Source organism: Agromyces cucurbitae, assembly GCF_058349945.1.
In genome coordinates, this window is sequence record NZ_JBYRES010000002.1 from 674,782 (window position 1) to 731,652 (window position 56,871).

At 71.7% G+C, this 56,871-nt stretch carries 52 protein-coding genes (2 of these 52 cut by a window edge); 41 read left to right on the top strand and 11 right to left on the bottom strand.

All coding sequences use genetic code 11. The annotated features are described in order from the left end of the window. A protein-coding gene (locus AC3RJ6_RS09960; RefSeq protein ID WP_491426902.1) for a hypothetical protein crosses the window boundary here: on the bottom strand, positions 1-415 show its 5' portion. It extends 176 nt beyond the left edge of the window; only the first 415 of its 591 coding nucleotides appear in the window; the start codon lies at positions 413-415; its stop codon lies off the left edge, out of view. Between the two features lie 166 nt (positions 416-581). On the opposite strand from AC3RJ6_RS09960, the gene AC3RJ6_RS09965 reads away from it, so the two are divergent. Then, complete coding sequence (locus AC3RJ6_RS09965; RefSeq protein ID WP_491426903.1) at positions 582-704, top strand: hypothetical protein; 123 nt, start codon at positions 582-584, stop codon at positions 702-704. A gap of 148 nt (positions 705-852) precedes the next feature. On the opposite strand, the gene AC3RJ6_RS09970 is transcribed toward AC3RJ6_RS09965, so the two are convergent. The 3 genes from AC3RJ6_RS09970 to AC3RJ6_RS09980 form a co-directional block, all read right to left on the bottom strand. Next, positions 853-2,418, bottom strand: a complete 1,566-nt coding sequence (locus AC3RJ6_RS09970) for a DEAD/DEAH box helicase (protein WP_491426904.1) — start codon at positions 2,416-2,418, stop codon at positions 853-855. A 275-nt stretch (positions 2,419-2,693) separates the two neighbouring features. Next, positions 2,694-3,323: a DUF1684 domain-containing protein gene (locus AC3RJ6_RS09975; protein ID WP_491426905.1), complete on the bottom strand. Its 630-nt coding sequence runs from the start codon at positions 3,321-3,323 to the stop codon at positions 2,694-2,696. Then, positions 3,320-3,868 (bottom strand): hypothetical protein, encoded by a 549-nt coding sequence (locus AC3RJ6_RS09980; RefSeq protein WP_491426906.1) that lies wholly within the window; start codon positions 3,866-3,868, stop codon positions 3,320-3,322. Before AC3RJ6_RS09980 ends, AC3RJ6_RS09975 begins: the two co-directional genes overlap by 4 nt. A 185-nt stretch (positions 3,869-4,053) precedes the next feature. Here AC3RJ6_RS09980 and AC3RJ6_RS09985 point away from each other — a divergent pair, with 185 nt between their 5' ends. The 3 genes from AC3RJ6_RS09985 to AC3RJ6_RS09995 are packed head-to-tail and all read left to right on the top strand — an operon-like array spanning position 4,054 to position 9,180. Further along, positions 4,054-5,304 (top strand): hypothetical protein, encoded by a 1,251-nt coding sequence (locus AC3RJ6_RS09985; RefSeq protein ID WP_491426907.1) that lies wholly within the window; start codon positions 4,054-4,056, stop codon positions 5,302-5,304. 9 nt (positions 5,305-5,313) lie between these two features. Then, the gene (locus AC3RJ6_RS09990) at positions 5,314-6,111 is read left to right on the top strand and encodes a 2-phosphosulfolactate phosphatase (protein ID WP_491426908.1); all 798 of its coding nucleotides are present in this window, start codon (positions 5,314-5,316) and stop codon (positions 6,109-6,111) included. Between the two features lie 9 nt (positions 6,112-6,120). After that, positions 6,121-9,180, top strand: coding sequence for a hypothetical protein (locus AC3RJ6_RS09995; RefSeq protein WP_491426909.1), 3,060 nt, complete (start codon positions 6,121-6,123; stop codon positions 9,178-9,180). Between the two features lie 32 nt (positions 9,181-9,212). On the opposite strand, the gene AC3RJ6_RS10000 is transcribed toward AC3RJ6_RS09995, so the two are convergent. The 3 genes from AC3RJ6_RS10000 to AC3RJ6_RS10010 all read right to left on the bottom strand — a co-directional run bounded on the left by AC3RJ6_RS10000 (position 9,213) and on the right by AC3RJ6_RS10010 (position 11,829). After that, positions 9,213-9,926 (bottom strand): CGNR zinc finger domain-containing protein, encoded by a 714-nt coding sequence (locus AC3RJ6_RS10000; RefSeq protein ID WP_491426910.1) that lies wholly within the window; start codon positions 9,924-9,926, stop codon positions 9,213-9,215. 49 nt (positions 9,927-9,975) lie between these two features. After that, entirely contained in the window at positions 9,976-10,473 is a 498-nt protein-coding gene (locus AC3RJ6_RS10005) for a SprT-like domain-containing protein (protein ID WP_491426911.1), read from the bottom strand. A 117-nt stretch (positions 10,474-10,590) separates the two neighbouring features. Then, positions 10,591-11,829, bottom strand: a complete 1,239-nt coding sequence (locus AC3RJ6_RS10010) for a PQQ-dependent sugar dehydrogenase (protein WP_491426912.1) — start codon at positions 11,827-11,829, stop codon at positions 10,591-10,593. A 52-nt stretch (positions 11,830-11,881) separates the two neighbouring features. Here AC3RJ6_RS10010 and AC3RJ6_RS10015 point away from each other — a divergent pair, with 52 nt between their 5' ends. The 4 genes from AC3RJ6_RS10015 (at position 11,882) to AC3RJ6_RS10030 (ending at position 15,953) form a co-directional block, all read left to right on the top strand. Then, on the top strand, positions 11,882-12,643 hold the full coding sequence (locus tag AC3RJ6_RS10015; protein WP_491426914.1) for a LamB/YcsF family protein: 762 nt from the start codon (positions 11,882-11,884) through the stop codon (positions 12,641-12,643). Further along, complete coding sequence (locus AC3RJ6_RS10020) at positions 12,640-13,293, top strand: 5-oxoprolinase subunit B family protein (protein ID WP_491426915.1); 654 nt, start codon at positions 12,640-12,642, stop codon at positions 13,291-13,293. Before AC3RJ6_RS10015 ends, AC3RJ6_RS10020 begins: the two co-directional genes overlap by 4 nt. 64 nt (positions 13,294-13,357) lie before the next feature. Continuing rightward, complete coding sequence (locus AC3RJ6_RS10025) at positions 13,358-14,221, top strand: 5-oxoprolinase subunit C family protein (protein WP_491426916.1); 864 nt, start codon at positions 13,358-13,360, stop codon at positions 14,219-14,221. A gap of 79 nt (positions 14,222-14,300) precedes the next feature. Next, positions 14,301-15,953, top strand: coding sequence for a glycoside hydrolase family 10-like protein (locus tag AC3RJ6_RS10030; RefSeq protein ID WP_491426917.1), 1,653 nt, complete (start codon positions 14,301-14,303; stop codon positions 15,951-15,953). A 22-nt stretch (positions 15,954-15,975) separates the two neighbouring features. Here the strand turns inward: AC3RJ6_RS10030 and AC3RJ6_RS10035 are convergent, their stop codons facing one another. Together AC3RJ6_RS10035 and AC3RJ6_RS10040 are read right to left on the bottom strand one after the other, a co-directional pair. After that, entirely contained in the window at positions 15,976-16,845 is an 870-nt protein-coding gene (locus AC3RJ6_RS10035) for a spermidine synthase (RefSeq protein WP_491426919.1), read from the bottom strand. Between the two features lie 34 nt (positions 16,846-16,879). Beyond that, on the bottom strand, positions 16,880-17,659 hold the full coding sequence (locus tag AC3RJ6_RS10040; RefSeq protein WP_491426920.1) for a spermidine synthase: 780 nt from the start codon (positions 17,657-17,659) through the stop codon (positions 16,880-16,882). A gap of 102 nt (positions 17,660-17,761) precedes the next feature. On the opposite strand from AC3RJ6_RS10040, the gene AC3RJ6_RS10045 reads away from it, so the two are divergent. Next, positions 17,762-18,118 (top strand): group I truncated hemoglobin, encoded by a 357-nt coding sequence (locus AC3RJ6_RS10045; protein WP_491426921.1) that lies wholly within the window; start codon positions 17,762-17,764, stop codon positions 18,116-18,118. A gap of 47 nt (positions 18,119-18,165) precedes the next feature. Here the strand turns inward: AC3RJ6_RS10045 and AC3RJ6_RS10050 are convergent, their stop codons facing one another. Further along, entirely contained in the window at positions 18,166-20,838 is a 2,673-nt protein-coding gene (locus AC3RJ6_RS10050; RefSeq protein WP_491426922.1) for a LuxR C-terminal-related transcriptional regulator, read from the bottom strand. 413 nt (positions 20,839-21,251) lie between these two features. Here AC3RJ6_RS10050 and AC3RJ6_RS10055 point away from each other — a divergent pair, with 413 nt between their 5' ends. From AC3RJ6_RS10055 to AC3RJ6_RS10140, 18 genes are all read left to right on the top strand, one after another. Continuing rightward, entirely contained in the window at positions 21,252-21,629 is a 378-nt protein-coding gene (locus AC3RJ6_RS10055; RefSeq protein WP_491426923.1) for a DUF6620 family protein, read from the top strand. 1 nt (position 21,630) lies between these two features. Further along, entirely contained in the window at positions 21,631-22,035 is a 405-nt protein-coding gene (locus AC3RJ6_RS10060; RefSeq protein ID WP_491426925.1) for a hypothetical protein, read from the top strand. 289 nt (positions 22,036-22,324) lie between these two features. Next, the gene (locus tag AC3RJ6_RS10065) at positions 22,325-24,997 is read left to right on the top strand and encodes an Ig-like domain-containing protein (RefSeq protein WP_491426926.1); all 2,673 of its coding nucleotides are present in this window, start codon (positions 22,325-22,327) and stop codon (positions 24,995-24,997) included. Between the two features lie 297 nt (positions 24,998-25,294). Beyond that, positions 25,295-28,786, top strand: a complete 3,492-nt coding sequence (gene rpoB / locus AC3RJ6_RS10070) for a DNA-directed RNA polymerase subunit beta (protein WP_491426927.1) — start codon at positions 25,295-25,297, stop codon at positions 28,784-28,786. 41 nt (positions 28,787-28,827) lie between these two features. Further along, a complete protein-coding gene (gene rpoC / locus AC3RJ6_RS10075; protein WP_491426928.1) occupies positions 28,828-32,724 on the top strand; it encodes a DNA-directed RNA polymerase subunit beta' in 3,897 nt (1,298 codons plus the stop codon). A gap of 188 nt (positions 32,725-32,912) precedes the next feature. Continuing rightward, entirely contained in the window at positions 32,913-34,094 is a 1,182-nt protein-coding gene (locus AC3RJ6_RS10080; protein WP_491426929.1) for a hypothetical protein, read from the top strand. Positions 34,095-34,264: 170 nt separating this feature from the next. Continuing rightward, positions 34,265-35,599 carry an RDD family protein gene (locus AC3RJ6_RS10085; protein ID WP_491426930.1) on the top strand — a complete coding sequence of 445 codons (1,335 nt, stop codon included), beginning with the start codon at positions 34,265-34,267 and terminating at the stop codon, positions 35,597-35,599. A 3-nt stretch (positions 35,600-35,602) separates the two neighbouring features. After that, positions 35,603-40,087 (top strand): type VII secretion EssC family protein, encoded by a 4,485-nt coding sequence (locus AC3RJ6_RS10090; RefSeq protein WP_491426931.1) that lies wholly within the window; start codon positions 35,603-35,605, stop codon positions 40,085-40,087. 11 nt (positions 40,088-40,098) lie between these two features. Then, complete coding sequence (locus AC3RJ6_RS10095; protein WP_491426932.1) at positions 40,099-41,049, top strand: hypothetical protein; 951 nt, start codon at positions 40,099-40,101, stop codon at positions 41,047-41,049. Positions 41,050-41,170: 121 nt separating this feature from the next. Next, positions 41,171-41,458: a WXG100 family type VII secretion target gene (locus AC3RJ6_RS10100; RefSeq protein ID WP_491425109.1), complete on the top strand. Its 288-nt coding sequence runs from the start codon at positions 41,171-41,173 to the stop codon at positions 41,456-41,458. An 86-nt stretch (positions 41,459-41,544) separates the two neighbouring features. Beyond that, the gene (locus AC3RJ6_RS10105) at positions 41,545-42,099 is read left to right on the top strand and encodes a hypothetical protein (protein WP_491426933.1); all 555 of its coding nucleotides are present in this window, start codon (positions 41,545-41,547) and stop codon (positions 42,097-42,099) included. A gap of 53 nt (positions 42,100-42,152) precedes the next feature. Continuing rightward, positions 42,153-42,641: a DUF6121 family protein gene (locus tag AC3RJ6_RS10110; RefSeq protein WP_491426934.1), complete on the top strand. Its 489-nt coding sequence runs from the start codon at positions 42,153-42,155 to the stop codon at positions 42,639-42,641. A gap of 74 nt (positions 42,642-42,715) precedes the next feature. Beyond that, positions 42,716-43,372 (top strand): spermidine/putrescine ABC transporter substrate-binding protein, encoded by a 657-nt coding sequence (locus tag AC3RJ6_RS10115; RefSeq protein ID WP_491426935.1) that lies wholly within the window; start codon positions 42,716-42,718, stop codon positions 43,370-43,372. A 253-nt stretch (positions 43,373-43,625) separates the two neighbouring features. Beyond that, positions 43,626-44,000 carry a 30S ribosomal protein S12 gene (rpsL, locus tag AC3RJ6_RS10120; RefSeq protein WP_022889720.1) on the top strand — a complete coding sequence of 125 codons (375 nt, stop codon included), beginning with the start codon at positions 43,626-43,628 and terminating at the stop codon, positions 43,998-44,000. After that, positions 44,000-44,470 carry a 30S ribosomal protein S7 gene (gene rpsG, locus AC3RJ6_RS10125; RefSeq protein ID WP_136708465.1) on the top strand — a complete coding sequence of 157 codons (471 nt, stop codon included), beginning with the start codon at positions 44,000-44,002 and terminating at the stop codon, positions 44,468-44,470. The genes rpsL and rpsG overlap by 1 nt, the downstream gene beginning before the upstream one ends. 84 nt (positions 44,471-44,554) lie before the next feature. After that, on the top strand, positions 44,555-46,669 hold the full coding sequence (fusA, locus tag AC3RJ6_RS10130; protein ID WP_491426937.1) for an elongation factor G: 2,115 nt from the start codon (positions 44,555-44,557) through the stop codon (positions 46,667-46,669). A gap of 113 nt (positions 46,670-46,782) precedes the next feature. Then, entirely contained in the window at positions 46,783-47,973 is a 1,191-nt protein-coding gene (gene tuf / locus AC3RJ6_RS10135) for an elongation factor Tu (RefSeq protein ID WP_491426938.1), read from the top strand. A gap of 139 nt (positions 47,974-48,112) precedes the next feature. Continuing rightward, positions 48,113-49,318: an acyltransferase family protein gene (locus AC3RJ6_RS10140; protein WP_491426939.1), complete on the top strand. Its 1,206-nt coding sequence runs from the start codon at positions 48,113-48,115 to the stop codon at positions 49,316-49,318. 21 nt (positions 49,319-49,339) lie between these two features. Here the strand turns inward: AC3RJ6_RS10140 and AC3RJ6_RS10145 are convergent, their stop codons facing one another. Further along, positions 49,340-49,798, bottom strand: a complete 459-nt coding sequence (locus AC3RJ6_RS10145; RefSeq protein WP_491426940.1) for an OsmC family protein — start codon at positions 49,796-49,798, stop codon at positions 49,340-49,342. A gap of 508 nt (positions 49,799-50,306) precedes the next feature. On the opposite strand from AC3RJ6_RS10145, the gene rpsJ reads away from it, so the two are divergent. The 14 genes in view from rpsJ to rplE are tightly spaced (at most 31 nt apart) and all read left to right on the top strand, a layout consistent with a single transcriptional unit that may run on beyond the window. Further along, complete coding sequence (gene rpsJ / locus AC3RJ6_RS10150) at positions 50,307-50,615, top strand: 30S ribosomal protein S10 (RefSeq protein WP_017201594.1); 309 nt, start codon at positions 50,307-50,309, stop codon at positions 50,613-50,615. Between the two features lie 8 nt (positions 50,616-50,623). Continuing rightward, positions 50,624-51,283: a 50S ribosomal protein L3 gene (rplC, locus tag AC3RJ6_RS10155; RefSeq protein WP_491426941.1), complete on the top strand. Its 660-nt coding sequence runs from the start codon at positions 50,624-50,626 to the stop codon at positions 51,281-51,283. 3 nt (positions 51,284-51,286) lie between these two features. After that, entirely contained in the window at positions 51,287-51,946 is a 660-nt protein-coding gene (gene rplD / locus AC3RJ6_RS10160; RefSeq protein ID WP_491426942.1) for a 50S ribosomal protein L4, read from the top strand. Next, a complete protein-coding gene (rplW, locus tag AC3RJ6_RS10165) occupies positions 51,943-52,245 on the top strand; it encodes a 50S ribosomal protein L23 (protein WP_153685731.1) in 303 nt (100 codons plus the stop codon). The genes rplD and rplW overlap by 4 nt, the downstream gene beginning before the upstream one ends. A 17-nt stretch (positions 52,246-52,262) precedes the next feature. After that, positions 52,263-53,102 carry a 50S ribosomal protein L2 gene (gene rplB / locus AC3RJ6_RS10170; protein WP_491426943.1) on the top strand — a complete coding sequence of 280 codons (840 nt, stop codon included), beginning with the start codon at positions 52,263-52,265 and terminating at the stop codon, positions 53,100-53,102. Between the two features lie 12 nt (positions 53,103-53,114). Next, positions 53,115-53,396: a 30S ribosomal protein S19 gene (rpsS, locus tag AC3RJ6_RS10175; protein ID WP_231430099.1), complete on the top strand. Its 282-nt coding sequence runs from the start codon at positions 53,115-53,117 to the stop codon at positions 53,394-53,396. Between the two features lie 25 nt (positions 53,397-53,421). Further along, positions 53,422-53,787 (top strand): 50S ribosomal protein L22, encoded by a 366-nt coding sequence (gene rplV, locus AC3RJ6_RS10180; RefSeq protein WP_092668524.1) that lies wholly within the window; start codon positions 53,422-53,424, stop codon positions 53,785-53,787. Continuing rightward, positions 53,787-54,539 (top strand): 30S ribosomal protein S3, encoded by a 753-nt coding sequence (rpsC, locus tag AC3RJ6_RS10185; protein WP_244852819.1) that lies wholly within the window; start codon positions 53,787-53,789, stop codon positions 54,537-54,539. Before rplV ends, rpsC begins: the two co-directional genes overlap by 1 nt. 3 nt (positions 54,540-54,542) lie before the next feature. After that, positions 54,543-54,962 carry a 50S ribosomal protein L16 gene (gene rplP / locus AC3RJ6_RS10190; RefSeq protein ID WP_149161171.1) on the top strand — a complete coding sequence of 140 codons (420 nt, stop codon included), beginning with the start codon at positions 54,543-54,545 and terminating at the stop codon, positions 54,960-54,962. After that, positions 54,962-55,288: a 50S ribosomal protein L29 gene (gene rpmC / locus AC3RJ6_RS10195; protein ID WP_491426944.1), complete on the top strand. Its 327-nt coding sequence runs from the start codon at positions 54,962-54,964 to the stop codon at positions 55,286-55,288. The genes rplP and rpmC overlap by 1 nt, the downstream gene beginning before the upstream one ends. Before the next feature lie 2 nt (positions 55,289-55,290). Further along, positions 55,291-55,596 carry a 30S ribosomal protein S17 gene (gene rpsQ, locus AC3RJ6_RS10200; RefSeq protein ID WP_244852821.1) on the top strand — a complete coding sequence of 102 codons (306 nt, stop codon included), beginning with the start codon at positions 55,291-55,293 and terminating at the stop codon, positions 55,594-55,596. A gap of 31 nt (positions 55,597-55,627) precedes the next feature. Then, a complete protein-coding gene (gene rplN / locus AC3RJ6_RS10205) occupies positions 55,628-55,996 on the top strand; it encodes a 50S ribosomal protein L14 (RefSeq protein ID WP_156999952.1) in 369 nt (122 codons plus the stop codon). A 3-nt stretch (positions 55,997-55,999) separates the two neighbouring features. Then, positions 56,000-56,359, top strand: coding sequence for a 50S ribosomal protein L24 (gene rplX / locus AC3RJ6_RS10210; RefSeq protein ID WP_491426945.1), 360 nt, complete (start codon positions 56,000-56,002; stop codon positions 56,357-56,359). After that, positions 56,359-56,871: the 5' portion of a 50S ribosomal protein L5 gene (gene rplE / locus AC3RJ6_RS10215; protein ID WP_491426946.1), read on the top strand. It continues 72 nt past the right edge of the window; 513 of the gene's 585 nt are visible here — the first part of the coding sequence; it begins with the start codon at positions 56,359-56,361; the stop codon falls past the right edge of the window. The genes rplX and rplE overlap by 1 nt, the downstream gene beginning before the upstream one ends.

Genomic DNA, 56,871 nt, shown 5'->3' on the forward strand with positions numbered 1-56,871 from the left:
CCGACGAGATGGTCGGGAACCCGAACGACACGCCCGCGCACCCGCTCGAGCCCCAGAACGTGAGGCTCGATCCGCCCTTGTTGGCGTCTTTGAAGACGCGGCCGACCGCGATGGACGCCGCGGCCGTCGCGGTCAGCCGGCTGCCGTCGTCGGCGGTCTGCCCGGCGAGGTAGCGGTCGACCTCGTCGAGGGTCGGGAAGCAGACCGGCTCGGGCGCCTCGGCGCCGCTCTCATCCGCGGCCTCGACCGCGTCGAGGCCGATGGCGCAGTGCTCCTCGACGGCGCGGCGCTCGTGCACGACGGAGGCCGCGGGATCGACCAGGGGCGCGGCGGCCGCGGGCACGACGGGGACGAGGGCGGCGGCGACCGCCACGGCCAGGCCCGCGGCGGCGCGGGCGGCGATTCGGATGTGCATGGGGATGCTCCGTTTCCTTCGGGTGGAATGGCGGGCTCCGGCGGGCGGGAAGGTCCGCCGTCGGCGGCCCGCCGTACAGGTATGTCCGGACGCCAGAAAAAAGTTCCACGAATCGGGAACCTTTCGCGAGCGTCCGGACATATCAGTGATGAAGGCAGGAGGAGCGATGCGTCGCACGAAGAGCATGACCACGATGCTGGTCGCCGTGGCCCTGGCAGGCGCCGCGGCGGTCGCGGTCGCGCTGGTCGTCGGCGGCGAAGTCGGGCGGGTGGTGCTGCAGGGGATCTGAGTCTTCGAGACTGGACCGCTTCGGGGGAGGCGGTCCGATCCCGTCGGGGGACGGGACGGCGGGTCGGTGGTCGGGGGACGCCGAGCCGTACGGCCGAGGCCCGTGGAGCGGTGACTCCACGGGCCTCGGTGCGTTTCGCGCGGGCGGGTCAGCCCTGCGCGCGGCGGTTCGTGCGCGCGTTGCGGTTGGGGGTGACGAGGCTGCCGACCCTCAGCGGCTGCTTGGCGCCGCGGTTCGACGTCTGGCGCTGCGCACCCGTCGTCTGGGCGCCGCGGCTCTGGCCCGACCCCTGCTTCGGGGCGTTCGACTTCACCTCGGCGGGGCGGCCCGAGCGGTCGCGGCGCGGCCGGCTCGCGGCATCCCCGTGCTTGACGGCGTCGCCGCGGCGGCCGGCGGCCTCGCCCTGGCGAGTCGAGCCCTGGCGGCCGCCGCCCTGGCCGCGGGCGTCGCGCGCGGCGCGCTTGCGCTGCGCGTTGGCGCCCTGCGAGCGCCCGCCGCCCTGCTGGGGCTTGGGCTCGCGCGGCGCGGGCTTCACATAGGGCGCGACCTCGCCGACGAGGGCGACGACCTCGGGCGAGGCGGGGGTCGCGGGCATCGGAGTCACCGTGATCGCGGCCTTGCGCAGCAGCTGCTTGAGGTCCTGCAGCTGGCCGGGCATCGCGATCGTCACGACGTCGCCCTCGCTGCCGGCGCGGGCGGTGCGGCCCGAGCGGTGCAGGTACGCCTTGTGCTCCATGGGCGGGTCGACGTGCACGACCAGCTCGATGTCGTCGACGTGCACGCCGCGGGCGGCGACGTCGGTCGCGACCATGACCTTGGCCGAACCGTCGGCGAAGGCGGCCAGGTTGCGGTCGCGCTGCGGCTGCGACAGGTTGCCGTGCAGGTCGACGGCGGGGATGCCCGCCTCGGTGAGCTTCTTCGCGAGCTTCTTCGCGTGGTGCTTCGTGCGCATGAACAGGATGCGGCGGCCCATGCCGCTCGCGAGCGTCTTCACGAGCTCGAACTTCGTGTCCTGGTCGTCGGTGAGGAAGACGTGGTGCGTCATCGCGGCGACGGGCGAGTTCGCCTCGTCGACCGAGTGCAGCACCTCGTTCTGCAGGTAGCGCTTGACGAGCTTGTCGACCCCGTTGTCGAGGGTCGCTGAGAACAGCAGGCGCTGGCCGCCGCGCGGCGTCTTGTCGAGGATGCGGGTGACGACCGGGAGGAAGCCGAGGTCGGCCATGTGGTCGGCCTCGTCGAGCACGGTGATCTCGACGGCGTCGAGGTGCACGAAGCCCTGCTGCATGAGGTCCTCGAGGCGGCCCGGCGCCGCCACGACGATGTCGACGCCCGCGCGCAGCGCCTCCACCTGGCGCTTCTGGTTGATGCCGCCGAAGATCGTGGTGACCTTCAGGTCGTAGGCCTCGGCGAGCGGCTCGATCGTGCGGGCGATCTGGGTGACGAGCTCGCGGGTCGGGGCGAGCACGAGGCCGAGCGGACGGCCCGCGCGGCGGTTGCCGCCGGCGAGCTTCGTGCCGAGGCGCGCGACCATCGGCAGCGCGAACGCGATCGTCTTGCCCGAGCCGGTCTTGCCGCGGCCGAGCACGTCGCGGCCGGCGAGCGTGTCGGGCAGCGAGTCGGCCTGGATGGGCGTGGGGGTGGTCTTGCCGTCGGCGGCGAGGATCGCCACGAGGGGCGCGGGCACGCCGAGGGCGGAGAAGTTCTGGTCGGTCATGGTGCCTTTCGGGGGCATGCCACGGACGGGTGCGCCGCGCGCACTTCGACAGGCGCGAAGCACGGCGGGGATCGACCCGACGGTGGGAAGGTGGCGAAGGCGCCGGTCGGCGCATCCGTTCGCCGTATGAGAGTCATCGGGCGGCTCTGGTTCGAACCCGGCCCGGAAGCGTTTCTACGACGCAGGCGGCGCGATCGTCGCGCACGCCGTCGGCCAGCATAGCGGATGCCGCGGGGCGGGCGCTGTGAGCGCGGCGATGCCGGCCGGGGCGGCGTTCAGCGCGGCATCCGCTCGCCGACGGGCACCTCCACCCGCAACGCGTTGCCCTCGGGCGCGAGGGGGCACGACCACGACGGGTCGTACGCGCAGGACGGGTTGTAGGCGAAGTTGAAGTCGACGACGAGCGAGTCGTCGTCGGCTCCGCGCCCGAGGTCGGCGCCCTTCACGGTGTCGATGAGGTAGCGGCCGCCGGCGTAGGTGCCGCCGGGGGCGCCGGCGAGCGCGTCCTTCACGGGCAGGAAGAGTCCGCCGCCGTAGCCGGCGAGGCGCCAGACGTCGAGGGTGCCGAGGTACGGCAGGCGCACCGTGCCGACGAGCGAGTACGGGATCGTTCCGTCGGTGGCGCTGTCGACGTGCATGCGCACGGGTTCGTCGGGTCGGCGCACCTCGAGCTCGAACCGCCAGTCGGGGTCGTAGCGCGCGACGTCGAGGCCCGTGAACCGTGCGCGGTCGTCGGGCAGCAGCGGCGACTGCGGGTGCCCGGCGAAGAGCTCGTCGCGCCCCGACTTCCACAGCTCGTGACCGGCCGCGGGGTCGTGCACGCTCAGCTGGCGCACGCCCGCGTAGAGGCCGAACACGCGGCGTTGCCAGTCGGCGAGCTGCAGGGCCCCGATCGTGTCGGTCATGCGGCGGCCGCCCCGGAGCTCGTCGGCGCGCCGGCACCGGTCGCGCGGGCGGCGTCGGCGGTGCCGGGCGGGTCGAACGACCAGGTGGGCGCGAGCTGCCGCAGCCGGAGCCCGCGCCACTGCCAGAACGCCCACGTCGGGTACCAGGCGGCCAGGTCCCACGCACCGGCGCTCGCGAGCAGGCGATCGCGGTAGAGGGTGCGGCCGTCGGGCAGGGGCGAGACCGCCATGCGGTGATCCCAGCGGCCGAACCTCGCGAGCGGGCCGGTGAGCGCACCGCCGCCGTCGCGGAGCATCAGCACGCCGTGCGGCAGTCCGCCGGGGTAGCTCACGTCGACGAGCTCGTCGCCCGCGGGGAACCGCCGGAAGGCGAGGGCGCGAACGCGATGACCGCCCTCGGGCCACGTCGTCGGCAGGCCGCCGGGCTCGAGCGAGGCGAGGTCGATCCACGGCGCCACGACCTCGCGCAGCACCGCCGGGCTGCGCAGCGCCCGCCAGGCCGCGTCGGGCGTGCAGTCGAGCTCGATCTTGAGGAGCACCCGCATGAGCCGAGCGTAGGTCCGGCGCCCGCCCGTGCCAAGCCCCGGTGCCGCCGCGCCAGCCGATGCGTGCCCCGATCTCGCTCGGGAATCACGTTGTGGCATGGGAACCGGGTTCGAAGCCGGTTCCCGCGGCACGACGTGGTTCCGGTGGGGACCTCGCACGGCGGCGGGGCGCATAGACTCCCGCCATGCCCTCGTGGTTGCCCTCGCTCATCGTGTTCGGCGTCGCGGCCGTGCTGGCGGTCGCGGCGATCGCGGCCCTGCGACGTGCGGGCTCGCGCCGGGCACGCCGCGAGCTCGCGGCGGCCGGCGAGGCCGAGGTGCGTGCGAAGCAGCTCATCGTGCAGGCCGACGACGCCGTGCGCGACGCGGACCGCGAGGTCGCCTTCGCCGAGGCGCAGTTCGGCGCGGCGACGGCACGCGAGACACGGGCGGCGGTCGAGCGGGCGAAGGCCCGCCTGCGGGAGGCCTTCGTGCTGCAGCAGCGGCTCGACGACGCCGAGCCCGACACCGCGCCCGCACGGCGCGACTGGGCCGCCCGCATCGACGACCTCTGCCGGTCGGCGCTCGCCGAGCTCGCGGCGGCCGACGACGCCCTCGCCGTGCGACGCCGACGCGAGCGCGGCGCCGGAGCGGACCTGCCGGCGCTCGCCGACGACGCGGCGGCCCTCCGGCGCGCCGCCGACGACGCCACGACGACCCTCGCCCGCCTCGCCACGCGGTACGACGCCTCGGCATTGGGCGCGGCGCGTGCCGCCGTCGAGCGTGCCGCGGCCGGCCTCGCGGAGGCCGGATCGGCGCTCGAAAGGGCGTCGAGCTCGCTCGACCGGGCGAAGCCGGCCGCCGAACCGCTCGAGCACGCCGCCGACGCGCTCGCGCGGGTACGGCGCGACCTCGACGAGGTCGGCGGCGTCGAGTCCGCGCTCGCCGCGGCGACCGCCGAAGCCGGGCGGACCGCCGACGAGCTCCGACACGACCTCGACACCGCGAGGGCCGAGCGCGACGGGCTCGACGAGCCCGACGCCGCCGACCGGCTCGGCGCGGCGGTCGGCGCGGCGGCGGCCGTGCTCGCCGAGCGGGGAGGCCTCGCCGGCGACCCCGAGCTCGACCGCGACCGGCTGCACGCGGCACGTGACCGGCTCGAAGCCGCACGGGCGGCGGCCCGCACCGCGCAGCACCGGCTCGACGGCGCACGCGGGGCGCTCGACGGCGCGATCGCCATCGCCGAGGGCCAGCTCGGGGTCGCCCGTGCCGCGATCGAACGAGGCGGCAGCGCGGTGGGCGCCGCGGCGCGCACCCGGCTCGCCGACGCCGAGCGGCAGCTGCAGTCGGCGCGACAGGAGGCCGACCCCGTCGCCGCCCTCGACGCCGCCCGGCGGGCGAACGCCCGGGCGAACGACGCGGAGGCGCTCGCACGCTACGACGCCCTCGGCCGGTAGCCTGACCCGATGACCACGAGCACGTCGCCGGCCCCCGGCACCGCCTTCGCACAGGCGAAGTACCAGGTCCGGTTCGACTGGGGCCCGGCGGGTGCCGAGCGCGTGCTGCCCGGCGCGCACGCGGTCGTCGTGGTCGACGCGCTCTCGTTCACGACGAGCGTCGTGGTCGCCGCCGAGCGCGGCGTCGCCGTCGCGCCGTGGCCGGCCGGCGCCGGCGCCCGGGCCGAGGCCGAGGCGTTCGCCGCCGCCCGCGGAGGCGTCGTCGCCGGCAGCCGCCGCGACTCGGGACGGCCGACGCTGTCGCCCGAGAGCTGGGCCGGCACGGAGGCATCCCCAGTCGTCGTGCCCTCGCCGAACGGCGGAACGATCGCGCACGCGCTCGCCGACCGCGGCGTCGTCGTGATCGCGGCGGCGATGCGCAACCGCAGCGCGGTGGCCGACCGGCTCGTCGCCCTCCAGGCCGAGCGCGGCGAGCGCCTCATGATCGCCGTCGTCGCGGCGGGCGAGCGCGACCACGACGCGGGCGCCGGCGACGCACTGCGGTTCGGCGTCGAGGACCTGCTCGTCGCCGGCGCCGTCATCGATGCGCTCGTCGCGCGCGGCATCGACCACACCTCGCCCGAGGCCGCGGTCGCCTGCGCCGCATTCGAGGGCCTCTCGCGGGCGACCGGGCACCTCATCAGCGCCTCGGGCAGCGGGGTCGAGCTGCGCGAGCTCGGCTTCGCGGGCGACGCCCGTCTCGCCGCCGAGCGCGACGTCACCGGCGTCGTGCCGGTACTGCGCGACGGCGTCTTCGTCGCCGAATAGGATCGGTGCATGACGACGGCGCGACGGCGGGGCATCCTCGCCGTCGTCACCGCCCTCGTACTGGTCGGCCTCGGAGTCGGCGTCGCTTTCGCCGTCGGTGACGCGCTCGGCATCCGCACCGAGCCGAGCGAGCAGATGCAGCCCGCCGCAGCCGTCGTCCCCGAGGTCGCGGCGCCCACGCCGCCGCCCGAGTTCACGACGCTCGACGTGCCCGGCACGGTGCGATTCGGGGTGGCGCTCGACGAGCTGCGCGACGCCGTCGCCGACGCGCCCTCGCGCGAGGGCGAGGCCGCGCTCGCGGTCGAGCTGATCCCCGGCCAGGAGGCCGAATCGGGGCCCGGCGACGACGGCTACGAACTGCGCGGTGATGCCTCGTCGCTGCGCATCGTCGCGTACACCGAGACGGGCGCGGTGCGCGGCATCTACGACCTCGCGGCGCAGGTGCGCGCCGCGGCCCCCGTCGCCGACCTCGTCGGCGCGCACGAGCCCTCGCGGCTGCCGCTGCGCATGACCGACCTCGGCGCGGTGGGCGTCGCTCCGAACCCCGTCGAGTGGGAGTCGGGCGACGACTACTCGCACGCCTCGAAGGCGTTCGCCGCGGTCGTGCAGCCCGAGGCCCCGTACATCGACGAGGAAGCGCTCGCCGAGGCGTACGCCGACTTCGACGGGTTCCTGCGCCACTCGCTCGCGAACGGGTTCAACGCGGTCGCCTTTCCGGGCTTCGTCGAGTTCGTGACGTTCGACGACGCCCCCGGCGGCCCGGTGTACGCCGAGGGCGACGAGCACCGCGACCGGGCGATCGCACTGCGCGAGGCGTTCGACGGCTTCTGGCAGCGGGCCGACCAACTGGGCGTGCAGGTGTTCCTGCGCACCGACATGCTCGCCCTCACGGGGCCGCTCGAGCGCGCCCTCACCGACCGGTTCGGCTCGCTCGACACCGAGGACCCCGAGTTCTGGAGCGTCTACACCGCCGGCCTCGACGAGCTGTACGAGGCGGCGCCCGCGCTCGACGGCGTGCTCATCCGCATCGGCGAGGCGGGCGCGATCTACGACGTCGGCGGCTGGGACTACTACTCGGCGCTGAAGGTCACGACCGTCGACGCCGTGCGCACGATGCTCGAGGCGTTCACGGGCCAGGCCGAGGAGTCGGGCCGCGAGGTCGTCTTCCGCACGTGGAGCGTCGGCGTCGGCGCCGTCGGCGACATGCACACGAACGACGCGTCGTACGAGGCGGTGCTCGACGGCATCGACTCGCCGGCGCTCATCGTGTCGACGAAGTACACGCTCGGCGACTTCTACTCGTGGCTGCCGCTCAACCACACCCTCGAGCAGGGCGACCAGCGGCGCATCGTCGAGTTCCAGAGCCGGCGCGAGTTCGAGAACTTCGGGGCGTTCCCGAACGACCTCGGCACCCAGTACCAGTGGGCGCTGCAGCAACTGCTCGCCGCGAACGACCGCATCGAGGGCGTGTGGGTGTGGACCCAGGACGGCGGCCCGTGGCGCGCCGGCCCGATGTCGCTGTACCTCAAGGCCGGGTTCTGGCAGCTGTACGAGCTCGACACGCAGCTCGCGGCCGACCTCGCGCGCGACCCCGACGCCGACGTCGCCGACGTGACCGCGGCCTGGGCGCGCGAGTGGTTCAGCGACGACCCCGACACGGTCGAGGCGATCGTCGGGGCGATGACCCGGTCGCGCGAGGCGATCGAGCAGGGCATGTACGTCGAGCAGTTCGCCGACCAGCGCGTTTTCGCGATCGGGCTCGAGCCGCCGCCCATGATGTGGATCTTCGAGTGGGACATCCTCACCGGCGACTCGGCGGTGCTCGACGTCATGTACTCGATCGTGCGCGACTCCGCGGGCGAGGGCGCGGCCGACGGCGCCGGGGTCGACGCGGCCATCGCGAGCGGGGCCGAGGCCGTCGCCGCCGTCGAGCAGATGCGCGAGACGGCGAACGCGACGGATGCCGCGACCTGGCGTTCGCCCGAGCTGCGAGACGCGTTCGTCTCGACGCTCGACTACGAGCTCGACACGCTGCGCCTGCTCGAGGCGTACCGCGCGATGATCCTGCACGAGGGTCAGTGGCACGACACGCTCTCGCCGGCGGCGCGCGAGGCGTGGGAGGCCGACCGCGCGGCCTACGAGCAGCGGGCGGCCGAGCACCTCGAACGCTACGAGGGCGACCTCGATCACCCGGCGTTCAACCTCACCGCCGCGCAGCTCGGCGTCGACCGGGCGGAGCGCGACGTCGTGATGGCGTGGTTCGCGCGCGGGCTGCTCGTGCTGGCGCTCGCGTGGGTCGTCATCGGCATGCTCGCCGCACGCACCCGGCTCGTGCGGCGACCCGGCGCCGCGGCCGCGCGAGCGACCTGGGTGGCGTCGACGAGGCCCTGGCGGGCCCGGCTCGAGACGCTCGGCATGGACGACCTCGACCGGTGGCTGCTCTTCCTCGTGCCGGTCGCGCTGCTCGTCGCGACGCGCGCCGTGCAGACCTCGTTCCTGTCGTGGACGCACCTCGCCGTCGTCATCGGCGCATGGGTCGTCTTCGCGGGGGTGCTGCGGATCTTCGTCGGCCGGCGTTCGCCGTGGCCCGTGATCGCGGCCGTCGGCGGCGTCGTGGTGCTGCGCTGCATCGTGACGCTCGTCGGCCTCTCGTTCAGCGGCCCCGGCGGCTACTGGTTCGCCTTCTGGACCGACCCCGTGGTCCGCTCCGCGTACATCGCGGTCGCGTTCGCGCTGTTCGCCTGGGTGTTCGTCGCGGCGGGCTGGGCGCTCTCGGCGCAGGTCGGCGGCCGACGGGCGACCGGGTCGGTGCTCGCGGCCGTCGGAGCCGGACTCGTCGTGCCCGCGGCGATCATCGGGGCGATCGGCCTCGAGCGCGCGCTCACGCTCTGGAACGACGAGATGGGACTCCTGCCGTGGGGCCTCGCGCGCATCCTCGGCATCACGACGTACCTCGACATCCCGGGCGAGACGGCCTGGTACGCCGCCGTGTTCGGCGCGGTGCTGCTCGTCGCCGGCGTGCTGCTCGCGCTGCCGCGGCGCCGCGGCGCGGCCGCCCGCCGCGACTGATTCACCGTCGAGCGCGAGCCGCGCCCTCGGCGTCAGGCGGCGCGGTCGGGCTCGACGGGCTCGGGCTCGACGGGCTCGGGCTCGACGCGCTCGAGATCGGGCAGGGCGAGCTGCGTGGCGCCGACCGCGGCGGCCGTGCGCCCGCTCTTGCGGGCGCGATGCGCGCGCACCTTCGCGCGGTTGCCGCAGCGCTGCATCGAGCACCACCGTCGCGTCGCCGCGCGCGACGTGTCGAGGTAGACGATCTCGCAGTCGTCGCCCGAGCACTCGCGGATGCGCTCGAGGTTCGCGGGCGAGAACAGGTCGACCGCGTCGCGCGCGATCGTGGAGAGCGCCTGCGGCACGGTGTGCACCGAACGACCGGCCTGGCGCGAGCCGCCGCCGAGCGACGGCGGAACGTCGGGCGTCGCCGCGTAGAGGTTCACGAGGTCGATGTCGCCGGCGCGCGCCGCCTCGCCGTGGCTCGCGGCGACCGCCATGCGGGCGATCGCGTCGCGCAGGGCGACCGCGTCGAAGAGGTCGCGCGAGCGCGCTTGGCCGACCGCGACGGGGAACCGCTCGCGCAGCCAGTCGGTCAGGTCGTCGGGGGAGTGGAAGCGCTCGACGCCCGCCGAGGCCGCGGCGCCGCCCATGGCGCCTGTCGTCGCGAAATCGAGGGCGACCGAGCCCGAGTCGAACCACCAGGTGACGCCTTCGGCAGGAACGAGCCATTGCCCGATCGGGATCGTGACGGTGGAGACGGGCATTCGATCAGCGTAGCGCGTGCGGGCGCCCCGATTCGCGTCGTCGCGGGGCTCAGCCGGCGGCCGCGCTGGCCGCCCGACGACGCACGGCCGGGGTGATCTCGCGGTGGTGCCAGTCGATGAGGTTGGCGCGGTCGAACCCGCGCCGGCAGAGGCCGCAGCTGAGCGGTCGCGTGGGCTCGCGGTACCGGTAGTGCTCGTGCCCCGCGGGGCAGCGCCCGACCCACGGTGCGAGCTCGTGGGCGACCTCGCCGTCGTGCGTGCGCCGGCCGACGAAGCCGAGGCCCGCCGCGATCGACGCCCACTTCGGACCGTGGCCCGCACGGGGGCCCGCGAGCGCGTGCGCGACCTCGTGCAGCAGGATCTGGTGGATCTCGTCGTCGTCGTAGCGCGCGGCGAGGTACCGCGACACCGAGATGCGCTTCTCGGTGTAGTTGCAGAGACCCGCGCGCTTCTTCGCGTTGTCGAACCCGAAGCTCCAGACCGCCGGGTCGAGGTGCAGCACGATGAGGGCCTCGGCCCACCGCCTCACCCGCTCGAGATCCGCCATGGGATGAGAATAGCCCCGGCCGCCGACGATCCGGAGGCTCCGGTCACCCCCGAACGGGGCGGAATCGCGCGCGTTCGAGGGGGCGCTGCCGGCACCGGGCGGTCGGCGCCGAGCCGCTCAGCCCGCGGGGGCGAGCCCGACCGACATCAGCCGGTCGTCGCCGTCGCGCGGCGATCCGCGGCCGTCGGTGTTGTTCGTGAGGAACCAGAGCCGCCCGTCGGGCGATCGGGCGACGTCGCGGATGCGCCCGAACTCGCCCGCGAACCACGCGGTCGCCGCCGGGTCGGTCGCGCTCGCCGGCGCGACGGTCCAGATGCGCTCGCCGCGGAGCGCCGCGAGGAAGAGGGTGTCGCCGATGACCGCGAGCCCGCTCGGACTGGCCTCGCTCGTCGCCCACTGCGCGACGGGATCGACGAAGCGCGGGTCGCCCGCCGCGCCCTCGACGACGGGCCAGCCGTAGTTCGCGCCCGGTTCGATGCGGTTGAGCTCGTCCCAGGTGTCCTGGCCGAACTCCGCGGCCCACATCTGCCCCGAGGCATCCCAGGCGATGCCCTGCGGGTTGCGGTGGCCGAGCGTGTAGACGCGGGTGCCCGACGGGTTGCCCGGCGCCGGATCGCCGTCGGGCGTCATGCGCAGGATCTTGCCCGAGAGCGAGGCCGGGTCCTGCGCCGCGTCGCGCACGGCGGCGTCGCCGGTCGTCGCGTAGAGCATGCCGTCGGGGCCGAACGCGATGCGCCCGCCGTCGTGGTTGCCCGCCTTCGGGACGCCCGTGAGCACGGGCTCGGGCTCGCCGAGCGCGAAGGTGCCGACGTCACCGGTCAACGGCATGCGCACGATCCGGTTGTCGTCCGCGGTCGTCAGGTACGCGTAGAGCTGCCGGCCGCCGTCGACGCTGCGGATCGCGAGCCCGAGCAGCCCGCCCTCGCCGGCGGCCGCGACGCCCGGCACGGTGCCCGCCACCCGGAGTCGCCCGTCGGCGAGCACCTCGACGACGTCGCCGCGGTCGCGTTGGGAGACGAGCACGCCCCCGCCGGGCACGAGCGCGATCGACCACGGCGCGTCGAGGCCGTCGGCGACGACCGAGACGTCGCCCGAGGGCACGAGCGGCTCGACCGCCGGAGCGGTCGCCGATGCCGTCGGCGTGGCCGTCGGTGCCGCGGTCGTCGGGGTCGGGGTCCAGCCGGTCGGCCCGGCCGCCGGCTCGTGGGTCGTGCAGCCGGCCATCGCGAGGGCCCCCGCCGCGACGACCCAGGCGATGCCCGCCGTGCGCGCACGACCTCGCCGCGCTGCCGGGCGGCGCGGCCGGCCCGGCGCGGCCGAGGCCCTCGCCGCGCGCGATCGCGTCGTCGACCCCATCGGCATGCTCCCCTCCCTGCCAGTCTGCCCGTGGCGGCGGCAGAATGGGAGCATGCGGCCCGCGATCGACCTCAACAGCGACCTCGGCGAGTCGTTCGGCGCGTGGCGCGTCGGCGACGACGAGGCCATGTTCGGCCTCGTGTCGAGCGCGAACGTCGCGTGCGGATTCCACGCGGGCGACCCCGTGACGATGCTCGCGAGCGCCCGTCGTGCGGCCGAGCACGGGGTCGCGCTCGGCGCGCACCCGGGCTACCGCGACCTCGCCGGGTTCGGCCGTCGCGCGCTCGACGCCACCCCGGCCGAGATCGCGGCGGAGCTCGTGGTGCAGCTCGGCGGACTCGACGGCGCCGCCCGGGTCGCGGGCACGCGCGTGCGCTACGTCAAGGCGCACGGCGCGCTCTACCACCGCCTCGCCGCCGACGCCTCGGCCGCGCACGCCTTCGTCGAGGCGGTCGCCGCCTACGACACGTCGCTCGCCGTGCTCGGTCCGCCCGTGAGCGCGCTCGAACGGGCCGCGGATGCCTCGGGGCTCGGCTACGCGCGGGAGGCGTTCGTCGATCGCGGCTACACGGCCGACGGGTCGCTCGCGCCGCGCGGCGAACCCGGGGCGATCGTCGACGACCCCGCCGCGGCCGCCGACCGCGCCCTCGAGCTCGCCGAGACCGGCGGCATCACGGCCGACGACGGCTCCCGGCTCGAGCTCGCGCCCGACTCGCTGTGCCTGCACGGCGACACCCCGGGCGCCGTCGCGATCGCCCGCGCCGTGCGCGCCGCGCTCGAGGCGGCCGGATGCCGCATCGAGGCGTTCGCGTGAACGAGCGCCTGCTGCCGAGCGGCGAAGCCGCGCTCCTCGTCGAGTGCGACTCGCTCGACGAGGTGCTCGCGCTGCACGACGCGCTCGCGGCCGACGCACGGCCCGGCCTCGTCGAGCTCGTGCCCGCGGCCCGTACGATCCTCGTCGCGGTCGAGCCCGCCCGGTTCCCGCTCGAGTCGGTCGCGACCTGGGTGCGCCGCACCGCGGCATCCGCGGGGCGTGCGGATGCGGCATCCGGCCCCGATCGCGCCCCCGGCGCGGCCGAGCCCGAGCCCGTCGTCGTGCCCGTCGTGTACGACGGCGACGACCTCGAGGGGACCGCGGCCCTGCTCGGCTGCTCGACGGCCGAGCTCGTCGCCCGGCATGCGGAGTCGCGGTGGCGGGTCGCGTTCGGCGGCTTCGCGCCCGGCTTCGGCTATCTCGTGAGCGACGACTGGCCGTTCGAGGTGCCGCGGCTCGACGCCCCGCGCACCCGGGTGCCGGCCGGGGCGGTCGGGCTCGCGGGGGCGTTCGCCGGCGTGTACCCGCGGCCGAGTCCCGGCGGATGGCGCATCATCGGCCGAACGCCAGCCGAGCTCTGGAACCCCGACCGCGCCGAGCCCGCCCTGCTCGCACCGGGGCGCCGCGTGCGCTTCGAGGCGGTGGGCTGATGCGCCGGCTCGTCGTCGAGGCCCTGAAGCGCCGGTGCCCCGCGCTCGTCGAGGCGGTGGGCTGATGCGCCGGCTCGTCGTCGAGGCGACCGGGCCCCAGGTGCTCGTCGAGGACCTCGGCCGCCCGGGCCTCGCCCACCTCGGCGTCGCCGGCTCGGGAGCCCTCGACCGGGGTGCGGCCCGGCTCGCGAACCGGCTCGTCGGCAACCCCGACGGGGCGGCGATCCTCGAGGTGCTCGTGGGCGGGTTCCGTGCGCGCATCGTCGGCGGGGGCACCTGGCTCGCGGTCGCGGGCGCGTGGGGGCCCGTCTCGCTCGACGGAAGACCGGTCGCGCCCTACACGGCGGTGCGCGCCGCCGACGGTGCCGTGCTCGAACTCGGCCAGGCTCGGCGCGGGCTGCGCTACGCGCTCGCCGTGCGGGGCGGCATCGACGAGCCGCCGGTGCTCGGCTCCCGGTCGCGCGACACGCTCGCGGGCCTCGGGCCCGACCCCGTGACGCCCGGGCGCGAGCTCGCGATCGGCGCCGAGCCCGAGGCATCCGTGCCGCTGCTCGACCAGGAGGCGGCGTTCGCGCCGCCCGCCGACGCGGTGACCCTCGCACTCGGCCCCGGGCCCCGCGCCGACTGGTTCACGGAGCCCGCGCGCGCCGCCCTGTTCGAGGTGCCGTGGCGCGTCTCGGAGCGCGCAGACCGGGTCGGGGTGCGGCTGGTCGGGCCCGCGCTCGGGCGCCGCATCACCGGCGAGCTGCCGAGCGAGGCGACGGTGCCCGGGTCGATCCAGGTGTCGGGCGACGGCCAGCCGACGATCCTGCTCGCCGACCGGCCGGTCACCGGGGGCTACCCCGTGATCGCCGTCGTCGCGCAGGCCTCGCTCGATGCCGTGGCGCAGCTGCGGCCGGGGCAGGAGCTGCGCTTCCGGCACGGATGACCCGTCTGGAAGAAACTCTTCACAAGCGCGTATTGGTATGGAAGTATTTTCCGAGTCAGACCGACTCGGAGGATCGAAGATGCCCCTCGCCCAGCCGCACGACCACCCCGCCCGCCCGCTCGACCCCGGATCGGGCCTCGGCCGCCGCGGGTTCCTGACCCTCGCCGTCGCCGGCGTCGCCGCCTCGGCGTTCACCGTGACCGTCGGCTCGCTCGCGCCCGCCCCGGCGCACGCGACCGAGGCGGGCGGCGCCGCGCTCGCCGCGGCCACGGCGCCGCGCAAGCGCGAACTGCGCGCCATGTGGATCTCGTCGGTCGTCAACATCGACTGGCCGAGCCGCACCGGGCTCACCGCCGACGAGCAGCGCGCCGAGTTCCTGCACTGGCTCGACGTCGCCGAGCAGTTCAACCTCAACGCCGTGTTCGTGCAGATCCGACCGACCGCCGACGCCTTCTGGCCGAGCCCGCTCGAGCCGTGGTCGCAGTACCTCACGGGCGTGCAGGGGCAGGACCCGGGCTACGACCCGCTCGCCTTCATCGTCGACGAGGCGCACGCCCGCAACCTCGAGCTGCACGCCTGGTACAACCCGTACCGCGTCTCGATGCAGGCCGACCCCGCGAAGCTCGTGCCCGAGCACCCCGCACGCGTGCACCCCGACTGGGTGTGGGCGTACGGCGGCAAGCTCTACTTCGACCCCGGGATCCCCGAGGCCCAGGAGCACATCCGGCAGGCGATCCTGCACTCGGTCGAGCACTACGACCTCGACGGCGTGCACTTCGACGACTACTTCTACCCGTATCCGGTCGCCGGGCAGACGATTCCGGATGCCGGGACCTATGCCGCGCACGGCACCGGGTTCGACGACATCGCCGACTGGCGACGGCACAACGTCGACACCTTCGTGAGCTCGATCTCCGAGCGCATCAAGGCGCTCAAGCCGTGGGTGAAGTTCGGCATCAGCCCCTTCGGCATCTGGCGCAACCGGGCGACCGACCCGCTGGGCTCGGAGACCGGCGGCTCGCAGTCGTACGACCTGCAGTTCGCCGACACCCGCAAGTGGGTGCTCGAGGGCTGGCTCGACTACATCAACCCGCAGATCTACTGGCAGATCGGACTCGCGGTCGCCGACTACGCGAAGCTCGTGCCCTGGTGGGCCGACGTCGCGGCGACCTCGGGCACGCACTTCTACGTCGGCGAGGCGCTGTACAAGGTGACGTCGGGGGTGTTCACCGACCCGGCCGAGCTCTCGAACCACCTCACGATGGACCGCGGCATCGACGCGGCGGGCACGCCCGTGCACGGCAACGTCTACTTCTCGGCGAAGCACGTGCCCGCCGACCCGCAGGGCTCGATGTCGCGCGTGCTGGCCGACCACTACTCGCGCCCCGCGATCGTGCCCGCGATGGAGTGGCTGCCCGCGACCGCGGTGCGAGCACCCGCGCTCGCCGATCCCGAGCGGGTCGACGCCGGCGTGGCGCTGCAGTGGTCCGACGCCGTGCCGCCGTCGCTCCGGGCGACGTCGTTCGCGATCTACCGCGTCGACGGCGCGGCCGCCTCGATCGACGTCGACGACGCGGCGAACCTCGTCGCGACGGTGCGCGCCGCCCCGGGTGTCGTGCAGCGGTGGGTGGATGCCGCGGCCGAGGCCGGCCGCACGTACACGTACGCCGTCACCGCGCTCGACCGGGTCTGGAACGAGAGCGGCCCGAGCCGCGCGGCCGCGATCCGCTGAGCCCCGGCACGTGGGCCGCGGCTCAGCCGCCGGGCTTCGCGAGGAAGATCGAGCGCGCGGGCGGGGGCGAGGGCACCGCGGTCGCGTCGGTCACGACCGGGGCGCCCGCGATGAATCGGCGCAGCTCGTCGCCCTCGACGAGCTTCGCCGGGGCGGGGTCGCTCGCGAGCCGACGGGGCATCGCGTCGAAGGGCAGCGGCAGGTCGGAGGCGTACATCACGACGTTGCCGAACCGGCGCCCCTTCAGCATGCCGGTGTCGGCCGCGATCGCCACGTGCGCGAACACGTGCGAGAGCGTCGCCGCCTGCGAGCGGGCGAAGGCCAGCCCCGCGCCGTCGGCGACGTTGACGGCCACGATGCCGCCGGGCGCGAGCCGCGGCACGACGAGCCCGTAGAACTCGGCGCTCGTGACGTGCGCGGGCGTGCGGGCGCCCGAGAAGATGTCGACGACCACGAGGTCGACGGCGCCGTCGAGCCCGGCGGGCAGCTTCGCGAGCACCTCGCGGGCATCACCGTGGCGGATACGGAGTTGTGCGCCGCGCGGCAGCGGCAGGTGCTCGCGCACGAGGTCGACGAGCTCCGACTCGAGCTCGACGACCTGCTGGCGCGAGCCCGGCCGGGTCGCGATGACGTAGCGCGGCAGCGTGAGCGCCCCGCCGCCGAGGTGCACGGCCGTGATGGGCGCGCCCTCGGGGCGCACGAGGTCGACGGCGTGGCCGATGCGGCGCACGTACTCGAAGCCGAGCCACTCGGGCCGGTCGAGCTCGACGTGCGACTGCGGGGTGCCGTCGACGTAGAGCGTCCACGACCCGGGCGCCTGCCGCGACTCCTCGAGGCGGGCGAGGTGGCCGCTCACGGCGAGGCGTCGTTCGAGTGCGGGGTCGCTGGTCACGGCTCAACGCTACCCGCGGCGGCCGGGCGGAGGCTCAGCAGGCGCCCCACAGCGCGAAGTCGAGCCGGTCGCCCTCGAGCACGGCGGCCGGGTGCGGGCCGAGCGCGGCGAGCCGCTCCGCGAGTCGCTCGGGCAGCCCTCGCGGCGCGGCGACGAGCACCGCGTTGCCCTCCTCGGCACCCGACACGACGCTCGCGTCGCCCGCGACGAGCAGTTCGGCGTGCGGAGCGGCCCGCGCGATCGCCCGGGCCTGGGCGCGGAGACGGGCGAGCCCCGCAGCGTCGGCCACGTTCACGACGAGCAGCCCGCGCTCGGCGAGCAGCCCGAGGCATCCGCCCATGAATGCCGTCGTCTCGACGAAGCCCGGCGCCTCGAGCCGGTCGTAGAGGTCGACGATCACGAGGTCGAAGCGGTCGGCATCGGTCGGCCGCCCGGCGAGTTCGTCGACGACGGATGCCGCGTCGTCGACGCGCACGACGATGTCGGCGCCGGCCGGCAGCGGCAACCGGTCGAGCACGAGCCCCGCGAGCGCGCCGTCGATCTCGACGACGAGCTGCGCCGAGTCGGGCCGGGTCGCCGCGACGTAGCGGGGCAGGGTCATCGCGCCGCCGCCGAGGTGCAGCACGTGCAGCGGCTCGCCGGGCAGGCCGATCGCGTCGACGACGTGCCCGATGCGGCGCACGTACTCGAAGAAGAGCCGCGTCGGGTCGGCCGCGTCGACGTGCGACTGGGCGACGTCGTCGACGAGCAGCGTGAAGCCCGTCGACGAGAAGACGTCGGTCTCGAACTCGATGCGGCGGGGGCTCGCGGGCACGAGGGCATCGTCCCACGAACGGGGCGCGGAATGAGCAACCATTGCTCAGGCGCGGTCGCGACGCATCCGCCATGCTTGGTGCAGACCCGATGAGGAGGACGCATGCACGCGATCTACGACGAGCTCGGCGGCAGCGACGGAGTGCGCACCGCGGTGACGGTCATGTACCACCGCATCGCCGCCGACCCCGAGCTCGCGCCGTGGTTCGAGGGTGTCGACACCGAGCGGCTGCAGGCGCACCAGCGGGCGTTCCTCGCCGCCGCGTTCGGCGGGCCGCAGGTGTTCAGCGGTCGCGCGATCGGCGAGGCGCACCACGACCTGGCGATCACCGACGCCGCGTTCGACAAGGTGGTCGCCTCGCTCATGACGGCGCTCGCCGACCTCGGCGTCGCGAAGGAGGCGGTCGGCGCCGTCGGCGAACGGCTCGAGGGCATGCGCGCCGACATCGTCACGGCGTAACCGGGCGATCGCGGGGCGCGCGCAACGCCCCCGCCCGTGCCGGTCGCCTAGAGCTGCAGCTCGTGGCGGCCGCGGATGCCGAGCTTCGTGTACGTCGCCTGCAGGTGGTTGTTCACCGTGCGCGGCGACAGGAAGAGCCGCTGCGCGATCTCGTTCGAGCTGAGGCCCTGGGCGGCGAGCGACGCGATCTCCCGCTCGCGCGGGGTGAGCGGCTCGGTGCCGTCGGTGAAGGTCAGCAGCGGCGTGCGTGCGCCCTCGCAGGCGGCGGCGAGCGCGGCGGCACGTTGCAGGTCGGCGGATGCCTCGCGCCCGCGTCCGTCGGCTCGCGCGGCCTGCCCGGCCGAGGCGAACGCCTCAGCGGCGAAGACGAGGGCGCCGAGGCGCTCCCACTCGGCACCGACCTCGCGCAGCAGCGCGGCGTCGGCGTCGGCCTCGCCGCGGGCGTGCCGGGCGCGCAGGGCGATCTCGGGGGCGCCAGTGAGCTCGGCGAGCGCCTCGAGCCGCTGGGCCGCCTGCTTCGCGTGGGGGCGGGACGCGAGGCGCGCCAGGTGGTGGAGGAACGCGGCGACCACGAAGTAGGCGCCGCGCGGCAGGAGCTCGTCGGCCCTGGCGGTCATGATGCGCGCGGCCGTCTCGACGTCGCCCTCGGTGCGGGCGATCCACGCCTCGGAGAGCGCGGTGAGCGTGTCCTGGACGTCGTAGCCCTCGTTCATGCGGGCCCGGAACTCCTTCGCCGCGGCCAGGTCGCCCTGCTCGCACGCGATGATCGCGAGGAAGCCCAGCGCGGGCGAGCGCAGCGAGGCGGGGCCGCGCAGTTCCGCCCCCGAGACCGTGTCGCGGAACCACCGCGCGGCGGTGTCGAGCCGGCCCATCGCCCAGAAGATGCGTCCCATCAGGAACTCGTCGAGGCGGGCGCTGAGCTCGTCGTCGTTGCGGATCGCGTCGTGGAGCGAGTCGATCACGACGCTGCGCGCCTCGGCGTACCGGTCGCCCTCGACGAGCGCGTGCGCGAGCGCCAGCTGGGCGCGGCGCCTCGGGATCACGGCGCCCTCGGTCTCGGCGTAGGCGACCGCGAGCTCGGCGGCCTCGACGGCTTCGCGCGAGCGCTGCAACTGCGAGAGCGGCATCGCTCGGCTCATGCCGACGAGGGCCAGCTCGAGGGGGCTGTCGCCCATCTCGGCCGCGGTGCGGTCGACGATCTCGAGCGAGTCGAGCACCCGCTCGAGGTGCAGCACGAGCGACGCCTTGCTCAGCATGAGCATCTGGCGCTGCTCGGGCAGCGCCTCCTCGATCTCCTCGAGCAGCCGGATGCCGCGCTCGCTGCCGAGCGGGTCGCCGCCGTACACCTCGGCGCGCATGCGGGCGATCGCGGCGAGGAGCGCCTCGGGGTGCTCCTCGCCGCGCGCCGCCTCCTCGGCGAGGGTGAGCGCCTCGAGCGCCTCGGGTCCGCGCCCGAGCGACCAGAGCAGCTCGGCGTGCAGCATGTGCGACCCCGGGTCGCCCGCACCGGCTGCGATCGCGGCGGCGGCGAGTCGCACGGCCGTGCGGTGGTCGTGCGCGCGCCGGGCGAGGTCGGCCGAGCGCGCGAGCAGGGCGGGGTCGCTCGGCCGTCCGGCGTCGAGTCGCCACATCGCGATGCGCAGCTCGTCGACGACCGTCATCGGTCCGCGCTCGACGACGTCGGCCTGCTCGGTGAGCAGCGAGATCGCGCGGATGCGGGGGAGCGAGTCGCGCACCGCGCCCGCGTACTGGGGATGGGCGAGCGTGATGGCGATGCCGTGGCCCGACTCGTCGACGCGGATCATGCCGCGCAGCTCGAGCTCGGCGAGCGCCTCGGGCGCGCCGGGCCGCACGAACTCGTCGATGCCGAGCGGCTCGCAGAGCGCGAGCCGCTCGATCGCGTCGCGCTCCTCGGGACCGAGGTGGCGCAGGCGGGCGCGGATGAGGTCGCGCAGGGCCGGGGTGCCGACGGGGTCGCCCTCGAGCTGCCAGTGCCCGCCGCCACGCACGAGGGTGCCGGCGTCGACGGCGCCGATCGCGAGCTCGCGCAGGAACAACGGGTTGCCGTGCGAGGCGCGGTGCAGCTCGACGGCGTCGCGGTGGGCGATGGGCGCGCCGAGCGCGGCGCCCATGAGCTCGATCACCTCGTCGAGGTCGAGCGCGGGCACGTCGATGCGCACGGAGTCGGCCGATGACGCGACCGGCAGCATGCCGTCGGGCATCGGCTCCCCCTCGGGCAGGGTCGCGATGAGCACGAGCGAGCCCGCGGCCACGAGCTGGGCGATGAGTCCCACCGACACGCTGTCGGCCGACGAGAGGTCGTCGACGGCGAGCACCGTGCGGCGCCCGCGGGCGAGCTCGGCGATCGTCGCACTCGTCGACGTGAACAGCGCGAGGGGATCGCTCACCTGCGGCACGACGGGGTTGTCGACCCCTCGGGCGAGCGCGGGCGCGATCGTCGCGAACGGAACCGCCGAGAGGGCCGGGTTGCCGCTCGCGGTGAGCACGAGCCACCCGGCCTCGTCGAGCTGATCGCCGACGGCCGACTGGATGCGGCTCTTGCCGATGCCCGACGGGCCGTACAGGAAGACGGACCGCGCCGGTCCGCCGAGCAGCGCCCCGGCCGCGCGGGAGACCTGCGCGTCGCGGCCGACGAGGGGCCACGGGCCGTCGAGGTCGGGTTCGGGCTCGGCTGCCGCTCCGGGATCGTTCGGGGCCATCGCCGCCTTTCGCGTTTCGGGACGTCTCACTGTACGGCCCGGGACACCGCGAGCGCAGTACCCCGCACAGGGGACGTGAGCAATCGGCGGGCGCCCTGAGTAATGCCCCGCGGGCGAATGAGCAGGTCGTGCCCATCCGGCGGGCGCGGTGGCTGCGGGAATCTCGTGTCGTCGGTTCGAACGGCCCGGCTGGACGGGCCGGACGGCCCCACCGACTTCCCACCGGAACGCAGATCGAGATGCGCGGCCGAGCCGGCGTCCGCACTCACCGAGAACCGGATCGGACCTCGCCCGATCCTCGGCATCCGGCCCCACGACCCGGATCCGGCCGGCGACCCGCCGGCCGAACCCGACAACCGAAGACCGACAACCGAACAGACCGAATCCACGCACCACCCGGAAGGAACACGATCATGAACCTCTTCAAGCAGTTCGGCGACATGGCCGAGATGGTGAAGGCCGCTCCCGGCCTCATCGACCAGGCGAACCAGCTCCAGGCGCAGTCCGAGCAGTACCGCCAGCAGATGGACATCCAGGCGGTGCAGGCGATGACGGCCGCCCCGCAGCCCGGCAACCTCGACCCGATCGCCGGCGTCGACCTCGACCGGTACGCCCGCATCTCGAAGGGCATCGCCGCCTACGGCTACGACGCCGCGAAGCTGCCGGCCGTCGCCGCGATGTTCGGCGTCGACGAGGCGTCGTGGGAGCGCGCGGCCGCCGGCTGGGCCGCCCGCATCCAGGCCGACCGCGGCGTCGGCCGTCGGTTCAACGAGATCTACCAGGCGGTGTGACATGGGCTTCCTCCGCGACCTCGCGACGCTGACGCGCCAGGGCTACGAGACCCAGCAGCGCCTCGACGTCGGCGCGAGCATGGCGCAGGCCAAGGCCTCGATGGAGCAGGCGAGCCGCATGATGGCCGCCTCGACGCCGGCCCCCGTCGAGCCCGCGCTCGAGGCGCAGCGACTCCGGACGACGGCGACGATCCTCGATGCACGGCAGCTGCCGATGATGATCGGCATGAACTCGCTCGTCGAGCTCGACCTGCACGTGCTCCTGCCGGGCGGCGTGCCCCTGCCGGTCAGTCGCACCGAGCAGCTCGCGCCGATCCATCTGGCCCGGGCCGTACCCGGTGCGACCCTCGACGTGAGCCTCGTGCCGGGGCGCCCCGACACGGTCCGCGTCGAGTGGGGCGGCTGAGGCCGCCCCACCCCGGACGACGGACGACCCGAGCCTCCGTCGCCCACCGGAGCCCCCGCCGACACCCGAACGGCGGGGGCTCCGGCACGCCCGGATGCCGGGGGCGATCGCCGCCCGCTCGACCGAGCGCCTCCCGACTGAGTAATGCCCACGCCGGGTGAGCAATGGCACCGACGAGATGAGCATCACGTGCCCATCCGGCGCGGCACCGTCCGCCGACATGCTCATGACCACCGGATCCGCGCCCGCGGTTCCCGACCCAGCACCACGACCACGAAAGCAGAGACCGATGCGATTCCGAGACCACCAGTCAGCCGATGAGGGGATGCCGCGCCGCGCGGTCGCCCGTATCGCCGGCCTCGCGATGGCCGTCGCCGTCGTCACCGCGGGTGCGCCGCTCGCCGCGAGCGCCGAGGAGACGGCGCCGGCCCTGACGGCGATCGACGCGGGCGCAGCCGAAGCGCCCGCGGCCGCGGCCGGCGGGGCGACCGAGGCGCCCGTCGAGGAGGCGCCGGTGGAGGAGACGTCCGTCGAGGTGGGGCCCGTCGAGGAAGCGCTCGTCGAGGACGCACCGGAGGCCGGCGGGCAGACGGTCGACGACGCGGCCGCGAGCACCGCTCCCGCTGATGAGCTCGCCGACGAGGCATCCGCACCGAAGAAGCCGGCCGCCGCATCGTTCGCCCCCGAACCGCAGGGCGCCGGCGACGTGAACACCGCGCCCGTCGCGGTCGACGACCACTGGCAGATGCTGCAGGACACGACGCTCAGCGTCGCGGCGCCGAGCGTGCTCGTCAACGACTTCGACCCCGACGGCGACTGGTTCTCGCTGAACGACTCGACCCCGCCGTCGGTCGGCGTGCGTGAGAGCTGGGGACTGTTCCCGGGCTTCTCGTACACGCCGCCCGCCGGATTCACCGGCACCGTCACCTGGACCTACAACGTCCGCGACGAGCGCGGCACCGACGACCTCGAGAGCGAGTGGGCGACCGTGACGGTCGAGGTGCTGCCGGCCGGGAGCGACGTCGCCTCGCCGCCCGTCGCCGCCGACGACACCTACCTCTACACGCCCGGCAGCCCGCTGTACATCGCGGAGTTCATGGGTCTCCTCGCGAACGACGACCTCGACGGGCAGGCGGTCACCTCGCTCGAGTTCCCCTACGGCGACGTGATCGGCGGCGGTCAGGTGACCCTGCTGGGCGACGGCGGCGCGTTCTTCGCCGACGCCGGCAACTCGGTGTCGGAGGCCTACAACCTGCAGTACCGGGTGTGCACGGCGGTCTCGTGCAGCACCGCGACGCTCTGGCTCTACCCGGCCGACGCGGGTGTCGAGCCCTCGGGCCCCGACGCGATCCCCGAGGCGCCGGTCGCCGCGCCGGATGTGTTCGCCGTCGTGAAGGACACGATGCTCTCGGTCAAGACGCCCGGCCTGCTGTTCAACGACAGCGACTCGGAGCCCGGCGACGTGCTCGAGGTCGTGGTCGACCCGGCGGGCGTCTCGGGCGACCTCGTCTGGGCCGCGAACGGCGGCTTCGTCTACACCCCGCAGCCCGGTTTCACCGGCACCGAGGTGTTCCACTACCGCGCGAAGGACTCGCACGGCTACCTCTCGAAGTCGGTCGCGGTCGAGCTGCAGGTCGGCGACGGCGTCGTGAACCACGCGCCCGTCGCGAACGACGACCACTACGTCGTGAAGGCCGGGCAGGTGAACTACCTGGCCGCGCCGCTCGGCCTCGCCAACGACGCCGACCCCGACGGCGACCCGATCGAGCTCGATCACACCGGGGGCGAGCCCGCGGGGGACTTCGACTGGTACACGGGCCTCTGGGCCACCTACGTGCCGCCGGCCGGATTCGTCGGCCTCGACACGGTGACGTACGCGGTCCGCGATGCGGACGGCAAGGAGAGCAACGAGGCGACGATCACCTTCGAGGTCGTGAACGACGACGGCACGAACGAGGCGCCGCTGCCGCAGGAGGACCAGGCCGTCGTCGAAGCCGGACAGACGCTCGTCGTCGGCGCACCCGGCGTGCTCGCGAACGACGTCGACCCCGACGGCGACCCGCTCGCGGTGCTCCAGGAGGCGAACGCCTCGCACGGCGAGTTCACGGTCGACGCGGACGGCTCGTACGCCTACACGCCGGACGCCGGCTTCGTCGGCGTCGACAACGTCGACGTCACCGTCACCGACGGCACGGCGTTCCTCTCCGCGCGGCTGTGGATCACGGTGCACGCTCCCGGCGAGCAGCCGACCGTCGCCACGGACGACGCGTATCTCGCCGTGCAGGACGAGCCGCTGACGGTGGCGGCGCCCGGCGTGCTCGCGAACGACCTGGCACCGGTCGGGGCGCTGCTCACCGCGAACCGGTTCATGGCGCCGTCGCACGGCAACGTGAACGGCCTCGCCGACGGCTCGTTCGTGTACACGCCCGAGGCCGGTTACACCGGCATCGACGAGTTCCGCTACGAGGTCTGGACCGGTGCCGGCTACGAGTACCCGCTCGTGACGGTCGTCGTCCGGCCGACGGCGAGTGAGCCGGGCGAGGGCACGCCCACCGACCCGACCGACCCGACGGAGCCCGGCGACCCGACCGATCCGACGGAGCCCGGCGACCCGACCGATCCGACGGAGCCCGGCGACCCGACCGACCCGACGGAGCCCGGCACCCCGGCCGACCCGACGGAGCCCGGCACCTCGGCCGAGCCCGGGGACCCGGCCGAGCCCGGCGACGACGCGCCGGTCGAGCCCGGCGACGGGGGCGACGACGAGCCGGCGGCCGCTCCGGCACGCACCGAGGACGTCGCGCCGGTCGCGGCGCCCGCCGCCGACGACGTCGACGACTCCGCCCTCGCCGAGACCGGTGCCGACGTGCGGGGGGCGGCCGAGGCATCCGCCCTCGCCGTCATGCTGGGGCTGGTCGCGCTCGTCGCCGCCCGCCTGCGCCGGCGCGGCACCACCCGCTGAACCGGGTCGAGAGGGGCCGATTCCCGCGGGAGTCGGCCCCTCGCGGCATCCCGAGATCTGCGCGACGCGCGGTTATACCGGACATCCGCGAACAAATCAAGAATCCGACTGGACTTCGCGTGTCGGATCGCATATAGTTGACGTTTGCGCTCCCAGACCCACCATGCCTTCATATTGCGGTCGGCTTCCGTGCGTGTCGAGATCTTCGAATCTCCGGCATCCGCACTTGTCTGAGGGGTACTGAACTCTCCGCTACCGACAGTGAACCGGCCCGACGGGGCCATGGAGGTTATTCACTTGGCTGCTGCGCGCAACGCAACCACGCCCACTCCCAAGAACGGACGCGGTGCCAGCCGCCTCTCGTTCGCGAAGGTCACCGATACTCTCACGGTACCCGACCTGCTCGCACTCCAGACCGAGAGCTTCGACTGGCTCGTCGGCAACGACGCGTGGAAGGCACGCGTCGCCGAGGCCCAGGCGGCCGGTCGCCAGGACCTGCCCGAGACCACCGGCCTCGAGGAGATCTTCGAGGAGATCTCGCCGATCGAAGACCTCGGCGAGACCATGCAGCTCTCGTTCACGAACCCCGAGCTCGAGCCTCCGAAGTACACGATCGACGAGTGCAAGGAGAAGTCGAAGACCTACTCCGCCCCGCTCTACGTGAACGCGGAGTTCATGAACCACCTCACGGGTGAGATCAAGACCCAGACGGTCTTCATGGGCGACTTCCCGCTCATGACCCCCAAGGGCACGTTCGTCATCAACGGCACCGAGCGCGTCGTCGTCTCGCAGCTCGTCCGTTCGCCCGGCGTCTACTTCGAGCGCACCCCCGAGAAGACCAGTGACAAGGACATCTACTCGGCCCGCGTCATCCCGAGCCGCGGCGCCTGGCTCGAGTTCGAGATCGACAAGCGCGACCAGGTCGGCGTGCGCATCGACCGCAAGCGCAAGCAGTCGGTCACGGTGTTCCTCAAGGCCCTCGGCCTGACCAGCGAGGAGATCCTCGAGGAGTTCGCCGGCTACGAGTCGATCGCCCTCACCCTCGAGAAGGACAACATCCTCACGAAGGAAGAGGCGCTCAAGGACATCTACCGCAAGCTGCGTCCGGGCGAGCAGGTCGCCGCCGAGGCCGCGCGCGCGCTCCTCGACAACTTCTACTTCAACCCGAAGCGCTACGACCTCGCCAAGGTCGGCCGGTACAAGATCAACAACAAGCTCGGTCTCGAGGCCCCCCTCACCGACTCGGTGCTCACGGTCCAGGACATCGTGGCCACGATCAAGTACCTCGTCGCCCTGCACGACGAGCGCGAGACGCTGCCGGGCCGCCGCGGCGGCAAGGCGGTCGACATCCGCCTCGACGTCGACGACATCGACAACTTCGGCAACCGTCGCATCCGCGCGGTCGGCGAGCTCATCCAGAACCAGGTGCGCACCGGCCTCAGCCGCATGGAGCGCGTGGTCCGCGAGCGCATGACCACGCAGGACATCGAGGCGATCACCCCGCAGACCCTGATCAACGTGCGACCCGTCGTCGCCGCGATCAAGGAGTTCTTCGGCACCTCGCAGCTGTCGCAGTTCATGGACCAGAACAACCCGCTCGCGGGCCTGACCCACAAGCGCCGCCTCTCGGCGCTCGGCCCCGGCGGTCTCTCGCGCGACCGCGCGGGCGTCGAGGTCCGTGACGTCCACCCCTCGCACTACGGCCGCATGTGCCCGATCGAGACCCCTGAAGGCCCGAACATCGGCCTCATCGGCTCGCTCGCGTCGTTCGCGCGCATCAACTCGTTCGGCTTCATCGAGACGCCGTACCGCAAGGTCGAGGCCGGTAAGGTCACCGACAAGATCGACTACCTCACGGCGATGGAGGAGGACGACTACATCGTCGCCCAGGCCAACGCGCCGCTGAAGGCCGACGGCCACTTCGTCGAGGAGCGCGTGCTCGCCCGCAAGAAGGGCGGCGAGGTCGACCTGTTCCCCGCCGACGAGATCGGCTACATGGACGTCTCGCCGCGCCAGATGGTGTCGGTCGGCACGTCGCTCATCCCGTTCCTCGAGCACGACGACGCGAACCGCGCCCTCATGGGTGCGAACATGCAGCGCCAGGCCGTGCCGCTGCTCCGCAGCGACTCGCCGTTCGTCGGCACGGGTATGGAGGGCTACGCCGCGATCGACGCCGGCGACGTCATCACCGCCGACAAGGCCGGTGTGGTCGCCGAGGTCTCGGCCGACTCGGTCACCGTGCAGCTCGACGAGGGCGGCACGCAGACCTACTTCCTGCGCAAGTTCGACCGCTCGAACCAGGGCACCTCGTACAACAACCGCGTGATCGTCAGCGCCGGTGAGCGCATCGAGGCCGGCGAGGTCATCGCCGACGGCCCCGCGACCGACAACGGCGAGCTCGCGCTCGGCAAGAACCTGCTCGTCGCGTTCATGCCGTGGGAGGGCCACAACTTCGAGGACGCGATCATCCTCAGCCAGAACCTCGTGAAGGACGACGTGCTCTCGTCGATCCACATCGAGGAGTACGAGGTCGACGCCCGCGACACGAAGCTCGGCAAGGAGGAGATCACCCGTGACCTCCCCAACGTGAGCCCCGACCTGCTGGCCGACCTCGACGAGCGCGGCATCATCCGCATCGGCGCCGAGGTCCGACCGGGCGACATCCTCGTCGGCAAGGTCACGCCGAAGGGCGAGACCGAGCTCTCGGCCGAGGAGCGCCTGCTCCGCGCGATCTTCAACGAGAAGAGCCGCGAGGTCCGCGACACCTCCCTCAAGGTGCCCCACGGCGAGCAGGGCACGATCATCGCCGTCAAGGTGTTCGACGCGCAGGACGGCGACGACGAGCTCGGCTCGGGCGTCAACCAGCGCGTGGTCGTCTACATCGCCCAGAAGCGCAAGATCACCGAGGGCGACAAGCTCGCCGGCCGCCACGGCAACAAGGGCGTCATCTCGAAGATCCTGCCGGTCGAGGACATGCCGTTCCTCGCCGACGGCACCCCGGTCGACGTCATCCTGAACCCGCTCGGCATCCCCGGTCGAATGAACTTCGGCCAGGTGCTCGAGACCCACCTCGGCTGGGTCGCCAAGCAGGGCTGGAAGGTCGAGGGCAAGCCGGCGTGGGCCAAGCGCCTGCCCGAGGCCGCCCACGAGGCCGCGCCCGGCACCAAGGTCGCGACCCCGGTGTTCGACGGCGCCTTCGAAGAGGAGATCGCGGGTCTGCTCGACTCGACGCTCCCCAACCGCGACGGCGAGCGGCTCATCGACTCGAGCGGCAAGACGCAGCTCTTCGACGGCCGTTCCGGCGAGCCCTTCCCGTACCCCGTCTCGGTCGGCTACATGTACATCCTGAAGCTGCACCACCTCGTCGACGACAAGATCCACGCGCGTTCGACGGGCCCGTACTCGATGATCACCCAGCAGCCGCTCGGTGGTAAGGCGCAGTTCGGTGGCCAGCGATTCGGTGAGATGGAGGTCTGGGCGCTCCAGGCCTACGGCGCCGCGTACGCGCTGCAGGAGCTCCTCACGATCAAGTCCGACGACATCCTCGGCCGCGTCAAGGTCTACGAGGCGATCGTCAAGGGCGAGAACATCCAGGAGCCCGGCATCCCCGAGTCGTTCAAGGTGCTCATGAAGGAGATGCAGTCGCTCTGCCTGAACGTCGAGGTGCTCTCGGCCGACGGCACGGCGGTCTCGCTCCGCGACACCGATGACGAGGCCTTCCGCGCTGCGGAGGAGCTCGGCATCAACATCTCCGCGCGCTTCGAGTCGTCGAACATCGACGAGATCTGAACCGCCAGGTACGACACGACTTCAGGAATCTAGGAGAGAAATTGCTCGACGCAACGACGTTCGATGAGCTTCGTATCGGCCTGGCCACCGCAGAGGACATCCGCAAGTGGTCCTACGGCGAGGTCAAGAAGCCCGAGACCATCAACTACCGCACGCTGAAGCCCGAGAAGGACGGGCTCTTCGGCGAGCAGATCTTCGGGCCCTCCCGCGACTGGGAGTGCGCCTGCGGCAAGTACAAGCGCGTGCGCTTCAAGGGCATCGTCTGCGAGCGATGCGGCGTGGAGGTCACCAAGAGCTCCGTGCGCCGTGAGCGCATGGGCCACATCGAGCTCGCCGCCCCGGTGACGCACATCTGGTACTTCAAGGGCGTGCCCTCGCGCCTCGGGTACCTGCTCGACATGGCGCCGAAGGACCTCGAGAAGGTCATCTACTTCGCCGCCTACATGGTGATCGACGTCGACGACGAGGGTCGTCACGCCGACATGCCCGGCCTCGAGAACGAGCTCCGGCTCGAGATCAAGACCATCGGCGACCAGCGCGACGCGCGTATCGCGACGCTCATGGCCCGCAAGGAGGAGGAGCTCGCGGCACTCGAGGCCGAGGGCGCCAAGAGCGACCAGCGCAAGCGCGCCGAGGCCGCCGCCGACAAGGAGATGGCCCAGGTCCGCAAGTCGGGCGACGAGCAGATCGCGCACCTCGAGCGCGTGTGGGAGGACTTCCGCACGCTCAAGGTCGGCGACCTCAAGCCCGAGGACTCGGTCTTCCACGAGCTCCAGGACCGCTTCGGCATGTACTTCGACGCCTACATGGGCGCCGAGGCCATCAAGAAGCGCCTCGAGACCTTCGACCTGGCCGCCGAGGCGGAGGACCTGCACCTGCAGATCGCCGAGGGCAAGGGCCAGAAGAAGATCCGCGCGATCAAGCGACTGCGCGTCGTCAACTCGTTCCTCGCGACGGGCACCTCGCCCGCGGCGATGGTGCTCGACGTCGTGCCGGTGATCCCGCCCGAGCTGCGCCCGATGGTGCAGCTCGACGGCGGCCGCTTCGCGACCAGCGACCTCAACGACCTCTACCGTCGTGTGATCAACCGCAACAACCGTCTGCGCCGCCTGCTCGACCTCGGTGCCCCCGAGATCATCGTGAACAACGAGAAGCGGATGCTGCAGGAGGCGGTCGACGCACTGTTCGACAACGGCCGCCGCGGCCGCCCGGTCACGGGTACCGGCAACCGCGCCCTCAAGTCCCTGAGCGACATGCTCAAGGGCAAGCAGGGTCGCTTCCGCCAGAACCTGCTCGGCAAGCGCGTCGACTACTCGGGCCGTTCGGTCATCGTCGTCGGCCCGCAGCTCAAGCTCCACCAGTGCGGTCTGCCCAAGCAGATGGCGCTCGAGCTCTTCAAGCCGTTCGTGATCAAGCGCCTCATCGACCTGAGCCACGCCCAGAACATCAAGGCGGCCAAGCGCATGGTCGAGCGCTCGAACCCGCACGTGTGGGACGTGCTGGAAGAGATCATCCGCGAGCGCCCCGTGCTGCTGAACCGTGCGCCCACGCTGCACCGTCTCGGCATCCAGGCGTTCGAGCCGCAGCTCGTCGAGGGCAAGGCCATCCAGCTCCACCCGCTCGTCTGCGCCGCGTTCAACGCGGACTTCGACGGCGACCAGATGGCCGTGCACCTGCCGCTGTCGGTCGAGGCCCAGGCCGAGGCCCGCATCCTGATGCTCGCCTCGAACAACATCCTGAAGCCGTCGGACGGCCGTCCGGTGACCCTGCCCTCGCAGGACATGATCATCGGCCTGCACCACCTGACGACCGAGAAGCCCGGCGGCGCCGGCGAGGGCCGCGCGTTCTCGTCGATCGCCGAGGCGATCCTCGCGTTCGACCAGAACCGTCCGGGTGCGCACGAGCTCGACCTCGGCGCGAAGGTGAAGATCCGTCTCGACGGCCTCCACTTCGCCGAGGGCGACGAGCCCGAGGGCTTCGAGTCGGGCAAGCCGTTCCTCATGGAGACGACCCTCGGTCGCGCCCTCTTCAACGAGGCGCTCCCGGTGGACTACCCGTACTTCAACCGCCAGGCCGGCAAGGGCCAGATCTCGGAGATCGTCAACGACCTCGCCGAGCGCTACCCGAAGACCGAGGTGGCCGCGACCCTCGACCGCATCAAGGACGCCGGCTTCCGCTGGGCGACCCGTTCGGGCGTCACCGTCGCGCTCTCCGACATCATCACGCCCCCCTCGAAGGGCGAGATCGTCGCGAAGTACGAGAAGCAGGCCGCCAAGGTGCAGTCGCAGTTCGAGAAGGGTCTCACGACCGACCTCGAGCGTCGTCAGGAGCTCATCCAGATCTGGACGAAGGCCACCGACGAGGTCGCCAAGGCCATGCAGGAGAACTTCCCGACCGACAACACCATCAACCGCATGGTCACGTCGGGCGCTCGTGGTAACTGGCTGCAGGTGCGCAACATCGCCGGTATGCGAGGCCTCGTGAACAACCCGAAGGGTGAGATCATCCCTCGCCCGATCATCTCGAGCTACCGCGAGGGCCTCTCGGTCGCCGAGTACTTCATCGCGACGCACGGTGCCCGCAAGGGTCTGGCCGACACGGCCCTCCGTACGGCCGACTCGGGTTACCTCACGCGTCGTCTCGTCGACGTCTCGCAGGACGTCATCATCCGCGAGGACGACTGCGGCACGACCAAGGGCCTCGAGCTCCCGATCGCGACGGTGGATGCCTCGGGCGAGCTCGTCCGCGACCCCAACGTCGAGAACTCGGTGTTCGCGCGGTCGCTCGCGGCCGACGCGGTCGACGCCAAGGGCGAGGTCGTGGCCGAGGCCGGCTCCGACGTCGGCGACGTGCTCATCAACGAGCTCATCGCCGCGGGCGTCGAGTCGATCCGGGTGCGCTCGGTGCTCACCTGCGAGTCGGGCGTCGGCGTCTGCGCGAAGTGCTACGGCCGTTCGCTCGCGACCGGCAAGCTCGTCGACATCGGCGAGGCCGTCGGCATCATCGCGGCCCAGTCGATCGGTGAGCCCGGCACGCAGCTCACGATGCGTACCTTCCACACCGGTGGTTCGGCCTCGGCCGACGACATCACGCAGGGTCTTCCCCGCGTGCAGGAGCTCTTCGAGGCCCGTACCCCCAAGGGTGCGTCGCCCATCGTCGAGGCTCCGGGTCGCATCACGATCGACGAGACCGACAAGCAGCGCAAGGTCATCCTCACGCCCGACAACGGCGACGAGCCGATCACGTACAACGTGCTCAAGCGTTCGACGCTGCTCGTCGAGGACGGCCAGCACGTCGAGCTCGGCCAGCAGCTGATCGTCGGCACCGTCGACCCGAAGGAGGTCCTCCGGGTCAAGGGCGTCCGCGAGGTGCAGAAGCACCTGGTGAACGGCGTGCAGGACGTGTACCGCTCGCAGGGCGTGCCGATCCACGACAAGCACATCGAGGTCATCGTGCGCCAGATGCTGCGCAAGGTCACCGTCGTCGACCACGGCGACACCGAACTGCTGCCCGGTGAGCTCGTCGACCGTTCGAAGTACAACGAGATCAACCGCGCTGCGCTCACCGAGGGCAAGAAGACGGCGTCGGCCCGTCAGGAGGTCATGGGTATCACCAAGGCCTCGCTGGCGACCGAGTCGTGGCTGTCGGCCGCGTCCTTCCAGGAGACGACCCGCGTGCTCACGCAGGCCGCCATGGAGGGCAAGAGCGACCCGCTGGTCGGCCTCAAGGAGAACGTGATCATCGGAAAGCTGATCCCGGCGGGTACGGGCCTCGGCAAGTACCGGAACGTCGCGGTCGAGGCCACGGAGGAGGCGAAGGCGGAGCGCTACCCGAACCGCATCTTCACCGACGACGCGGCCTTCAGCGAGGGCGACCTCAGCTTCGTCGACTTCGACGCGTTCTCGAGCGACGACTTCACGCCCGGCAACTACAGCTGAACCACCCGGTGACCGGCTCGGCGCACAGCGCCGAATCGAGATCCACGAGGGGCCCCGGAGCGATCCGGGGCCCCTCGCCGTACCCGGGCGCGCTCGAGCCGCGTCCGCGCGGCATCCCGGTCGCGCGGGCGGCGATTGTTACAGTGGGCGCACCGCGGGGTACGAGGGTGCCCGGAAGGAGCGCGATCATGAGCAGCACGACGCCCGGATCAGAGCCGCTCGACGGCGACGCCGTGCCCGAGCCCGAGACCCCCGACGAGACGCCCGCGGCCGACGGGGCCGACGCGCCCGAGCCCGCCGTCGACGAACCCGCCGCGGCTGCCGCCGAGACTGCGGCCGACACTGCGGCCGCCGAGCCCGAGGCTCAGGCGCAGCCGGCACCCGACGAGGCACCCGGCACCGACGAGGTCGTCGCCTCCGTCGAGTCGAGCGAGGTCGCCCCGCCGAGCGCCGCCGACTCGCCGGCGACCGCCGAGGCGTCGGGTGAGAATGCCCCGCCCGCCGCCGCGCTCGAGGAACCCGAGCCGACCGCACCCGCCGACACGAGCGCGCTCGACGCCGCCGTGCAGCGGGCGAACGCCGGCCACGAGGCATCCGAGCCCGAGGTCGCCGCAGCGGCCGCCGGGGCCGCAGCATCCGTCGACGCGGAGCCCGACGGGGTCGACGACACCGAGGTCGCCTCGCAGCCCGTCGCCGCAGGCTCCGTCCGTCGCGAGACCTACGTGCCGCCGTCGGCGGCCGCGACGGCGGGGGCGGCGGGCGCGGCGACGCTCGCACCCGAGCCGGCCGAGCCGCTCGCGCCGGCCGGGCAGACCGTCTACGTGCAGGCGCCGACACCGCCGCGGACGAAGGGCAACCGCGCGTTCGGCGTGCTCGTCGCGCTCATCGGCGCCGCGCTGTTCGCGCTGCTCTACGCGGGGATCGCCTACCTGCTGCTGCTCTCGCAGGCGAGCGCCGACGCCGTCAACGACGTGTACGTCGAGCGCTTCCTCACGAAGCCCGTCTACTGGGTGCCGATCGCCGCGTTCTTCGTCGGGTTCGCCCTGCTCGCGGCGATCGTCAACCGCGGGCGCTGGTGGGCGTACGTGGTGTTCGGCGTGCTCGTCGGCGCACTCGTCTACTTCTCGTACATCGGCGGCGCGCTGCTCACGGTCGAGGCGTGGACGCTCACGTTCGACCAGGCGGCCGAGTTCGTCTCGCAGCGCTGGCTCGACCCCTTCGCGATCGTCGCGGCGGTGGTCGCACGCGAGATCCCGATCTGGCTCGGCGGCTGGATCGCCGCGCGCGGTCGCACGGTCACCGAGCGCAACCGGCTCGCCCTCGAGGCCTACGACCGCGAGCTGGCGGCGGGGCCGCAGCCGCGACCCTGACCCGCGCGGCCCGACCGCCGGCGGCCTGTGCAGAACGCGCGGGCCGAGCCGGTGCCGCCGGGTACGCTCGATGATCGGGGATGGTGACCCCTCCCCATCGACAGCGCGCCCGACATCGGGTTGGGTAGCAGCTTGGACCGCCCTGCCACCCTGCCGACCCGAGGAGCCACGTGAGCGTCACGATGCAGACCGACGACGAGCCGACGCCGGGGCTGCGACCCGACGGCCGGCCCGACCCGGCCTACGCGGCTTCGCTCGGGCTCGTCGCCGCGCCGCTCGGTCGTCGCGCCGGGGCGTTCGCACTCGACGCCGCCATCTGGGTGCTGCTCGCGACGCCGACGGTGATCGGGCTGGTGCTCCTGTCCGGGGAGATCGCCGGCGCGGGCGGCGATGCGGCGAAGCTCGGTGCCGCGGCCACCGGACCGCTCATCGCGATCGCGGTGGGCCAGGCGCTCGTGCTCGTCTTCGGCCTCGTGCAGCTCGTGCTGCACGGTCGGCTCGGGGTGACGGTCGGCAAGGCCGCCGCCGGCATCCGCTCGGTGAGCGCGCGCGACTTCGGCCCGGCCGGCTTCTGGCGCGTCGCGCTCAGGGCCCTCGTGCTCTGGGGCAGCGAGATCGTGCTGCCCCTCATCGGCCCGGCGATCATGTTCTCGTCGTCGGCGTGGGACTCGGAGCGGCGCAGCCGTTCGTGGCTCGACAAAGTGGGCGGATGCTACGCGGTCGACGCGCGGCACGGGCTCGACCCGTTCGACGCCAAGGCGATGCGGCACGCTCGCCGCGTCGTCGCCGCGGGCCCGGCGGTCGAGGCGGTCCGGCTCCCGTCGCTCGCGAGCGATCGTCCGCCCGGCGAGGTGTTCCACATCCCCGCCGAGCGATCGAGCTCCGGGGTCGTGTCTCCGGGTGCGCCCGGGCCGGGGGAGTGGACGCCGCCGCCCGTCGGCGCGCCGGCGCCCGCACCAGCCGTTCCCGCGGGGCAGGCTCCGGCCCCCGCGGCGGCCCAGCTTCCGCCGGCACCCGCCGTCGCGCCCGAACCGGCCGGCCGGCGCGCTCCGGTCGGCCCGCCCCCCGGGCTGCTGCCCGCGGCCCCGCCGGCGGCACCCCCGACCCCGATCCCGACGGCGGCCGTCGCCGCGACGCCGGCCGCACGGGTGTCGCCACCCGCGGCCGCAGGGCGGATCGTGCTCCGGTTCGACGACGGCACCGCCGTCGAGGCATCCGAGTTCGGGCTCCTCGGCCGCGCCCCCGAGGCCGCCGCGGGCACGCCCGCCCAGCTCGTGCCGGTCGCCGACCCGTCGAAGCGCATCTCGAAGGTCCACGCCGAGTTCGGTGCGAACGCCGCCGGCTTCTGGATCGCCGATCGCGGCTCGACGAACGGCACCGAGGTGCGTCTGCCGGGCGAGCCCGCCCGGCCGCTGCCCGCGGGCGTCCGCACGCCGCTGCCGACCGGCTCGGTCGTGGTGCTCGGCGGCCGCAGCTTCACCATCACGAGCGAGCCCGGAAGGTAAGGCATGAAGCTCAAACTCGGACTCCGCCGGCAGCAGGGCGCACCGGTCGACCTCGTCATCACGGCCGACGCGACCGCCACCGTCGGCGACGTCGCGCGGGCGATCGCGACCAACGACCCGACGACGCCGCTCATCGGCGCCGCGTCGGGCGTGACGCTCGCGGTCGCGCCGCCGACCTCCTCCGAGCCCGTCGTGCTCGACCCGCAGGTGCTCATCGGCGACGCGCCGATCGGTTCGGGCTTCAACGCGGCCGTCGTCGCGCACGCGCCGCGGCCGAGCGGCGCCGCGGCCGAGGCCGTCGCGATCATGCGCGTGCACAGCGGCGCCGACGCGGGGCGCGAGTTCGGCCTGCCGCGCGGCGCGTCGGTGATCGGCCGCGCCGCCGACGCCGACCTCGTGCTCGCCGACTCGCTCGTCTCGAAGCGGCACGCCCGCATCGAGGTCGACCACTCGATCGAGCTCGTCGACCTCAACTCGGCGAACGGACTCCTGGTCGACGGAGGCCTCGTGCAGCGCGTGCGCGTGATCCCCGGGCAGATCATCACGATCGGCGGCACCGACGTGTCGTTCGACCTCGGCACGAGCGCGGCCGACGCGCCCGACGCATCGGTGCTCGAGCGCGGCGGCGCGCTCATGTTCAACCGCTCGCCGAGGGTCGAGATCCGTTATCCGGGCACGGAGCACCGCCACCCCGTGATCCCGTCGGAGGCCGAGCCGCGGCTGTTCCCGTGGCCCATGATCATGGCGCCCGTGCTGCTCGGATTCGCGATGTACGCGATGACCCAGCGCGTCACGTCGCTCATCATCGTCGTCATGTCGCCGCTCATGATGCTCGGCAACTTCATCGGCCAGCGCACGCAGCAGGGCAAGAAGCTGCGGCTCGAGATCGAGACCTTCGAGACGCAGATCGAAGACCTCGAAGAGAAGCTGCGCACCGAGACCGTCGTCGAGCGCGAGCGCCGGCACGGCGAGGCGCCGGCGGTGGCGCGCGTCTACGAGCAGGCGATGCGGCTCGGGCCGCTGCTCTGGACGCGACGGCCCGAGCACTGGAACTTCCTCGGCCTCCGGCTCGGCGTCGGCCGGGCCCGCAGCCGCAACACGATCGCCGAGTCGAACGACGCGCGCGGCATCGCCCGGTATGCGAAGCAGGTCGACATCCTGCGCGACCGCCACGCCCTCATCGACGACGTGCCGCTCATCGAGCTGCTGCCGAGCTCGGGTGCGATCGGCATCGCCGGCCCGCGCCACCTCGCCGCCGACGTGCTGCGCGGCCTCGGCGTGCAGCTGTTCGGCCTGCACGCGCCCAACGAGCTCATCACGACGGCGATCGTCGACCCCGCGTGGGCGAAGGAGCTCGAGTGGATGAAGTGGCTCCCGCACACGACGAGTCCCCGCTCGCCGTTCGCCGAGATGGCCCTCGCCGACAGCCAGTCGGCCGGTACCGCGCTGCTCAACGGCCTCGAGGAGTCGATCCTCGCGCGGCTCTCGGGCCAGCCCGGACGCCGCGGACCGCTGCGCCTGCCCGACACTTCGATGGAGCGGGGCGCGAAGGTCGGCGAGGAGATCGGTGCCGACCGCGGCGCCGTCGCCGACCTCGCGCTCGTGCTCATCGCCTCGAACGACGCGCCGGTCGACCGGCCCCGGCTCACCCAGCTCATCGAGCGGGGCGCCGACGTGGGCGTCTACACGATCTTCCTCGCCCCGACGGTCGAGTCGCTGCCGGCCGCGTGCCGTACCTACATCGACGCGAGCGAGGGACTCGACAAGGCCAAGGTCGGCTACGTGCGCGCGGGCGAGTACTACGAGAACGTCGCCGTCGAGGGCGTCTCGAACCAGTACGCCGAGGTGTTCGCGAAGCGGCTCGCCCCGGTCGCCGACTCGAGCTCGGTCACGGCCGACTCCTCCGACCTGCCCCGCAGCGTCTCGTTCCTGAAGCTCATCGGCACCGAGCTCGCGGCGCAGTCGCAGGCGGTCGTCGAGCGGTGGCGCCAGAACAACTCGGTGCTCGACCGCACCCGCGGACCGCGACCCCGCCTGAAGCGCGCGGGCACCCTCAAGGCGTACATCGGCCAGGGCAGCCCCGACGCGATGTCGCTCGACCTCCGCACCCAGGGCCCGCACGCCCTGGTCGGCGGCACGACGGGCTCCGGCAAGAGCGAGTTCCTGCAGGCGTGGGTGCTCGGCATGGCGGCCGAGTACAGCCCCGACCGCGTCACCTTCCTCTTCGTCGACTACAAGGGCGGCTCGGCGTTCGCCGACTGCGTCGAGCTGCCGCACTGCGTGGGCCTCGTCACCGACCTGAGCCCGCACCTCGTGCGTCGTGCGCTCACCTCGCTGCGGGCCGAGCTGCACCACCGCGAGCACCTCTTCAACCGCAAGAAGGCGAAAGACCTGCTCGAGCTCGAGAAGCGCCAGGACCCCGAGACGCCGCCGGCCCTCGTGCTCGTGATCGACGAGTTCGCCGCACTCGCGGGCGAGGTGCCCGAGTTCGTCGACGGCGTCGTCGACATCGCCCAGCGCGGGCGTTCGCTCGGCATCCACCTGATCATGGCGACGCAGCGCCCGGCGGGCGTCATCAAAGACAACCTGCGCGCCAACACGAACCTGCGCGTCGCCCTGCGCATGGCCGACGAGTCCGACTCGAACGACGTCGTCGGCGACCCCGTCGCGGGCACGTTCGACCCGTCGATCCCCGGTCGCGGCATCGCGAAGACCGGCCCCGGCCGGCTCGTGCCGTTCCAGTCGGGCTACGCGGGCGGGTGGACGACCGACGAGCCCGAGCAGGCCCAGGTCAAGGTCGCCGAGCTGCGATTCGGCTCGATCACGCTTTGGGAGTCCGACAACGAACACGACTCCGACACGCACGACGACGACCTCGGCCCCAACGACCAGAAGCGCCTCGTCGCGACGCTCGTCTCGGCGGCGGGCGAGAGCGCGATCCCCGCGCCGCGGCGGCCGTGGCTCGACGAGCTCGCGACGACCGTCGACCTCGCGCGGCTCCCGCTCGAGGGCGACGCGCGCATTCCGCTCGGGCTCGCCGACATCCCCGAGCGGCAGCTGCAGGAGGCCGTCTACTTCGAGCCCGACACCGACGGGCACCTGCTCGTCTACGGCACGAGCGGCGCCGGCAAGACCACCGTGCTGCGCAGCATGGCCATCGCCGCGGGCGCCCGGCCAGACCGCGGCCGAGTGCACGTCTACGGACTCGACTTCGGCACTGGCTCGCTGCGGTCGATCGAGTCGCTGCCCCAGGTCGGCTCGGTCGTGGCGGGCGACGACGCCGAGCGCGTGCAGCGCCTGCTGCGCACCCTCCGCGGCATGCTCGACGACCGTGCGAAGCGGTTCTCCGACGTGAACGCCGCGAACCTCACGGAGTATCGCTCGATCACCGGTCGCGACGAGCCGCGCGTGCTCGTGCTCATCGACGGCTTCGGCACCTTCAAGCAGGAGTGGGAGGGCACCTCGGCGCGCGCGCCGTACTACGCGGTCTTCATGCGCATGCTCGGCGAGGGCCGGCCGCTCGGCATCCACGCGATCGCGACGGCCGACCGGTACGGGGCCGTGCCCACCGCGGTGAGCGCGAACGTCACCCGCCGCGTCGTGCTGCGCCTCTCCGACGAGGGCTCGTACTCGATCCTCGGCGCACCGAAGGACGTGCTCAACGAGCGCAGCGCACCGGGCCGCGCGATCGTCGACGGCTTCGAGACGCAGATCGCCGTGCTCGGCGGCACCACGAACGTAGCCGAGCAGACCCAGGCGATGGAGGCGTTCGCCGCCGAACTGCGTGCGCGCGGCGCCGCACAGGCGCCCGAGATCGGTGCGCTTCCGACCGAGCTGCGCTTCGACGATCTGCCCGACCGGGTCGGCGACCTGCCGGTCATCGGCGTCGCCGACGACGTGCTCGGGCCCAAGGGGTTCGAGCCCATCGGCACCTTCGTCGTCGCGGGCCCGCCGCAGAGCGGCAAGTCGAACGCGCTGCGGGCGCTCGTCTCGACGATCGCGCGGTTCGACCCCGCGACCGAGTTCTTCCACTTCGGCGGCCGCCGGGCCGTGCTGCGCGACTTCCGCGAGTGGCGGCGCACGGCCTCGTCCATCGAGGACGCGCGGGCGCTCGCGAAGGAGCTGAAGGAGCTCGTCGCCGACGAGTCGATCACGAAGCGCATCATGATCGTCGTCGAGAACATCACCGAGTTCGGCGACACCGACGCCGAGCGTCCGCTCAAGGAGCTCTTCCAGGCGGTCAACCGCAGCGAGCACTTCCTCGTCGGCGACGGCGACGTCTCGCAGCTCTCGAGCGGCTACGGCCTCGTGGGCGAGCTCAAGGCCGGCCGTCGCGGCATCGCGCTGCGCCCCGAGACCTACGACGGCGACTCGCTGTTCAAGGTGCCGTTCCCGAAGGTCGCCCGGCACGAGTTCCCCGCCGGCCGCGGCATCTTCGTCGAGAACGGCCGGTTCGTCACCGTGCAGCTGCCGCTCGTCGAGGGCTGAGCGGGCGCGACATGGCGAACGAGAACGAGCAGGATGCCGCGACGGGCGTGCCGTGGGTCGAGGTCGTCGGCCGGGTCGAGCCTGCGGCCACGGCGATCGCGGAGGTGGGCGACGCGGGCGAGAACCGGCGCCGCGCCGTGCGGGCCTACGCGGAGGGAGACGCGATCGACGGGCCCGGTCTCGTGACGATCATGCTCGGACTGCAGCGCGAGGCGGCGGGCGGCGCGTTGCAGCCGGCCGTCGCGGCGCTCGCCGAGCACGACGCCGAGGCCAGGGTCGCGGCGAACCGGCGCGCCGACGAGGCGTTCGTGGGCGGGCTCGAACGCTCGGGATCCGGCAGTGCGCGCCGCGCGCCGCTGTGGCCGCTCGTCGTCGCGATCCTCGCGGCGATCTGCGGGCCGGTGCTCGCCTTCCCCTCCCGCGACGGCGGATTCCTGCTCGACGCGGAGCCTGCGGCACTCTGGGGCGGTGCGCTGTCGCTCGCGGCGGCGGTCTGGATGGCCTTCGTCGAACCGAAGCGCCGCAATCTGCTCGCGCAGCACTTCCCACCCGCGCTGTTGATGGGGTTCGCCGTGCTCGACGCCCTCGGTCTCGTCTCGCTCTGGTGGAACGTGGCGACGGAGTGGTGGTGGGTCACCGCCCCGATCGTGATCGGCTCGATCATGTTCGTCGTCGCGATCGTGCTCATGCTGCGCGCCTTCGTCGAGTTCCGCGCCTGGCGCCGCGTGCACCTGCCCGACGCGATCGCGGGCGCCGAGCGCGCGCTCGCCGACGCGTCGGCCGACGCCGACCGGATCGATCGGGAGTCGCTCGCGTCGCTCCGTGCGATTCTCGCGGGGGAGTCCGACGCCGAGGCGCTCGTACGCCGTGCGGCGGTCGTCGACGGCGTCGGTGTGCTCTACCTCCGCCGGCTGCTGGACGACGAGACCGCGGAGGAGTGCCTGCGCGAGGGGCTCTGCTGACCCGTCGGGCCGGCGGCGGCATGGGGAGTGCTCCCCATTCACCCCGGATCGACCCAGCGGTTAGTCTCATGGAGGTCGCTCGATCGGGTGACAGGGCTTTTCAAACGGATCGGATGTGATCATGGCTGATTTCAAGGCGTCGTACGGTGAGATGGAGTCGATGGCGGGCCGTCTCGACACGGGTCGTGAGGAGATCGGCGACGTGCTGCGTCGCCTGAAGGACGATGTCGACCGTCTGCTCGGTGACGACTTCAAGACGCAGCACGCGTCGGGCAAGTTCGGTGAGGGGTACACCGAGCTGACCACGGGTCTGGAGAAGGCGATCGAGGGCATCAGCGACATGGGCGAGTCCCTGCGCAAGATGATGCAGGCCATCAAGGACACCGACCAGGCCCTCGCCGGCAACTGATCGCACCACGCGCACTCACGAAGGGAAGCGGCGTCGCCGCTTCCCTTCGTCGTCTCCACGGCCGAACGCGTGCGATGCTGGACGGCATGAGACTCGAGATCGACGCACCGAACGCCTCCTGGGTACGGGTGCCGGCCGGCGACTCCGACGGCGACGGTGCCGCGGCGTGGGCCGACGACGTCGTCGCCGGATTCCGGCAGCGCCACCCCGACGCCACGGCCGAGCGCCTCGCCGCCGTGCGCGCACTCGCCCTTCAGGCGCCGTCCCGCGTCCTGCCCGGCGCCGCGGCGGGCCTGCTGTACCTGCCCGGCCCGGGGGCCGTCGGCCTGATCGCGAGCATCGGCGTCACCGACCCCAAGCCGATCGAGGGGTCGCTCGTCAAGGCGCTCCTCGGCGACGCGGAGCTCGACGGACGCCCCGTGGTCGACCCCATCGACGTGACCGGGCTCGGCTCGGGCATCGCCGTCCGGTGCCGGTTCGCGCCGCAGCCAGGCCTCCGTCCGGCGGCCGGCCTCGCCTACCTCCTGCAGGGCGAGCAGGCGACCGTGCGGGTCATGGTCAGCCCCGCGCCCGAGGAGCTCGTCGCCCACGCGGCGCCGTCGCTCGAGGCGATCGTGCGCTCGTTGCGCGTCGTCGACTGAGCCCGGCGACCCGGCCCGGCGACGTGCGAGGCGATGGGGCGTAGCCTCGGAAGATGGCCGACGACGAACTCCGCACCCGCAACGCCTGGGTCGTCGCGAGCTTCGCGGCCGCCCTCGACCTCGCGCTCGTCGTCTGCGGGTTCGGGTTCGTGAGCCTCCTCGCCGACATCGAGGTCGTCGGCGACCCGGCGGTCGGCGTCTTCGTCGCGCCGGCGGCGGTCGCGGCATCCGTGGCCGCCGTGTTCGTCACCCTCGGCGTGCGGCTCCGCCACCCCGAGCGCATGGCCGCGACGGTCGTCATCGCGGCGGTGGTCGCCTGGCTCGCGTTCGTCGTGGTCGCGACCGCGGCCCGCCTGCTCGGTTCGGCCGACGCGCCGGGGGAGAGCCTGCGCTTCGGCCTCGTGCTCGGGCTCGGCTGGTTCGGTCTGCTCGTACCGGTCTGCGCGTTCGTCACCGCCGCGTTCGCGGTCCTCGTCGCGCGCGGCCGGCAGGGCGGCATGGAACGCCCGCGCTGGCCGTGGGAGCACGACGACGAGCGATGACGGGATGCCTCGCGAGGCGCGCCGGTCGCCCGCGAGGTGACCACGGGCGCGCCGTGCGCAGTATCGTGAACCCGATGGAGGGTTCGGTCGAGGCGCGCGTGAGCCACGAGGTCGACCGCTGGCTGCAATGGCTGCCGCGGTGGCGGCCGGGCACCCACCGCGCCCGCGTCAGGCTCTGCCAGCGATGCTTCGGGTCGCCGATCATCGCGGCCGCGGGCCTCGACGTCGACGTGCCGCACCCCGTGCAGCACGCCTTCTCGATGCGCATGAAGGGCATCATCGACGACGCCGTCGACGACTACACGGCGCGCAACCTGCCGATGCTGCACCGCGAGATCCGCCTCGCCGAGGAGCGCAAGGCCAGGCGCCCGTACCGGGCGGGGGAGGGACTCGACCCCGAGTACCTCGGGCTCGAGCTCGACCCCGAGCCGGTGCCCGACCAGCCGTTCCTCTTCACGCTCGGCGGGCTCGAGGCCTCGGCCGCGGCCGAGGCGAACGAGCCCGCGCCCCGGCCCTTCACGCCCGAGGAGAAGGAGGCGCTCCGCGAAGAGGTGCGCCTCGCCGACGAGTTCGCGAAGCAGCTCGGCCGGCGAATCTGCGTCGAGCTCGCCCAGCACCGCTACCGCATCGGCAACGCGATCGAGCGGCTCGTCGAGCCGCAGGTCGCCGACATGCTCGCCGACCTCGATCGCGAGCTCGACGCGCCGGGCTGGACCGGCGGGCCCGCCTGACCCGATCGAGCGGAGCGCGGGGTCGCGGGCCGTGCCGTCCGGCACCGAACCGACCGTCATTTGACCGCGAGGTTACGCGGCATTACCATTGATCGGGTGTGCGCGTTCACGCGTGCACATTCGGGTGCCCGCGGAGTTCCGCGGCTCACCCCCACGGCATACCCACCACCGAGGCTCCGCAGTTCTGCGGCGCCGGCGGGTCTGATGTGAAATCCATCATCGCTGTCACCGTGCAGCACAACAAGGAGAAGCAGTGCCAACCATTCAGCAGTTGGTCCGCAAGGGTCGCTCGCCGAAGGTCACCAAGACCAAGGCTCCCGCCCTGAAGGCCAACCCCCAGCAGCGCGGCGTGTGCACGCGTGTGTACACCACCACCCCGAAGAAGCCGAACTCGGCGCTCCGCAAGGTCGCCCGTGTGAAGCTCTCGAACGGCACCGAGGTCACGGCCTACATCCCCGGTGAGGGCCACAACCTGCAGGAGCACTCGATGGTGCTCGTCCGCGGCGGTCGTGTGAAGGACCTCCCGGGTGTCCGCTACAAGATCATCCGCGGTGCGCTCGACACGCAGGCCGTGAAGAACCGCAAGCAGGCTCGTAGCCGCTACGGCGCGAAGATGGAGAAGAAGTAATGCCTCGCAAGGGTCCCGCTCCGAAGCGCCCCGTCGTCGCCGACCCGGTGTACGGCTCGCCGGTCGTCAGCCAGCTCGTCAACAAGATCCTGATCGACGGCAAGAAGGACCTCGCCCAGCGCATCGTCTACGAGGCGCTCGAGAACGTCGCCGCCAAGTCGGGCCAGGACGCGGTCGCCACCCTCAAGAAGGCGCTCGACAACGTGCGCCCCACGCTCGAGGTGCGCTCGCGCCGCGTCGGCGGCTCGACCTACCAGGTCCCCGTCGAGGTCAAGCCCCACCGCGCGAACACCCTGGCGCTCCGCTGGCTCACCAGCTACGCCAAGGCTCGCCGCGAGAAGACCATGACCGAGCGTCTCACCAACGAGATCCTCGACGCCTCGAACGGCCTCGGTGCCGCGGTCAAGCGCCGCGAAGACACGCACAAGATGGCCGAGTCGAACCGCGCGTTCGCCCACTACCGCTGGTAGTCGGGCCGGGTGGATGCCGCGGCGCGAGCCGCGGCATCCGCCCTCCCTCACACTTCCGTTCCTGAACCTTCCGGAGGAACCCCCGTGGCACAAGACGTGCTCACCGACCTGAGCAAGGTCCGCAACATCGGCATCATGGCGCACATCGATGCCGGCAAGACCACCACCACCGAGCGCATCCTGTTCTACACGGGCGTCAACCACAAGCTCGGCGAGACGCACGACGGTGCCTCGACGACCGACTGGATGGAGCAGGAGAAGGAGCGCGGCATCACGATCACGTCCGCCGCGGTCACCTGCTTCTGGAACAAGAACCAGATCAACATCATCGACACCCCCGGCCACGTGGACTTCACGGTCGAGGTCGAGCGCTCGCTCCGCGTGCTCGACGGCGCAGTCGCTGTCTTCGACGGCAAGGAGGGCGTCGAGCCCCAGTCCGAGACGGTGTGGCGTCAGGCCGACAAGTACAACGTGCCGCGCATCTGCTTCGTCAACAAGATGGACAAGCTCGGTGCCGACTTCTACTTCACGGTCGACACGATCGTCTCGCGCCTCGGCGCGAAGCCGCTCGTGCTGCAGCTCCCGATCGGCGCCGAGAACGACTTCATCGGCGTCGTCGACCTCATCGAGATGCGCGCCCTCGTGTGGCCCGGCGACGCCAAGGGCGACGTGACCATGGGCGCCAAGTACGAGGTCCAGGAGATCCCCGCCGACCTCAAGGAGAAGGCCGACGAGTACCGCCAGGTGCTGCTCGAGACCGTCGCCGAGACCGACGACGCGCTGCTCGAGAAGTTCTTCGGCGGCGAAGAGCTCACAATCGCCGAGATCAAGGGCGCCATCCGCAAGATGGTCGTCAACTCCGAGATCTACCCCGTGCTGTGCGGCTCGGCGTTCAAGAACCGCGGCGTGCAGCCGATGCTCGACGCGGTCATCGACTACCTGCCGTCGCCGCTCGACGTGCCCGCCATCGAGGGCCGCAACCCGCGCAACGAGGAAGAGATCATCGAGCGTCACCCCGACGCCAACGACCCCTTCGCCGCGCTCGCGTTCAAGGTCGCGGTGCACCCCTTCTTCGGTCGCCTCACCTACGTGCGCGTCTACTCGGGTCACCTCGACTCGGGTGCCCAGGTCGTCAACTCGACCAAGGGCAAGAAGGAGCGCATCGGCAAGATCTTCCAGATGCACGCCAACAAGGAGAACCCGGTCGACTCGGTCACCGCGGGCAACATCTACGCCGTCATCGGCCTCAAGGACACGACCACGGGCGACACGCTGTGCGACCCCGACAACCAGGTCGTCCTCGAGTCGATGACGTTCCCCGAGCCCGTCATCGAGGTCGCCATCGAGCCGAAGACCAAGGCCGACCAGGAGAAGCTGGGCACCGCGATCCAGAAGCTCGCCGAAGAGGACCCGACGTTCCGCACCGAGCTCAACCCCGAGACCGGCCAGACCGTCATCAAGGGCATGGGCGAGCTGCACCTCGACATCCTCGTCGACCGCATGAAGCGGGAGTTCAAGGTCGAGGCGAACGTGGGCAAGCCGCAGGTCGCCTACCGCGAGACGATCCGTCGCGCGGTCGAGCGCCACGACTACACCCACAAGAAGCAGACGGGTGGTTCGGGCCAGTTCGCGAAGATCCAGTTCGCGCTGGAGCCGCTCGAGGTCGAGGGCGACAAGACCTACGAGTTCTCGAACGAGGTCACGGGTGGTCGCATCCCCCGCGAGTACATCCCCTCGGTCGACGCGGGCTTCCAGGACGCCATGCAGTACGGCGTGCTCGCCGGCTTCCCGATGGTGGGCGTCAAGGCGCGCCTCATCGACGGTGCCGCCCACGACGTCGACTCCTCGGAGATGGCGTTCAAGATCGCCGGCTCGATGGGCTTCAAGGAGGCCGCTCGGAAGGCGAACCCCGTCCTGCTCGAACCGCTGATGAGCGTCGAGGTCCGTACTCCCGAGGAGTACATGGGCGACGTCATCGGCGACCTGAACTCGCGCCGCGGCCAGATCCAGTCCATGGAGGACGCCGCCGGTGTGAAGGTCGTGCGTGCGCACGTCCCGCTCTCGGAGATGTTCGGCTACATCGGCGACCTGCGGTCGAAGACCTCGGGCCGCGCCGTGTACTCGATGGAGTTCGAGAGCTACGCGGAGGTCCCGAAGGCTGTCGCCGACGAGATCGTCCAGAAGAACAAGGGCGAATAGTCCCTGCCCGCACGAACCTTCCGGTTCGCGTAACATAACAACACAACCCCCGTAGCACGCCGGTCGCAATCCAGCGCCCGGAGTTCCTACACGAGTCCTGAGGAGGACCCACAGTGGCTAAGGCCAAGTTCGAGCGGACCAAGCCGCACGTCAACATCGGTACGATCGGTCACGTCGACCACGGCAAGACGACGCTCACCGCCGCGATCTCGAAGGTGCTCGCCGACAAGTACCCGTCGGCCACCAACGTGCAGCGCGACTTCGCGTCGATCGACTCGGCTCCCGAAGAGCGTCAGCGCGGTATCACGATCAACATCTCGCACGTCGAGTACGAGACGCCGAAGCGCCACTACGCGCACGTCGACGCCCCGGGTCACGCCGACTACATCAAGAACATGATCACCGGTGCGGCTCAGATGGACGGCGCGATCCTCGTGGTCGCGGCGACCGACGGCCCGATGGCCCAGACCCGCGAGCACGTCCTGCTCGCCAAGCAGGTCGGCGTGCCGTACCTGCTCGTCGCCCTCAACAAGGCCGACATGGTCGACGACGAGGAGATCCTGGAGCTCGTCGAGCTCGAGGTCTCGGAGCTGCTCGCCAGCCAGGGCTTCGCCGAGGACGCTCCGGTCGTCCGCGTCTCGGGCCTCAAGGCGCTCGAGGGCGACGAGAAGTGGGTCCAGTCGATCCTCGACCTCATGGAGGCCGTCGACAACAACATCCCCGACCCGGTGCGCGACAAGGACAAGCCGTTCCTCATGCCGATCGAGGACGTCTTCACCATCACCGGCCGTGGCACGGTCGTCACGGGCCGCGCCGAGCGCGGCACGCTGAAGATCAACTCCGAGGTCGAGATCGTCGGCATCCGCCCGACGCAGAAGACCACGGTCACCGGTATCGAGATGTTCCACAAGCAGCTCGACGAGGCATGGGCCGGCGAGAACTGCGGTCTCCTGCTCCGCGGCACCAAGCGCGAGGACGTCGAGCGCGGCCAGGTCGTCGTGCAGCCGGGCTCGGTCACCCCCCACACCAACTTCGAGGGCACTGCCTACATCCTCTCGAAGGACGAGGGCGGCCGTCACAACCCGTTCTACGCGAACTACCGTCCGCAGTTCTACTTCCGCACCACCGACGTCACCGGCGTCATCACGCTGCCCGAGGGCACCGAGATGGTCATGCCCGGCGACACCACCGACATGACGGTCGAGCTCATCCAGCCGATCGCCATGGAGGAGGGCCTCGGCTTCGCCATCCGCGAGGGTGGCCGCACCGTCGGCGCCGGTACCGTCACGAAGATCATCAAGTAATCTTCGCGATCGCGACCTGAAGGGGGTCGGGCTTCCACATCGGGGGCCCGGCCCCCTTCGTCGTACCCGGCGGGACAGGGGCGGCGACGGACACTCCGGGCTGGAGGCCGGGTCCCCGTTCGTCGTACGCTGGGAGGCGATGGGCGGTTCCCCCACCCTCCTCGAACGATCTGCGGTACGCCCCGAGATCCAGGCTCTCCGGGCCGTAGCGGTGGGTTCTGTCGTGCTCCATCACGGCTGGCCCGCCGTCGCGCCGGCCGGCTACATGGGCGTCGACGTCTTCTTCGTCGTCTCCGGGTTCCTCATCACGGGCCTCCTGATGCGGGAGGCCGAGCGGACCGGTCGCATCTCGCTGCGCGACTTCTACCTGCGCCGTGCGCGGCGGATCCTGCCGGCCGCCCTCGCCACCCTCGCCGCGGTCTCGGCCATGACCCTGCTCGTCGTCCCGCAGCGCGAGTGGCGCCAGTGGTTCCGCGAGATCGTGGCGTCGGCGCTCTACTACGAGAACTGGCAGCTCGCGGTCGACTCGCAGATCCCGCGGCGCGCCGACCTCGAGTCGACCCCCGTGCAGCACTTCTGGTCGCTGTCGGTCGAGGAGCAGTTCTACCTGTTCTGGCCCCTGCTGCTCATCGCGGCGCTGTGGTTCGCGGCACGGCGCAGCGCGGGCTCGACGACGGTCGTGCTGACCCTCCTCTCGGCGGTGACGGTCGCGTCGTTCGTGCACTCCGTCGTGCTCACCGCGCAGGACGCGAACCTCGCCTACTTCTCGACGTTCGCGCGAACGTGGGAGTTCGGCATCGGCGGCATCCTCGCCATCGCGAGCCGGGCGCCGCTCACCGGCCGAGCCGGGCTGCGCGCCGCGGTCTCGTGGGCGGGGCTCGCCCTCATCGCCGTGCCGATCGTGACGTTCCGCTCGCCCGACGTGTTCCCGGGCCTCGTCGTGCTCGTGCCGGTGGTCGGGACCCTCGCGGTCATCTGGGCGGGCATGCCCGAGGTCGCCTGGTCGCCCGCGCGCGTCGCCGGGCTGCGGCCGGTGCAGTGGATGGGCGACGTGTCGTACTCGCTCTACCTCTGGCACTGGCCGATCTTCATGTTCGTGCCGTACCTGACCGGCATGCCCAGCCCGCCGTGGCTCATGGCGATGCTCGTCGTGCTCTCGTTCGTGGTCGCGGGGCTCTCGAAGCGCTACATCGAGGACCCGTTCCGGCACGGCCGCCACGGGCTGCGGCTGCGCCCCGTGTTCCTGCTGTCGGGCCTCGCGGGGCTCGTCGTCGTGATCGTCGGGGCGGGCATCGTCGCCCCGGGCATGGCCGCCGAGCGGCCGGCCGCGTGCGAGCGGGAGTGACGGGGTCCGGGAGGGATCCGCTCAGCGCATCTCGGTGCCGTCGATCACGGTGTGCACGTCGATCGCGCCCTCGACGCTGCGGCCGACCGTGCACGCCCGCTCGATCGAGCGCACCATGATGTCGAGGAGCTTGTCGCGCTCGGCCGGCTCGAGCCCCGACAGGTCGAGCAGCAGCTCCTCGCCGATCCGCTCGTAGCGGTTGGATGCCTCCTCCGACTGTCCGTGCGCCCAGACCGTGAGCTCGGCGTCGTCGCCGAGCCGGCGCGTCATCGGCCGGTCGACCGAGAGGCCGACGCAGCCGGCGAGGGCCAGTTTCAGGAGCTCGCCGGGGGAGAAGTGCTCGCCCTCGACATCGAGGCCGCCGATCGCGACCGTCGCACCTCGCGCGTTGCGACCGACGTAGCGACGCGTGCCCACCCGGGTCGCCGAGACGCTGCCCGGACCTTCGTTCGAACTCGGCTGCGGCATGGTCTCGGGCATGGGCCCCTCCTCGGTCTCGCGGGTGTCCCTCCATCATGACGGAGCGCGCGCACGAGGCATCCGGTTCGCGGCACGACCCGCGCGATCAGCGGCGAAACTGCGGGCTCGCTGGGAGTCGGGCGGCCGCGACACGCCCGGGTTGCACGGACCCGTCGAGTATGGCAAACTCGTTGAGTTCAACATTTCGAACGCGTGCCCTCGTGCGCGCGTTCGAATCACTGTCAGGCAGTGCATAACCACCCGGTGCTTCCGGGGTCAGGTTAGGCCGCAGGCAGGAGAACACACAACCGACAACCACACGCCCGGGGCGACCCGTGCGCGTGCGCGCCGGTTGGGGCTCGAAGGTCGAGCGTGTCGAGAGCACCGCCCCGGGTGACCGGGCGGGTGGTTTCGACAGGCTCGATCACCGGCCTTTGACAGAAGAACAGTGGTGCTTCACACGGAGTGACTACGCGGCGTCCGATGCCCTCGGAAGGGGTAAGACGCCTTGACAGAGAGAGAGTCAGCAATGGCGGGACAGAAGATCCGCATTCGACTGAAGTCGTATGACCACGAGGTCATCGACACCTCGGCGCGCAAGATCGTCGACACGGTGACCCGCGCGGGCGCCACGGTCGTCGGCCCCGTGCCGCTTCCGACGGAGAAGAACGTGGTGTGCGTCATCCGCTCGCCCCACAAGTACAAGGACAGCCGCGAGCACTTCGAGATGCGCACCCACAAGCGTCTCATCGACATCGTGGACCCGACGCCCAAGGCCGTCGACTCGCTCATGCGTCTCGACCTCCCGGCCGACGTCAACATCGAGATCAAGCTCTGAGGTAACAGATGTCTTCCGCTACCAAGAACGTGAAGGGTCTGCTCGGCACGAAGCTCGGCATGACCCAGGTGTGGGACGAGAACAACAAGCTCGTCCCGGTGACGGTCATCGAGATCGCTCCCAACGTCGTCACCCAGATCCGCACCGCTGAGAAGGACGGCTACGAGGCCGTCCAGATCGCCGCCGGCGCCATCGACCCCCGCAAGGTGTCGCAGCCGCTCAAGGGCCACTTCGAGAAGACGGCCGGCACCACGCCCCGTCGCCACGTGACCGAGATCCGCACGGCCGACGCGGCCAGCTACTCGGCCGGCCAGGAGCTGACCGTCGACGGTACCTTCGAGGCCGGCCAGCTGGTCGACGTCGTCGGCACCTCGAAGGGCAAGGGCTTCGCCGGTGTCATGAAGCGCCACAACTTCAAGGGCGTCTCCGCTTCGCACGGTGCCCACCGCAACCACCGCAAGCCCGGTTCGATCGGTGCTTCGTCGACCCCCAGCCGTGTCTTCAAGGGCATGCGCATGGCCGGTCGCATGGGTGGCGAGCGCGTGACCGTGCTGAACCTCCGCGTGCACGCCGTCGACGCCGAGAAGGGCCTCATGCTCGTCAAGGGCGCCGTTCCCGGTGCGCGCGGCCGTCTCGTTTTCGTCCGCAACGCAGTGAAGGGGGCGTAGTCCATGGCTACCGCCAACACCATCGACGTCCTCGACGCGACCGGCAAGAAGTCCGGCACCGTCGAGCTGCCCGCCGAGCTCTTCGACGTGCAGACCAACGTTCCGCTCATCCACCAGGTCGTCGTCGCCCAGCGCGCTGCTGCGCGCCAGGGCACGCACAAGACCAAGAACCGCGGCGAGGTCTCGGGTTCGGGCCGCAAGCCCTTCAAGCAGAAGGGCACCGGCCGTTCGCGCCAGGGCTCGGTCCGCGCTCCCGAGCACAAGGGCGGTGGCACCGTCCACGGCCCGCAGCCGCGCGACTACTCGCAGCGCACGCCCAAGAAGATGATCGCCGCAGCGCTCCTCGGCGCGCTCAGCGACCGTGCCCGCGGCTCGCGCATCCACGCGGTCGAGGGCTTCGTCGCCGGCGACGTCGCGAAGACGAAGGACGCCGTCGCGCTCCTCGGCAAGATCGCCCCCGCCGGTCGTCACCTCGTGGTCCTCGCCCGCGGCGAGGAGCTCAGCGAGCGTGCGGTCCGCAACATCGAGACCGTGCACGTGCTCGCGGTCGACCAGCTGAACGCCTACGACGTGGTCGTCTCCGACGACATCGTCTTCAGCACCGCCGCGCTCGAGGCCTTCGTGGCCGCGAAGTCGGCGAAGAAGGAAGAGGTCTCGGCATGAGCGCCGCACACAACAAGGACCCGCGCGACATCATCATCGCGCCCGTCGTCTCGGAGAAGAGCTACGGCCTGATCGACGAGGGCAAGTACACGTTCATCGTGGACCCCCGCTCGAACAAGACCGAGATCAAGCTCGCGATCGAGAAGATCTTCAACGTCCAGGTGGCGTCGATCAACACCCTGAACCGCCAGGGCAAGACCCGCCGCACGCGGTTCGGCATGGGCAAGCGCAAGGACACCAAGCGCGCGATCGTCACCCTCAAGTCCGGCTCGATCGACATCTTCACGGCTGTCGGCTAAGGAGCAGAGGAAGAACTATGGCTATTCGTAAGTACAAGCCCACGACCCCGGGTCGTCGCGGTTCGTCGGTCGCCGACTTCGCGGAGATCACGCGCTCGACGCCCGAGAAGTCGCTGCTCAAGCCGCTGTCGAAGACCGGTGGTCGCAACAACCAGGGCCGCATCACGACCCGTCACATCGGTGGTGGCCACAAGCGCCAGTACCGCGTGATCGACTTCCGTCGCAACGACAAGGACGGCGTGCCCGCCAAGGTCGCTCACATCGAGTACGACCCGAACCGCACCGCCCGCATCGCGCTGATCCACTACATCGACGGCACGAAGCGTTACATCATCGCCCCGAACAAGCTCAAGCAGGGCGACCCGATCGAGGCCGGCCCCAACGCCGACATCAAGCCGGGCAACAACCTGCCGCTGCGCAACATCCCGACCGGTACCGTCGTGCACGCCATCGAGCTCCGCCCCGGCGGCGGCGCGAAGATGGCCCGCTCGGCCGGTGCCTCGGTGCGACTCGTCGCCAAGGACGGCCCCTACGCGCAGCTCCGCCTGCCGTCGGGCGAGATCCGCAACGTCGACGCGCGCTGCCGCGCGACGATCGGCGAGGTCGGCAACGCCGAGCAGTCGAACATCAACTGGGGCAAGGCCGGCCGCAAGCGCTGGAAGGGCGTCCGCCCGACCGTCCGCGGTGTCGCGATGAACCCGATCGACCACCCGCACGGTGGTGGTGAGGGCAAGACCTCCGGTGGTCGCCACCCGGTCAGCCCGTGGGGTCAGGCCGAGGGTCGCACCCGTCGCCCCAACAAGGAGAGCGACAAGCTCATCGTCCGTCGTCGCACCGTCGGCAAGAAGCGCAAGTAGGAGTAGAAGAAGATGCCGCGCAGTCTCAAGAAGGGCCCCTTCGTCGACGAGCACCTGCTTCGCAAGGTCGCCGTGCAGAACGAAGCCGGTTCGAAGAACGTCATCAAGACGTGGTCGCGTCGCTCGATGATCGTCCCCGCCATGCTGGGTCACACGATCGCCGTGCACGACGGCCGCAAGCACATCCCGGTGTTCGTCACCGAGACCATGGTGGGCCACAAGCTCGGCGAGTTCGCCCCCACCCGCACCTTCCGTGGACACGTGAAGGACGACAAGAAGGGCCGCCGCCGCTAAAGCGGTGGTGTGAAGGAGGAAAGAAATGGTGGAGTCGATCGCACGCGTGCGACACATCCGCGTGACCCCCATGAAGGCCCGCCGCGTCGTCAACCTGATCCGCGGCAAGCAGGCTCAGGAGGCGCTGGCCATCCTGAAGTTCGCCCCGCAGGGTGCGAGCGAGCCCGTGTACAAGCTCGTCGCCTCGGCCATCGCGAACGCTCGCGTCAAGGCCGATGCCACGAACACCTACCTGGACGAGCAGGACCTCTACGTGAAGACGGCATTCGTCGACGAGGGCACGACCCTCAAGCGATTCCAGCCGCGCGCGCAGGGCCGTGCCTTCCGCATCAACAAGCGCACGAGCCACATCACCATCGTGCTCGGCACGCCCGAGGAGGGTACGAAGTAATGGGTCAGAAGGTCAACCCGTACGGCTTCCGTCTCGGCATCACCACCGACCACGTGTCTCGGTGGTTCTCCGACTCGACGAAGCCCGGTCAGCGCTACGCCGACTACCTCGCCGAGGATGTCAAGATCCGTCGCCTGCTCCAGACGTCGCTCGACCGCGCGGGTGTCTCGCGCATCGAGATCGAGCGCACCCGCGACCGCGTCCGCGTGGACATCCACACGGCCCGTCCCGGCATCGTGATCGGCCGCCGCGGCGCCGAGGCCGAGCGCATCCGCGCCGACCTCGAGAAGCTCACCGGCAAGCAGATCCAGCTCAACATCCTCGAGGTGAAGAACCCCGAGGCCGACGCCCAGCTCGTCGCGCAGGGCATCGCCGAGCAGCTCTCGGCTCGTGTGGCGTTCCGCCGCGCGATGCGCAAGGGCCTGCAGGGCGCGCAGCGCGCCGGCGCCAAGGGTGTCCGCATCCAGGTGTCGGGCCGTCTCGGCGGCGCCGAGATGAGCCGCTCGGAGTTCTACCGCGAGGGCCGCGTGCCCCTGCACACGCTCCGCGCGAACATCGACTACGGCTTCTACGAGGCCAAGACCACCTTCGGCCGCATCGGCGTGAAGGTCTGGATCTACAAGGGCGACATCACCAACAAGGAGCTCGCGCGCGAGCAGGCGGCCCAGAAGCCGTCGCGCGACCGCAGCGACCGTCCCCGCCGCGACCGCGCCCCCAAGGCCGAGCCGGCGACCGCAGGAGTTGAGGCGTAAACCATGTTGATTCCCCGTCGAGTCAAGTACCGCAAGCAGCACCACCCCGGCCGCTCGGGCCAGGCCACCGGTGGCACCAAGGTGTCGTTCGGTGAGTTCGGCATCCAGGCGCTCACGCCCGCTTACGTGACCAACCGTCAGATCGAGTCCGCTCGTATCGCCATGACGCGTCACATCAAGCGTGGCGGCAAGGTGTGGATCAACATCTACCCCGACCGTCCGCTCACGAAGAAGCCGGCCGAGACCCGAATGGGTTCCGGTAAGGGTTCGCCCGAGTGGTGGGTCGCCAACGTCAAGCCGGGTCGCGTCCTCTTCGAGGTCTCGGGCGTCTCCGAGGAGCTCGCACGCGAGGCGATGACCCGTGCCATCCACAAGCTGCCCCTCAAGGCACGCATCATCAAGCGCGAGGAGGGCGACGCATAATGGCCGTCGGAACCAAGGAGCTCAGCCCCGCAGAGCTCGACACCTTTGAAGACGAGCGACTCGTCGACGAGCTGAAGAAGGCCAAGGAAGAGCTGTTCAACCTGCGCTTCCAGTCGGCCACCGGCCAGCTCGAGAGCCACGGCCGCCTGAAGGCCGTCAAGCGCGACATCGCTCGCATCTACACGGTCATCCGTGAGCGCGAGCTCGGCATCCGTGCCACGCCCGCGCCGGTCGAGGCGGCTCCCGCCAAGGCCGAGAAGAAGACCAAGAAGGCCAAGGCCGAGGCGGATGCTTCGGCCGAGGCCGCTGAGACGAAGGAGGCCTGATCATGGCTGAGACCAAGAAGGCTGCGGCCGAGGTCGCCGAGGTCGAGACCGCCGAGCAGCGCCCGTACCGCAAGGTCCGCCGCGGCTACGTCGTCAGCGACAAGATGGACAAGACCATCGTCGTCGAGGTCGAGGACCGCGTGAAGCACCCGCTCTACGGCAAGGTCATGCGCCGGTCGTCGAAGGTCAAGGCGCACGACGAGCAGAACACCGCCGGCATCGGCGACCTCGTCGTGATCAGCGAGACCCGTCCCCTTTCCGCCACGAAGCGCTGGCGTCTCGTCGAGATCGTCGAGAAGGCCAAGTAAGCCTCGGGCTTGCTTATAGAAGGAGTTCGAAGTGCTTCAGCAGGAATCACGAGTCAAGGTCGCCGACAACACCGGCGCCAAGGAGCTGCTCACCATTCGCGTGCTCGGCGGCTCGAAGCGGCGCTACGCCGGCCTCGGTGACGTCATCGTCGCGACCGTCAAGGACGCGATCCCCGGTGGCAATGTCAAGAAGGGCGACGTCGTCAAGGCCGTCATCGTCCGCACCGTCAAGGAGACCCGTCGTCCCGACGGCTCCTACATCAAGTTCGACGAGAACGCCGCGGTCATCCTGAAGAACGACGGTGACCCCCGCGGCACCCGTATCTTCGGCCCGGTCGGTCGCGAGCTTCGCGACAAGAAGTTCATGAAGATCATCTCGCTGGCACCGGAGGTTATCTAAGTCATGGCCAACATCAAGAAGGGCGACCTCGTCCAGGTCATCTCGGGCCGCAGCCAGGCTCGCGGCGGAGACCGCGGCAAGCAGGGCAAGGTCCTCGAGGTGCTCGTCGCCGAGAACCGCGTCATCGTCGAGGGCGTCAACTACGTCACGAAGCACGTGCGCGTCGGCCAGACGCAGCGCGGCACGAAGACCGGCGGCATCGAGACGCAGGAGGCGCCGATCCACGTGTCGAACGTCGCGATCGTCGACCCCGAGACGAAGAAGCCGACCCGCGTCGGCTTCCGCACCGAGCAGGTGACGAAGGACGGCGTCACGAAGACCGTCCGCGTCCGCTACGCCAAGAAGTCAGGTAAGGACCTGTAATGACCGACACGGCAACGCAGGCTGGCAAAATCCAGCCGCGACTGAAGACCAAGTACCGCGGCGACATCGCCAAGGCCCTCACCGAGCAGTTCGAGTACTCGAACCCGCACCAGGTGCCCGGCCTCGTGAAGATCGTCGTGAACATGGGTGTCGGCGAGGCAGCCCGCGATGGCAAGGTCATCGACGGCGCGATCGCCGACCTCACGAAGATCACCGGCCAGAAGCCGCAGGTGACCAAGGCCCGCAAGTCGATCGCGCAGTTCAAGCTGCGCGAGGGTCAGCCGATCGGCGCGCACGTGACGCTCCGCGGCGACCGCATGTGGGAGTTCCTCGACCGCCTGCTCTCGCTCGCACTGCCCCGCATCCGCGACTTCCGCGGTCTCAGCGACCAGCAGTTCGACGGCCACGGCAACTACACCTTCGGCCTCACGGAGCAGAGCGTGTTCCACGAGATCGACCAGGACAAGATCGACCGCGTCCGCGGCATGGACATCACCGTGGTGACCACCGCC

Coding starts and splice junctions, on each gene's coding strand:
- AC3RJ6_RS09965 (WP_491426903.1), top strand. CDS start 582: ATGCGTCGCACGAAGAGCATGACCACGATGCTGGTCGCCGTGGCCCTG.
- rpsG (WP_136708465.1), top strand. CDS start 44,000: ATGCCTCGCAAGGGTCCCGCTCCGAAGCGCCCCGTCGTCGCCGACCCG.
- AC3RJ6_RS10095 (WP_491426932.1), top strand. CDS start 40,099: ATGGCGAACGAGAACGAGCAGGATGCCGCGACGGGCGTGCCGTGGGTC.
- AC3RJ6_RS10110 (WP_491426934.1), top strand. CDS start 42,153: ATGGCCGACGACGAACTCCGCACCCGCAACGCCTGGGTCGTCGCGAGC.
- AC3RJ6_RS10080 (WP_491426929.1), top strand. CDS start 32,913: ATGAGCAGCACGACGCCCGGATCAGAGCCGCTCGACGGCGACGCCGTG.
- rpsS (WP_231430099.1), top strand. CDS start 53,115: ATGCCGCGCAGTCTCAAGAAGGGCCCCTTCGTCGACGAGCACCTGCTT.
- rpsJ (WP_017201594.1), top strand. CDS start 50,307: ATGGCGGGACAGAAGATCCGCATTCGACTGAAGTCGTATGACCACGAG.
- AC3RJ6_RS10055 (WP_491426923.1), top strand. CDS start 21,252: ATGAACCTCTTCAAGCAGTTCGGCGACATGGCCGAGATGGTGAAGGCC.
- AC3RJ6_RS10140 (WP_491426939.1), top strand. CDS start 48,113: ATGGGCGGTTCCCCCACCCTCCTCGAACGATCTGCGGTACGCCCCGAG.
- AC3RJ6_RS10010 (WP_491426912.1), bottom strand. CDS start 11,829: ATGGGGTCGACGACGCGATCGCGCGCGGCGAGGGCCTCGGCCGCGCCG.
- rplC (WP_491426941.1), top strand. CDS start 50,624: ATGTCTTCCGCTACCAAGAACGTGAAGGGTCTGCTCGGCACGAAGCTC.
- AC3RJ6_RS10090 (WP_491426931.1), top strand. CDS start 35,603: ATGAAGCTCAAACTCGGACTCCGCCGGCAGCAGGGCGCACCGGTCGAC.
- AC3RJ6_RS10100 (WP_491425109.1), top strand. CDS start 41,171: ATGGCTGATTTCAAGGCGTCGTACGGTGAGATGGAGTCGATGGCGGGC.
- AC3RJ6_RS09995 (WP_491426909.1), top strand. CDS start 6,121: ATGACGACGGCGCGACGGCGGGGCATCCTCGCCGTCGTCACCGCCCTC.
- rplV (WP_092668524.1), top strand. CDS start 53,422: ATGGTGGAGTCGATCGCACGCGTGCGACACATCCGCGTGACCCCCATG.
- AC3RJ6_RS10015 (WP_491426914.1), top strand. CDS start 11,882: ATGCGGCCCGCGATCGACCTCAACAGCGACCTCGGCGAGTCGTTCGGC.
- rpsQ (WP_244852821.1), top strand. CDS start 55,291: ATGGCTGAGACCAAGAAGGCTGCGGCCGAGGTCGCCGAGGTCGAGACC.
- AC3RJ6_RS09990 (WP_491426908.1), top strand. CDS start 5,314: ATGACCACGAGCACGTCGCCGGCCCCCGGCACCGCCTTCGCACAGGCG.
- rplX (WP_491426945.1), top strand. CDS start 56,000: ATGGCCAACATCAAGAAGGGCGACCTCGTCCAGGTCATCTCGGGCCGC.
- rplB (WP_491426943.1), top strand. CDS start 52,263: ATGGCTATTCGTAAGTACAAGCCCACGACCCCGGGTCGTCGCGGTTCG.
- AC3RJ6_RS09985 (WP_491426907.1), top strand. CDS start 4,054: ATGCCCTCGTGGTTGCCCTCGCTCATCGTGTTCGGCGTCGCGGCCGTG.
- rpsC (WP_244852819.1), top strand. CDS start 53,787: ATGGGTCAGAAGGTCAACCCGTACGGCTTCCGTCTCGGCATCACCACC.
- AC3RJ6_RS10115 (WP_491426935.1), top strand. CDS start 42,716: ATGGAGGGTTCGGTCGAGGCGCGCGTGAGCCACGAGGTCGACCGCTGG.
- AC3RJ6_RS09970 (WP_491426904.1), bottom strand. CDS start 2,418: ATGACCGACCAGAACTTCTCCGCCCTCGGCGTGCCCGCGCCCCTCGTG.
- rplP (WP_149161171.1), top strand. CDS start 54,543: ATGTTGATTCCCCGTCGAGTCAAGTACCGCAAGCAGCACCACCCCGGC.
- AC3RJ6_RS10025 (WP_491426916.1), top strand. CDS start 13,358: ATGCGCCGGCTCGTCGTCGAGGCGACCGGGCCCCAGGTGCTCGTCGAG.
- AC3RJ6_RS10045 (WP_491426921.1), top strand. CDS start 17,762: ATGCACGCGATCTACGACGAGCTCGGCGGCAGCGACGGAGTGCGCACC.
- AC3RJ6_RS10105 (WP_491426933.1), top strand. CDS start 41,545: ATGAGACTCGAGATCGACGCACCGAACGCCTCCTGGGTACGGGTGCCG.
- AC3RJ6_RS10005 (WP_491426911.1), bottom strand. CDS start 10,473: ATGGCGGATCTCGAGCGGGTGAGGCGGTGGGCCGAGGCCCTCATCGTG.
- rplD (WP_491426942.1), top strand. CDS start 51,287: ATGGCTACCGCCAACACCATCGACGTCCTCGACGCGACCGGCAAGAAG.
- AC3RJ6_RS10030 (WP_491426917.1), top strand. CDS start 14,301: ATGCCCCTCGCCCAGCCGCACGACCACCCCGCCCGCCCGCTCGACCCC.
- AC3RJ6_RS09980 (WP_491426906.1), bottom strand. CDS start 3,868: ATGCGGGTGCTCCTCAAGATCGAGCTCGACTGCACGCCCGACGCGGCC.
- AC3RJ6_RS09975 (WP_491426905.1), bottom strand. CDS start 3,323: ATGACCGACACGATCGGGGCCCTGCAGCTCGCCGACTGGCAACGCCGC.
- AC3RJ6_RS10145 (WP_491426940.1), bottom strand. CDS start 49,798: ATGCCCGAGACCATGCCGCAGCCGAGTTCGAACGAAGGTCCGGGCAGC.
- AC3RJ6_RS10060 (WP_491426925.1), top strand. CDS start 21,631: ATGGGCTTCCTCCGCGACCTCGCGACGCTGACGCGCCAGGGCTACGAG.
- AC3RJ6_RS10065 (WP_491426926.1), top strand. CDS start 22,325: ATGCGATTCCGAGACCACCAGTCAGCCGATGAGGGGATGCCGCGCCGC.
- AC3RJ6_RS10000 (WP_491426910.1), bottom strand. CDS start 9,926: ATGCCCGTCTCCACCGTCACGATCCCGATCGGGCAATGGCTCGTTCCT.
- rpmC (WP_491426944.1), top strand. CDS start 54,962: ATGGCCGTCGGAACCAAGGAGCTCAGCCCCGCAGAGCTCGACACCTTT.
- rplW (WP_153685731.1), top strand. CDS start 51,943: ATGAGCGCCGCACACAACAAGGACCCGCGCGACATCATCATCGCGCCC.
- AC3RJ6_RS10050 (WP_491426922.1), bottom strand. CDS start 20,838: ATGGCCCCGAACGATCCCGGAGCGGCAGCCGAGCCCGAACCCGACCTC.